This is a genomic window from Pseudomonas sp. SbOxS1 (assembly GCF_013416725.1).
In the GTDB taxonomy this organism is placed as follows: domain Bacteria; phylum Pseudomonadota; class Gammaproteobacteria; order Pseudomonadales; family Pseudomonadaceae; genus Aquipseudomonas.
Genome location: NZ_JAAVXC010000014.1, coordinates 57,672 through 115,342 on the forward strand (window position 1 = coordinate 57,672; position 57,671 = coordinate 115,342).

47 protein-coding genes and 3 tRNA genes (2 of these 50 cut by a window edge) are annotated in these 57,671 nt (G+C 60.0%); 40 read left to right on the top strand and 10 right to left on the bottom strand.

Annotated features, from left to right (window positions below):
* The 3 genes in view from HFK74_RS16120 to HFK74_RS16130 are tightly spaced (at most 7 nt apart) and all read left to right on the top strand, a layout consistent with a single transcriptional unit that may run on beyond the window.
* Nucleotides 1–1,144: the 3' portion of a sodium-dependent transporter gene (locus tag HFK74_RS16120; RefSeq protein WP_180204371.1), read on the top strand. 260 nt of this gene lie to the left of the window's left edge; the window shows 1,144 of its 1,404 coding nt (coding positions 261–1,404); its start codon lies off the left edge, out of view; its stop codon occupies nt 1,142–1,144.
* Nucleotides 1,145–1,151: 7 nt separating this feature from the next.
* Entirely contained in the window at nt 1,152–1,586 is a 435-nt protein-coding gene (locus HFK74_RS16125; protein ID WP_180204372.1) for a type II toxin-antitoxin system RatA family toxin, read from the top strand.
* Nucleotides 1,579–1,893 (top strand): RnfH family protein, encoded by a 315-nt coding sequence (locus HFK74_RS16130; protein WP_180204373.1) that lies wholly within the window; start codon nt 1,579–1,581, stop codon nt 1,891–1,893. Before HFK74_RS16125 ends, HFK74_RS16130 begins: the two co-directional genes overlap by 8 nt.
* Nucleotides 1,894–1,952: 59 nt before the next feature.
* Here the strand turns inward: HFK74_RS16130 and HFK74_RS16135 are convergent, their stop codons facing one another.
* Entirely contained in the window at nt 1,953–2,480 is a 528-nt protein-coding gene (locus tag HFK74_RS16135; protein WP_180204374.1) for an outer membrane protein assembly factor BamE, read from the bottom strand.
* 97 nt (nt 2,481–2,577) lie between these two features.
* Between HFK74_RS16135 and fur the strand changes: the two genes are divergently transcribed.
* Complete coding sequence (gene fur, locus HFK74_RS16140) at nt 2,578–2,982, top strand: ferric iron uptake transcriptional regulator (protein ID WP_003197684.1); 405 nt, start codon at nt 2,578–2,580, stop codon at nt 2,980–2,982.
* 75 nt (nt 2,983–3,057) lie between these two features.
* Here the strand turns inward: fur and recN are convergent, their stop codons facing one another.
* Nucleotides 3,058–4,731 (bottom strand): DNA repair protein RecN, encoded by a 1,674-nt coding sequence (recN, locus tag HFK74_RS16145; protein ID WP_180204375.1) that lies wholly within the window; start codon nt 4,729–4,731, stop codon nt 3,058–3,060.
* Between the two features lie 241 nt (nt 4,732–4,972).
* Here recN and grpE point away from each other — a divergent pair, with 241 nt between their 5' ends.
* From grpE to HFK74_RS16185, 8 genes are all read left to right on the top strand, one after another.
* The gene (gene grpE, locus HFK74_RS16150) at nt 4,973–5,539 is read left to right on the top strand and encodes a nucleotide exchange factor GrpE (protein WP_180204376.1); all 567 of its coding nucleotides are present in this window, start codon (nt 4,973–4,975) and stop codon (nt 5,537–5,539) included.
* 102 nt (nt 5,540–5,641) lie between these two features.
* Nucleotides 5,642–7,558, top strand: coding sequence for a molecular chaperone DnaK (dnaK, locus tag HFK74_RS16155; protein WP_180204377.1), 1,917 nt, complete (start codon nt 5,642–5,644; stop codon nt 7,556–7,558).
* Nucleotides 7,559–7,855: 297 nt separating this feature from the next.
* Nucleotides 7,856–8,980, top strand: coding sequence for a molecular chaperone DnaJ (gene dnaJ / locus HFK74_RS16160; protein ID WP_180204378.1), 1,125 nt, complete (start codon nt 7,856–7,858; stop codon nt 8,978–8,980).
* Nucleotides 8,981–8,990: 10 nt separating this feature from the next.
* A complete protein-coding gene (dapB, locus tag HFK74_RS16165; protein ID WP_008057399.1) occupies nt 8,991–9,794 on the top strand; it encodes a 4-hydroxy-tetrahydrodipicolinate reductase in 804 nt (267 codons plus the stop codon).
* A 259-nt stretch (nt 9,795–10,053) separates the two neighbouring features.
* Nucleotides 10,054–11,190, top strand: a complete 1,137-nt coding sequence (gene carA, locus HFK74_RS16170) for a glutamine-hydrolyzing carbamoyl-phosphate synthase small subunit (RefSeq protein WP_008057400.1) — start codon at nt 10,054–10,056, stop codon at nt 11,188–11,190.
* Between the two features lie 118 nt (nt 11,191–11,308).
* Nucleotides 11,309–14,530, top strand: a complete 3,222-nt coding sequence (gene carB, locus HFK74_RS16175) for a carbamoyl-phosphate synthase large subunit (RefSeq protein ID WP_008057401.1) — start codon at nt 11,309–11,311, stop codon at nt 14,528–14,530.
* Between the two features lie 2 nt (nt 14,531–14,532).
* Nucleotides 14,533–15,009 carry a transcription elongation factor GreA gene (gene greA / locus HFK74_RS16180; protein ID WP_032831479.1) on the top strand — a complete coding sequence of 159 codons (477 nt, stop codon included), beginning with the start codon at nt 14,533–14,535 and terminating at the stop codon, nt 15,007–15,009.
* 28 nt (nt 15,010–15,037) lie between these two features.
* Nucleotides 15,038–15,442, top strand: a complete 405-nt coding sequence (locus HFK74_RS16185; protein ID WP_180204379.1) for an MFS transporter — start codon at nt 15,038–15,040, stop codon at nt 15,440–15,442.
* Between the two features lie 9 nt (nt 15,443–15,451).
* Here the strand turns inward: HFK74_RS16185 and HFK74_RS16190 are convergent, their stop codons facing one another.
* Nucleotides 15,452–15,760, bottom strand: a complete 309-nt coding sequence (locus HFK74_RS16190; protein WP_008057408.1) for a YhbY family RNA-binding protein — start codon at nt 15,758–15,760, stop codon at nt 15,452–15,454.
* Between the two features lie 101 nt (nt 15,761–15,861).
* On the opposite strand from HFK74_RS16190, the gene rlmE reads away from it, so the two are divergent.
* The 17 genes from rlmE (at nt 15,862) to HFK74_RS16275 (ending at nt 31,847) form a co-directional block, all read left to right on the top strand.
* The gene (rlmE, locus tag HFK74_RS16195; RefSeq protein WP_008057410.1) at nt 15,862–16,491 is read left to right on the top strand and encodes a 23S rRNA (uridine(2552)-2'-O)-methyltransferase RlmE; all 630 of its coding nucleotides are present in this window, start codon (nt 15,862–15,864) and stop codon (nt 16,489–16,491) included.
* A gap of 200 nt (nt 16,492–16,691) precedes the next feature.
* Nucleotides 16,692–18,602 (top strand): ATP-dependent zinc metalloprotease FtsH, encoded by a 1,911-nt coding sequence (ftsH, locus tag HFK74_RS16200; RefSeq protein ID WP_046820620.1) that lies wholly within the window; start codon nt 16,692–16,694, stop codon nt 18,600–18,602.
* A gap of 8 nt (nt 18,603–18,610) precedes the next feature.
* Nucleotides 18,611–19,462: a dihydropteroate synthase gene (gene folP / locus HFK74_RS16205; RefSeq protein WP_180204380.1), complete on the top strand. Its 852-nt coding sequence runs from the start codon at nt 18,611–18,613 to the stop codon at nt 19,460–19,462.
* A gap of 15 nt (nt 19,463–19,477) precedes the next feature.
* On the top strand, nt 19,478–20,815 hold the full coding sequence (gene glmM / locus HFK74_RS16210) for a phosphoglucosamine mutase (protein WP_180204381.1): 1,338 nt from the start codon (nt 19,478–19,480) through the stop codon (nt 20,813–20,815).
* Nucleotides 20,816–20,881: 66 nt separating this feature from the next.
* On the top strand, nt 20,882–21,637 hold the full coding sequence (tpiA, locus tag HFK74_RS16215; RefSeq protein WP_180204382.1) for a triose-phosphate isomerase: 756 nt from the start codon (nt 20,882–20,884) through the stop codon (nt 21,635–21,637).
* A 4-nt stretch (nt 21,638–21,641) separates the two neighbouring features.
* Nucleotides 21,642–22,025 (top strand): preprotein translocase subunit SecG, encoded by a 384-nt coding sequence (gene secG / locus HFK74_RS16220; RefSeq protein ID WP_017336473.1) that lies wholly within the window; start codon nt 21,642–21,644, stop codon nt 22,023–22,025.
* Between the two features lie 22 nt (nt 22,026–22,047).
* Nucleotides 22,048–22,133 (top strand) — tRNA-Leu (locus HFK74_RS16225).
* Between the two features lie 97 nt (nt 22,134–22,230).
* A tRNA-Met gene (locus tag HFK74_RS16230) sits at nt 22,231–22,307 on the top strand.
* A 138-nt stretch (nt 22,308–22,445) separates the two neighbouring features.
* Nucleotides 22,446–22,904 carry a ribosome maturation factor RimP gene (gene rimP / locus HFK74_RS16235; RefSeq protein WP_007915250.1) on the top strand — a complete coding sequence of 153 codons (459 nt, stop codon included), beginning with the start codon at nt 22,446–22,448 and terminating at the stop codon, nt 22,902–22,904.
* Between the two features lie 59 nt (nt 22,905–22,963).
* Nucleotides 22,964–24,445 carry a transcription termination factor NusA gene (gene nusA, locus HFK74_RS16240; RefSeq protein ID WP_047537517.1) on the top strand — a complete coding sequence of 494 codons (1,482 nt, stop codon included), beginning with the start codon at nt 22,964–22,966 and terminating at the stop codon, nt 24,443–24,445.
* Between the two features lie 27 nt (nt 24,446–24,472).
* On the top strand, nt 24,473–26,998 hold the full coding sequence (gene infB / locus HFK74_RS16245) for a translation initiation factor IF-2 (protein WP_180204383.1): 2,526 nt from the start codon (nt 24,473–24,475) through the stop codon (nt 26,996–26,998).
* 159 nt (nt 26,999–27,157) lie between these two features.
* Nucleotides 27,158–27,559, top strand: a complete 402-nt coding sequence (gene rbfA / locus HFK74_RS16250) for a 30S ribosome-binding factor RbfA (protein ID WP_008057429.1) — start codon at nt 27,158–27,160, stop codon at nt 27,557–27,559.
* 3 nt (nt 27,560–27,562) lie between these two features.
* Nucleotides 27,563–28,480, top strand: a complete 918-nt coding sequence (truB, locus tag HFK74_RS16255; RefSeq protein WP_180204384.1) for a tRNA pseudouridine(55) synthase TruB — start codon at nt 27,563–27,565, stop codon at nt 28,478–28,480.
* A gap of 115 nt (nt 28,481–28,595) precedes the next feature.
* On the top strand, nt 28,596–28,865 hold the full coding sequence (rpsO, locus tag HFK74_RS16260) for a 30S ribosomal protein S15 (RefSeq protein ID WP_011332409.1): 270 nt from the start codon (nt 28,596–28,598) through the stop codon (nt 28,863–28,865).
* A 209-nt stretch (nt 28,866–29,074) separates the two neighbouring features.
* Nucleotides 29,075–31,180, top strand: coding sequence for a polyribonucleotide nucleotidyltransferase (gene pnp, locus HFK74_RS16265; protein WP_180204385.1), 2,106 nt, complete (start codon nt 29,075–29,077; stop codon nt 31,178–31,180).
* A gap of 151 nt (nt 31,181–31,331) precedes the next feature.
* Nucleotides 31,332–31,407: transfer RNA gene (locus HFK74_RS16270), tRNA-Thr, on the top strand.
* A 134-nt stretch (nt 31,408–31,541) separates the two neighbouring features.
* Nucleotides 31,542–31,847, top strand: a complete 306-nt coding sequence (locus HFK74_RS16275) for a DUF6388 family protein (RefSeq protein WP_180204386.1) — start codon at nt 31,542–31,544, stop codon at nt 31,845–31,847.
* 87 nt (nt 31,848–31,934) lie between these two features.
* On the opposite strand, the gene nadC is transcribed toward HFK74_RS16275, so the two are convergent.
* Nucleotides 31,935–32,783, bottom strand: coding sequence for a carboxylating nicotinate-nucleotide diphosphorylase (nadC, locus tag HFK74_RS16280; protein ID WP_180204387.1), 849 nt, complete (start codon nt 32,781–32,783; stop codon nt 31,935–31,937).
* A gap of 243 nt (nt 32,784–33,026) precedes the next feature.
* Between nadC and HFK74_RS16285 the strand changes: the two genes are divergently transcribed.
* The 5 genes from HFK74_RS16285 (at nt 33,027) to HFK74_RS16305 (ending at nt 38,850) form a co-directional block, all read left to right on the top strand.
* Nucleotides 33,027–34,376, top strand: a complete 1,350-nt coding sequence (locus tag HFK74_RS16285; protein WP_180204388.1) for a DUF1631 family protein — start codon at nt 33,027–33,029, stop codon at nt 34,374–34,376.
* 63 nt (nt 34,377–34,439) lie between these two features.
* Entirely contained in the window at nt 34,440–35,000 is a 561-nt protein-coding gene (gene ampD / locus HFK74_RS16290; protein ID WP_180204409.1) for a 1,6-anhydro-N-acetylmuramyl-L-alanine amidase AmpD, read from the top strand.
* Complete coding sequence (ampE, locus tag HFK74_RS16295; RefSeq protein WP_180204389.1) at nt 34,997–35,833, top strand: regulatory signaling modulator protein AmpE; 837 nt, start codon at nt 34,997–34,999, stop codon at nt 35,831–35,833. Before ampD ends, ampE begins: the two co-directional genes overlap by 4 nt.
* A gap of 419 nt (nt 35,834–36,252) precedes the next feature.
* Entirely contained in the window at nt 36,253–38,283 is a 2,031-nt protein-coding gene (locus HFK74_RS16300) for a methyl-accepting chemotaxis protein (protein ID WP_180204390.1), read from the top strand.
* A 177-nt stretch (nt 38,284–38,460) separates the two neighbouring features.
* Nucleotides 38,461–38,850, top strand: coding sequence for a hypothetical protein (locus HFK74_RS16305; RefSeq protein WP_180204391.1), 390 nt, complete (start codon nt 38,461–38,463; stop codon nt 38,848–38,850).
* Here HFK74_RS16305 and HFK74_RS16310 read toward each other — a convergent pair whose 3' ends face one another.
* Together HFK74_RS16310 and cra are read right to left on the bottom strand one after the other, a co-directional pair.
* Entirely contained in the window at nt 38,851–39,627 is a 777-nt protein-coding gene (locus HFK74_RS16310) for a TatD family hydrolase (RefSeq protein WP_180204392.1), read from the bottom strand.
* Between the two features lie 3 nt (nt 39,628–39,630).
* Entirely contained in the window at nt 39,631–40,626 is a 996-nt protein-coding gene (gene cra / locus HFK74_RS16315; RefSeq protein ID WP_008057443.1) for a catabolite repressor/activator, read from the bottom strand.
* A 294-nt stretch (nt 40,627–40,920) separates the two neighbouring features.
* Between cra and ptsP the strand changes: the two genes are divergently transcribed.
* The 4 genes from ptsP to HFK74_RS16335 all read left to right on the top strand — a co-directional run bounded on the left by ptsP (nt 40,921) and on the right by HFK74_RS16335 (nt 48,200).
* Complete coding sequence (gene ptsP, locus HFK74_RS16320; protein WP_180204393.1) at nt 40,921–43,782, top strand: phosphoenolpyruvate--protein phosphotransferase; 2,862 nt, start codon at nt 40,921–40,923, stop codon at nt 43,780–43,782.
* Entirely contained in the window at nt 43,782–44,723 is a 942-nt protein-coding gene (gene pfkB, locus HFK74_RS16325) for a 1-phosphofructokinase (RefSeq protein WP_180204394.1), read from the top strand. The genes ptsP and pfkB overlap by 1 nt, the downstream gene beginning before the upstream one ends.
* An 11-nt stretch (nt 44,724–44,734) precedes the next feature.
* Entirely contained in the window at nt 44,735–46,474 is a 1,740-nt protein-coding gene (locus tag HFK74_RS16330) for a PTS fructose-like transporter subunit IIB (protein WP_180204395.1), read from the top strand.
* Between the two features lie 184 nt (nt 46,475–46,658).
* Nucleotides 46,659–48,200: an alkaline phosphatase gene (locus tag HFK74_RS16335; RefSeq protein WP_180204396.1), complete on the top strand. Its 1,542-nt coding sequence runs from the start codon at nt 46,659–46,661 to the stop codon at nt 48,198–48,200.
* Between the two features lie 133 nt (nt 48,201–48,333).
* On the opposite strand, the gene HFK74_RS16340 is transcribed toward HFK74_RS16335, so the two are convergent.
* Together HFK74_RS16340 and HFK74_RS16345 are read right to left on the bottom strand one after the other, a co-directional pair.
* Nucleotides 48,334–50,862, bottom strand: a complete 2,529-nt coding sequence (locus tag HFK74_RS16340; RefSeq protein WP_180204397.1) for a sulfite reductase flavoprotein subunit alpha — start codon at nt 50,860–50,862, stop codon at nt 48,334–48,336.
* A 230-nt stretch (nt 50,863–51,092) separates the two neighbouring features.
* Entirely contained in the window at nt 51,093–53,438 is a 2,346-nt protein-coding gene (locus tag HFK74_RS16345; protein WP_180204398.1) for a TonB-dependent siderophore receptor, read from the bottom strand.
* Nucleotides 53,439–53,646: 208 nt separating this feature from the next.
* On the opposite strand from HFK74_RS16345, the gene HFK74_RS16350 reads away from it, so the two are divergent.
* Both HFK74_RS16350 and HFK74_RS16355 read left to right on the top strand, forming a co-directional pair.
* Nucleotides 53,647–54,327, top strand: a complete 681-nt coding sequence (locus HFK74_RS16350; RefSeq protein WP_180204399.1) for a Fe2+-dependent dioxygenase — start codon at nt 53,647–53,649, stop codon at nt 54,325–54,327.
* On the top strand, nt 54,324–55,070 hold the full coding sequence (locus tag HFK74_RS16355) for a tetratricopeptide repeat protein (RefSeq protein WP_180204400.1): 747 nt from the start codon (nt 54,324–54,326) through the stop codon (nt 55,068–55,070). Before HFK74_RS16350 ends, HFK74_RS16355 begins: the two co-directional genes overlap by 4 nt.
* A gap of 181 nt (nt 55,071–55,251) precedes the next feature.
* Here HFK74_RS16355 and HFK74_RS16360 read toward each other — a convergent pair whose 3' ends face one another.
* Both HFK74_RS16360 and HFK74_RS16365 read right to left on the bottom strand, forming a co-directional pair.
* Complete coding sequence (locus HFK74_RS16360; RefSeq protein WP_008057459.1) at nt 55,252–56,415, bottom strand: type III PLP-dependent enzyme; 1,164 nt, start codon at nt 56,413–56,415, stop codon at nt 55,252–55,254.
* Between the two features lie 463 nt (nt 56,416–56,878).
* A protein-coding gene (locus HFK74_RS16365; protein WP_180204401.1) for a betaine/proline/choline family ABC transporter ATP-binding protein crosses the window boundary here: on the bottom strand, nt 56,879–57,671 show its 3' portion. Its footprint extends 365 nt past the window's final position; the window shows 793 of its 1,158 coding nt (coding positions 366–1,158); its start codon lies beyond the right edge, outside the window — the gene reads right to left on this strand; its stop codon occupies nt 56,879–56,881.

A 57,671-nucleotide genomic window follows, 5' to 3' on the forward strand; every position in this document is an offset into this window, starting at 1 on the left:
AGCGGGGCATTCGGGGAAATGGTCCTGGGGGGCGTTTGCCGGGATGATCACGGCGCTGCTGATCCTGTCTTTCTACAGTGTGGTCGGCGGCTGGTCGCTGGACTACATCATCGACATGGGGCGTGGCGACTTCCAGGGAGCGACGCCCGATCAGGTGGGGGCGTACTTTGGCAATGTGATTGCCGATCCGTGGCGCCTGACACTTTGGCACACGATTTTCATGCTGCTGTCTGCCGTGGTGATCGCCAAAGGCGTGGTCGCGGGGCTTGAGCGCAGCCTGCGCATCATGATGCCGTTGCTGTTCGTGATGGTGCTTGTGCTGCTGGGCTACAGCATGACCACCGGGCATTTCATGGAAGGCGTACATTTCATGTTCGACTTCCATCCGGAAAAAGTCCTCGACGGCTTGCTGCCGGCCATGGGGCACGCTTTCTTTTCGTTGAGCGTCGGGGTCGGTTCGATCATGATCTACGGCGCCTACATGCCCAAGCATTCGTCGATTTCCGGGACCATCGTTGGCGTTGCGCTGCTGGATACCTTTGTGTCCCTGGTGGCGGGCCTGGCATTGTTTCCGATTGTGTTTGCCGGCGGTCTGAACCCGAGCGAAGGTCCTGGCCTGATGTTTGTCAGCCTGCCATTTGCCTTCGGTAACGTAGCGTTTGGCCAGTTGATGGGCGTAGTGTTCTTCGTGCTGGTCGCGATTGCAGCCTGGAGTTCGGCCATTTCCTTGCTCGAACCCATGGTGGCTTACCTGGTCGAGCGCTCGAAAATCAGCCGCGCCTGGGTCACCTTCTGGCTGGCTTTCAGCTGCTGGTTTGTCGGTCTGGGTACGGTGTTTTCCTTCAATATCTGGAAGCAGGCCAAGTTTTTCGTGAACGTAGACGGGCTGTTTCACCTCTATCAATGGGGTGCAGCGGGCGGTCTGGACTTCTTTGGTGTGATCGATTTCTTCACCTCGCGAATCATGTTGCCACTCGGTGGTTTGTGTTTCGTGGTGTTTGCAGGCTGGGTGATGGGCCGGGAGGCGGTGCGCGACGAATTGTCGATCCGCAACCCTGCGTTGTTCACCCTGTCCTTGTTCTTGATGCGCTATGTGGCGCCTATCGGCATTCTCATAGTGTTTGCTGCCCAGCTCTGGAAGTGATGCCGACATGACGACACACATTTCACGTTCGGCCCTGCTGCCGTACCCCGCTCAGGCGCTGTATGACCTGGTCAACGACGTGGCGCGTTATCCGGAGTTCCTGCCTTGGTGCTCATCGGCCGAAGTCCTGGAAAGCTCTGCCGATCATATGCGTGCGAGCGTTGGCGTGGCCAAGGGTGGGCTCAGCCAGCATTTCGTCACGCGCAACACCCTGGTGCCCGGCCAGTCGATCGAGATGAACCTCGAAGAGGGGCCGTTCACTCAGTTGCATGGCGTGTGGGTGTTCAAGCCGTTGGGTGAGAAGGCCTGCAAGATCAGCCTGGACCTGTCGTTCGATTACGCCGGACCGATCATCCGCGCGACCCTGGGGCCGTTGTTCAATCAGGCGGCCAATACGCTGGTGGACGCGTTCTGCCAGCGCGCCAAGCAAATGTATGGTTGAGGCGATGATAGAGATCGAGGTGGTCTATGCCGCCGTTGATCGTCAGGTGCTCCTGCCGGCGAGGGTGCCGGCAGGGACCACCGTTCGCGCCGCGTTACTGAACTCTGGGGTGGGCCAGGCATTTCCGGAGCTGGACCTGCAGCAGTGTCCGGTGGGGATCTTTGGCAAGGTGGTCGTCGATCCTGAAAATCGTCCGGTTCAACCAGGCGATCGCATCGAGATTTACCGGCCATTGCTGGCGGATCCAAAAGAGGTGCGTCGATTGCGTGCGGCAAAGGCTGCCGAGGCCAAAGCGCGAAATCAGTGAGGCCGGCAAATTCCAGGCATTAAAAAACCCGGATATGCCGGGTTTTTTTACGTCGCAAATTATTGCGGCGAGGTTTCCAGAGGTTCTGGCGTCGGGACTGGTACGGTTTCGACACCGTCCACTTCCTTCTGGATCTGATCGAGCAACGAGCCAGGCTTGACCGGTTTTTCCGGTTTCGGCTGCTCGACCTGCTCTGCCGGCGCGGTGACGGTAGTGCCGGTGTCCTTGCCCAGAATGGCTTCGTCGCGGCTCACGCCGGGCATGAAGTCGCCAGAGAGGCTGACAAGCTGGTCATTTGGGTTGAAGATAACGCTAATGCGTTCCTGTTGGCGTTCGCCGCCACCCGGTTGCAGGCTATACAGATAATCCCAGCGATCGGCATGGAACGTATCAGTCAGCAGGGGGTTGCCCATGATAAACCTTACTTGCTTACGGGTCATTCCCGGGCGTAACTGGTCTATCATGTCCTGCGTGACGACATTGCCCTGCTGGATGTCGATTTTGTAAACCCCGGGGAATGAACAACCGGCGAGTGCGAGCAGTCCCACAAAGGTGAAACTGGTTAGCAAGAGCTTGGTGTTTTGCATCGGTGGGCGACTTCCACTATCTTGGCTGGGACAACGTAAACGCCGATCATACCCGCATTAAGAGAAGCTGCGAAGCAGCATCGCGAGAAAGCTGACCATGGTTGAAAATAGCGAACTACGCAAAGCCGGCCTCAAAGTGACCCTGCCACGGGTCAAGATTCTGCAAATGCTCGACTCTGCCGAGCAGCGCCACATGAGTGCCGAGGATGTCTATAAGGCATTGATGGAGGCTGGCGAGGACGTCGGTCTGGCCACGGTTTACCGTGTACTGACCCAGTTCGAGGCAGCTGGACTTGTGGTGCGGCACAACTTCGACGGAGGCCATGCGGTCTTCGAGCTGGACGACGGCAAGCATCACGACCATATGGTCAACGTCGAAACCAGCGAAGTGATCGAATTCTTCGACGAAGAAATCGAACGCCTGCAGAAAGCCATCGTCGACAAGTACGGCTTCGAGATGGTTGATCACAATCTTGTGTTGTACGTGCGCAAGAAAAAGTAAGCATGTCGCGCGAACCCAGGGTTCGCGAAACGAACGAAGGCGACCCCAGGGTCGCCTTCGTGCTTTCTGTCGTGGCTAGATTTTTGCGGTAACGACCATTTTTTTCGCGTGGGCCAGGGATTCCTTGGTGAGATCGATCCCGCCCAGCATCCGCGCCACTTCTTCTACACGATCGTTCTTGCTCAATTTGGAGACGGCCGTGCGAGTGGCGTCTTCGCCGCGTACCTTGTGCACGAACAGGTGCTGATGCCCTTGTGCGGCCACTTGGGGCAGGTGCGTTACCGTCAGGACCTGTCCGCGTTCGCCGAGCCTGCGCAGCAATTGGCCGACGATTTCTGCGGTCGGCCCGCCGATGCCTACGTCCACTTCGTCGAACACCAGGGTCGGGACGCGGGATGTTTGCGCGGTGATCACCTGGATCGCCAGGCTGATACGCGACAGTTCGCCGCCCGATGCCACTTTCGCCAGCGCCTTTAATGGTTGCCCCGGGTTGGCGCTGACCAGCAGTTCTACCTGTTCGAGTCCGTTCGGAAGCAATTCATTGCTGCTATTCGGTCGCAATTCGATGGCAAAGCGCCCGCCGGGCATGCCCAGGCGCTGGATCTCCTGTTCCACCGCACTGGCCAGGCTGCTGGAGGCTTGGTGGCGCAGGTCGCTCAACTCTCGAGCCTTCTCCTGATAATGACGGGCATAAGACGCCAGCTCATCACTCAGTCGCTCGATGGATTCATCGTTGGCGTTCAGGGTTTCGATTTCATCCAGTAACCGCTGCTGCATCTCTGCGACCTCGGTCGGTTGGATGCGGTGCTTGCGCGCCATGGTGTAGATCGCGTCGAGGCGTTCTTCCAGGTATTGAAGGCGCGCCGGGTCTGCGTCGAAGTTATCCAGGAAGCGGTTCAGCTCACCCACGGCTTCTTCAACCTGGATCTGCGCACTGGTCAGCAAGCTGCTGGCTTCACCCAGCGCGCCAATCGAGTTGTTAACGCTCGACAGGCGATTAAGGCTTGCAGTCAGGGCGTTCAGGACATTGCCGGAATCACTCTCGCTGCATTGTTCGACCACTTGGCGACAGATACCCAGCAAGGTTTCCGCGTTTGTCAGGTTCTTGTGTTCCTGTTCCAGTTGTTCCAGCTCGTTGTCACCGAGGCCAAGGTTTTCCAGCTCTTCAAGCTGATAGCTGAGCAACTGATGGCGAGCGCGCTGCTCATCGCCGGAGTTGGACAGTCGCTCAAGCTCCTGGTGAGTCTGGCGCCAGCGCTGGGCGGCAAGCTGTACCTGGCGGGCAAGGTCCGTGGCGCCGGCGTATTCGTCGAGCAGGCGGCGATGGGTATCGGTCTTGAGCAGGGACTGGTGTTCGTGCTGGCTGTGGATGTCGATCAACAGTTCGCCCAGCGCCTTGAGGTCGCCCAGCGGGCAGGGCGTGCCGTTGATGTAGCCGCGCGAGCGCCCTTCGGCGGTGATGACCCGGCGCAGGATGCACGGGCCGTCGTTCTCGAGGTCGCGTTCGGCCAGCCAGGCACCGGCTTCCGGAATGTCGGCCAGGTCGAAGGTTGCCAGGATGTCAGCCTTGTCTGCGCCGGGGCGGACCACGCCGCTGTCGGCTCGGTCACCGAGGGTCAGGCCCAGGGCGTCGAGCATGATCGACTTGCCGGCGCCGGTTTCCCCTGTGATCACGCTCATTCCTCGATCGAGTTCAAGATCGAGATGTTCAACGATGGCGTAGTTATGTACGGACAGGTGCACCAGCATAAAGGCCGCTCCCAGGCTTTAGGTCTGGTTATTTATACAGTGTTTTATTTGCGGCTGACAATGCCCCCCGTTAGCTCGATTTGCTTGATCCGACGAAATCCTTAGTACGGAGGGGCATGACAAAGCAGCTGTTTTTTGTAGGGTTAATGTTTGGTTGCCCCTTGAAGCCGGATTTTGCGGCCCCATATAGCTGGGCAGAAGCGCGAGTCAGGCTCGCGGACGATATTGAAAGGAGAATTCTATGGCTGACGAACAGACAGTGGATACGCAAAATCTAGACGCCGATCAGGCTCCCCAGGCTTCGGGTGATGACCTGGCGGCTCGTGTACAAGTGCTCGAAGAGCAACTGGCAGGTGCGCAGGATCAGGCTTTGCGTGTAGCCGCCGATCTGCAGAACGTCCGCCGTCGCGCCGAGCAGGATGTTGAAAAGGCTCATAAATTCGCCCTGGAAAAATTCGCCAGCGACCTTCTGCCGATCATCGACAGCCTGGAGCGCGGTCTGGAGTTGTCCAGCGCGGATGACGAAAGCATCCGTCCAATGCGCGAAGGCATCGAGCTGACCCTGAAAATGTTCCAGGACACCCTGAAGCGTTATCAGCTGGAAACGATCGATCCGCACGGCGAACCGTTCAATGCGGTCAAGCATCAGGCGATGGCCATGCAGGAAAGCGCTGACGTCGAGCCAAACAGCGTGCTCAAGGTGTTCCAGAAGGGCTATGAGCTCAATGGTCGCCTGCTGCGCCCGGCAATGGTCGTGGTCAGCAAGGCGCCGGCAGCTGTTTCGCCTTCGATTGACGAGCAGGCTTGAAATTAGCCGCAAGGCCCCCATTTAGAAGTCAAGCGTTTAAGTGCTACCGCAGTTAGCCACCACTGCTGCGGCAACCAAATCCAAAGTTTCGGGAGAGTGAACATGGGCAAAATTATCGGTATCGACCTGGGGACTACCAACTCCTGCGTCTCCGTGCTGGAAAACGGCACAGCCAAAGTTATTGAAAACGCCGAAGGCGCGCGCACCACGCCGTCGATCATCGCTTACGCCAACGATGGCGAAATCCTGGTTGGCCAGTCGGCCAAGCGTCAGGCGGTGACCAACCCGCACAACACCCTGTACGCGGTAAAGCGTCTGATCGGTCGTCGCTTCGATGAAGAAGTGGTTCAGAAAGACATCCAGATGGTCCCTTACAAGATCGTCAAGGCTGACAACAGCGACGCCTGGGTTGAAGTGAACGGCCAGAAAATGGCGCCGCCACAAATCTCGGCTGAAATCCTGAAGAAAATGAAGAAGACCGCCGAAGACTACCTCGGCGAGCCTGTGACTGAGGCGGTGATCACCGTTCCGGCCTACTTCAACGACAGCCAGCGTCAAGCCACCAAAGACGCCGGCCGCATCGCGGGCCTGGACGTAAAACGTATCATCAACGAACCAACCGCGGCCGCTCTGGCATACGGCATGGACAAGGCCAAGGGCGACCACACCGTGATCGTTTATGACCTGGGTGGTGGTACTTTCGACGTTTCCGTGATCGAAATCGCCGAAGTCGATGGCGAGCACCAGTTCGAAGTGTTGGCCACCAACGGCGACACCTTCCTGGGTGGTGAGGACTTCGACATTCGTCTGATCGACTACCTCGTCGACGAATTCAAGAAAGAAAGCGGCATGAACCTCAAGGGTGATCCGCTGGCGATGCAGCGCCTGAAAGAAGCCGCTGAAAAAGCCAAGATCGAGCTGTCGTCCGCTCAGTCGACCGACGTGAACCTGCCGTACATCACTGCAGACGCCACCGGTCCTAAGCACCTGAACGTGAAAATCTCCCGCGCCAAGCTGGAAGCGCTGGTTGAAGACCTGGTTCAACGCACCATCGAGCCTTGCCGCATCGCCATGAAAGATGCCGGTATCGATGTCGCCAAGATCAACGACGTGATCCTGGTCGGCGGTCAGACCCGTATGCCGCTGGTTCAGAAGCTGGTGACCGAGTTCTTCGGTAAAGAGCCTCGCAAGGATGTGAACCCGGACGAAGCTGTTGCCGTTGGTGCTGCGATTCAGGGTGCCGTTCTGGCCGGTGACGTGAAAGACGTTCTGCTGCTGGACGTCAGCCCGCTGACCCTGGGTATCGAAACCATGGGTGGCGTGATGACTGCGCTGATCGAGAAAAACACCACGATTCCTACCAAGAAATCGCAAGTTTTCTCGACTGCCGACGACAACCAGGGCGCCGTGACCATTCACGTGCTGCAAGGTGAGCGTAAGCAGGCTGCACAGAACAAGTCCCTGGGCAAGTTCGACCTGGCCGAGATTCCACCAGCACCACGTGGCGTGCCACAAATCGAAGTGACCTTCGACATCGACGCCAACGGCATCCTGCACGTAGGCGCCAAGGACAAGGCCACCGGCAAGACTCAGTCGATCGTGATCAAGGCCAACTCCGGTCTGTCCGACGAAGAGATCGAGCGCATGGTGCGTGATGCCGAGGCCAACGCCGAGGAAGACCGCAAGTTCGAAGAGCTGGCCGCTGCCCGTAACCAGGGCGACGCACTGGTTCACTCGACGCGCAAAATGGTCGCTGACGCTGGCGACAAGGTAAGCGCTGAAGAGAAGACTGCGATCGAAGCTGCCGTGGTTGCCCTTGAAGCCGCTGTAAAAGGCGACGACAAGGCTGCTATCGAAGCCAAGGTTGAAGAGCTGTCGAAAGTCTCCGCTCCAGTGGCGCAGAAGATGTACGCCGAACAGGCCCAGCCTGCTGAAGGCGCGGCACCGCACGACGACAAGGCGGAAAAGGCTGACGACGTTGTCGACGCTGAGTTCGAAGAAGTAAAAGACCACAAGTAAGTTGTTGGTCGGCCGGTTGACTGCCTTGCGGCGGTGACTGGTAGGATGTCGCCGCGCGGGAGCTTGCTCCCGCGTTGGCGTGTCTGGAATACGCGAATTTTTACAGCATGCGACAACGTTCGTTTGCTGGCGGCATGGTCGGGAATGCTCCTGCTTTCCGAGCCGAAAGTGCCACATCGAAACAAAGACCAGGATCGTTGAATTGACGTGAGTTGGGTCCGGGCCTGTATTGGGGCTCAACGAGTTTGACGAGGCTCAGGAGAGGTTTGTCGAACGTCCTCAAGAGTGCAGAGACTTATGGCAAAGCGTGACTATTACGAAGTATTGGGTGTTGAACGAGGCTCAAGCGAGGCGGACCTGAAAAAGGCCTACCGTCGCCTGGCGATGAAGCACCACCCGGACCGTAATCCTGATGACAAGGCATCGGAAGAGATGTTCAAGGAGGCCAACGAGGCCTACGAAGTGCTCTCCGATTCCAGCAAACGTGCAGCATACGACCAGTACGGCCATGCCGGTGTCGACCCGAGCATGGGTGGCGGCGGTGCCGGTTTCGGCGGCCAGAACTTCTCCGACATCTTTGGTGATGTCTTCAGCGACTTCTTCGGTGGCGGTCGCGGTGGTTCCCGTGGCGGCGCCCAGCGTGGCAGCGACTTGCGCTACACCCTGGAACTGAACCTGGAAGAAGCGGTGCGTGGCACCAGCGTGAATATCCGCGTTCCGACATTGGTCAACTGCAAGCCGTGCGACGGCTCGGGTGCCAAGAAAGGCTCTTCGCCGGTGACCTGCCCGACCTGTGGCGGTATCGGCCAGGTACGCATGCAGCAAGGCTTCTTCTCGGTGCAGCAAACATGCCCGCGTTGCCATGGCCAGGGCAAGATCATTTCCGACCCTTGCGACTCCTGCCATGGCGAAGGCCGTGTCGAAGAGTACAAGACGCTGTCGGTCAAAGTGCCGGCCGGTGTCGATACCGGTGACCGCATTCGCCTGTCGGGCGAGGGCGAGGCGGGTGCCCAGGGCGGGCCGACCGGCGATCTGTACGTGGTGATCAACGTGCGCGAGCACGCGATCTTCCAGCGTGACGGCAAGCATCTGTTCTGCGAAGTGCCAATCAGTTTTGTTGATGCGGCGCTGGGTGGCGAGCTGGAGATTCCGACCCTCGATGGTCGGGTCAAGCTGAAGATCCCCGAGGGGACTCAGACCGGCAAGCAGTTCCGCGTGCGTGGCAAGGGCGTTGCGCCTGTGCGTGGCGGCGGTGCGGGTGACTTGATGTGCCGTGTGGCAGTCGAGACGCCGGTCAACCTGAGCCGTCGCCAGCGTGAAATGCTCGAAGAGTTCCGCAACTCCCTGGCGGACGACAACAGTCATTCCCCGAAAACCACGGGCTGGTTCGAAGGCGTGAAGCGCTTCTTCGGCGATTTGTAAGGAGACAGGCATGCGACGTATAGCTGTAATGGGCGCCGCCGGGCGCATGGGCAAGACCCTGATCGAAGCCGTGCAGCAAGCACCGGGTGCCGGCCTGACGGCGGCAGTGGATCGTCCTGACAGTACCCTGGTCGGCGCGGACGCCGGTGAGCTGGCGGCTATCGGTCGCATCGGCGTGCCGCTGTCGGGTGATCTGGATCGCGTGGTCGATGAGTTCGACGTGCTGATCGACTTCACCCATCCGACGGTGACCCTGAAAAACCTCGCCTTCTGCCGCAAGCACAACAAGGCGATGATCATCGGCACTACCGGCTTCAGCGTTGAAGAGAAGCAGTTGCTGGCAGAGGCGGGCAAGGATATCCCGATCGTCTTCGCGGCTAACTTCAGCGTCGGTGTAAACCTGTGCCTGAAGTTGCTCGACACCGCCGCTCGCGTGCTGGGTGACGATGTCGATATCGAGATCACCGAAGCTCACCATCGGCATAAAGTCGATGCGCCGTCCGGTACGGCCGTGCGCATGGGTGAGGTGATTGCCGATGCCCTGGGTCGCGACCTGAAGAAAGTCGCGGTTTACGGTCGTGAGGGCCAGACCGGTGCTCGCGAGCGCGAGACCATCGGTTTTGCCACGGTACGTGCTGGCGACATCGTGGGTGATCACACCGTGCTGTTCGCCGCTGATGGTGAGCGTGTCGAGATCACTCACAAGGCCTCCAGCCGCATGACCTTCGCCAAGGGGGCGGTACGTGCTGCCTTGTGGCTCGATGGGCGTGAAGCGGGTCTTTACGACATGCAAGACGTGCTCGACCTGCGGTAAGATGCACCCGAAATCGGGCTCGCGCACAGCGTTTGAGCCCGGTTTTACCCCGCCAAGCGACGTCCTGTCGCATTCTCCAGCCTTTAAGGCTCATTGGCGGTAGACCAAAAATGCCTTTTTCTGTAAGCTACAGCTTTAGTGTGTCCACTAAAAGCGCGCAGAATAATTCAGTGAAGAAGCGGGGTGACGTGTCCATACGTCACTCCGCTTTTTTACAACCTGCGATCGCCCTTTCAGGCTTTATTTACGGGAGGTCTTCTTGACTAAGCCAGCCATACTCGCCCTTGCTGATGGCAGCATTTTTCGCGGCGAAGCCATTGGAGCCGACGGTCAAACCGTTGGTGAGGTGGTGTTCAACACCGCAATGACCGGCTATCAGGAAATCCTTACCGATCCTTCCTACGCCCAACAAATCGTTACCCTGACTTACCCGCACATTGGCAACACTGGCACCACGCCGGAAGACGCCGAATCCAACCGCGTCTGGTCTGCTGGCCTGGTCATCCGTGACCTGCCACTGGTGGCGAGCAACTGGCGTAACACGATGTCCCTGTCCGACTACCTGAAGGCCAACAACGTTGTGGCCATCGCCGGTATCGACACCCGCCGCCTGACGCGCATCCTGCGTGAAAAAGGCGCGCAGAACGGCTGCATCATGGCCGGTGACAACATTTCCGAAGAAGCCGCCATCGCTGCTGCCCAGGGGTTCCCTGGCCTGAAAGGCATGGACCTGGCAAAAGTCGTCAGCACCACGGAGAAGTACGAGTGGCGCTCGACTGTCTGGGATCTGAAAACCGACAGCCACGCGACCATCGAAGCCTCCGAGCTGCCGTACCACGTGGTCGCCTACGACTACGGCGTCAAGGTGAACATCCTGCGCATGCTGGTCGAGCGCGGTTGCCGCGTAACCGTGGTGCCTGCACAGACACCTGCCGCCGAAGCGCTGGCCCTGAAGCCGGACGGCGTGTTCCTGTCCAACGGCCCTGGCGATCCTGAGCCTTGCGACTACGCGATCCAGGCGATCAAGGACGTGCTGGAAACCGAAATTCCGGTGTTCGGTATTTGCCTCGGTCACCAACTGCTGGCCCTGGCCTCCGGCGCCAAGACCCTGAAAATGGGTCACGGTCACCACGGTGCCAACCACCCGGTCCAGGACCTGGACAGCGGCGTGGTGATGATCACCAGCCAGAACCACGGTTTCGCGGTAGACGAAGCGACCCTGCCGGCCAACGTTCGCGCGATTCACAAATCGCTGTTCGACGGCACCCTGCAAGGTATCGAGCGTACCGACAAGAGCGCCTTCAGCTTCCAGGGTCACCCTGAAGCCAGCCCTGGCCCGAACGACGTAGCACCTCTGTTCGATCGCTTCATCAACGAGATGGCCAAGCGACGCTGATCGCTCGCCCTGATGTTGCAAAGCTTGAGGGCGGTCCCGTGATCGGCGACCCCCTCAAGTCTTCACAGATTGAACAAGACGGCTTGCCGACTGACCTGCGGATTTGAGTGACAAACCCATGCCAAAACGTACAGACATTAAAAGCATCCTGATTCTCGGCGCTGGCCCGATCGTGATCGGCCAGGCCTGCGAATTCGACTACTCCGGCGCCCAGGCCTGCAAAGCCCTGCGCGAAGAGGGCTATCGCGTCATCCTGGTGAACTCCAACCCGGCCACCATCATGACCGACCCGGCCATGGCCGACGCCACCTACATCGAGCCGATCAAGTGGCAGACCGTTGCCAAGATCATCGAGAAAGAGCGTCCGGACGCGCTGCTGCCGACCATGGGTGGCCAGACCGCTCTGAACTGCGCCCTGGACCTGGAACGCGAAGGCGTCCTGGAGAAGTTCGGCGTAGAAATGATCGGTGCCAACGCCGACACCATCGACAAGGCTGAAGACCGTTCGCGTTTCGACAAGGCGATGAAATCCATCGGCCTGGCGTGCCCGCGTTCCGGCATCGCCCACAGCATGGAGGAGGCCAATGCGGTCCTCGAGAAGCTGGGCTTCCCGTGCATCATCCGTCCGTCCTTCACCATGGGCGGCACCGGTGGCGGTATCGCGTACAACCGTGAAGAGTTCGAAGAAATCTGCGCCCGTGGCCTGGACCTGTCGCCGACCAAAGAGCTGCTGATCGACGAATCGCTGATCGGCTGGAAAGAATATGAGATGGAAGTTGTCCGTGACAAAAAGGACAACTGCATCATCGTCTGCTCCATCGAAAACTTTGATCCGATGGGCGTGCACACTGGTGACTCGATCACCGTGGCGCCGGCACAGACCCTGACCGACAAGGAATACCAGATCCTGCGTAACGCCTCCCTGGCGGTACTGCGTGAGATCGGTGTGGAAACCGGCGGTTCCAACGTTCAGTTCGGCATCTGCCCGAACACCGGTCGCATGGTCGTGATCGAGATGAACCCGCGTGTATCCCGTTCCTCGGCACTGGCTTCGAAAGCCACCGGCTTCCCGATCGCCAAGGTCGCGGCCAAACTGGCTGTGGGCTACACCCTGGACGAACTGTCGAACGACATCACCGGCGGCAAGACCCCGGCGTCCTTTGAGCCGTCCATCGACTACGTCGTCACCAAGCTGCCACGTTTCGCCTTCGAGAAATTCGCCAAGGCCGATGCGCGCCTGACCACTCAGATGAAGTCGGTCGGTGAAGTCATGGCCATCGGTCGTACCTTCCAGGAATCCCTGCAGAAAGCCCTGCGCGGCCTGGAAGTGGGCGTTTGCGGTCTGGACGAGAAGGTTGACCTGAGCAATCCGGAAAGCATGAGCGTCCTCAAGCGCGAGCTGACCGTGCCGGGCGCCGAGCGTATCTGGTACGTGGCGGACGCGATGCGCGCCGGCATGAGCGTTGAAGACATCTTCGGCATGACCATGATCGACCCTTGGTTCCTGGTGCAGATGGAAGACCTGATCAAGGACGAAGAGAAGGTCAAGACCCTGGGTCTGACCAGCATCGACCGCGACCTGATGTTCCGCCTCAAGCGCAAGGGCTTCTCCGACATGCGCCTGGCCAAGCTGCTGGGTGTGACCGAGAAGAGCCTGCGCGCTCACCGTCACAAACTGGACATTTTCCCGGTCTACAAGCGCGTCGACACCTGCGCCGCCGAGTTCGCTACCGATACTGCTTACCTGTACTCGACGTACGAGGAAGAGTGCGAAGCCGCACCGTCGGGCCGCGACAAGATCATGATCCTGGGTGGCGGTCCTAACCGTATCGGCCAAGGCATCGAGTTCGACTACTGCTGCGTACACGCGGCACTGGCCCTGCGCGATGACGGTTACGAGACCATCATGGTCAACTGCAACCCGGAAACCGTTTCCACCGACTACGACACCTCCGATCGCCTGTACTTCGAGCCAGTGACGCTGGAAGACGTGCTGGAAATCGTCCGCGTCGAGAAGCCAAAAGGCGTGATCGTGCAGTACGGCGGCCAGACCCCGCTGAAACTGGCTCGCGCCCTGGAAGCTGCTGGCGTGCCGATCATCGGTACCAGCCCTGACGCCATCGACCGTGCCGAAGACCGTGAGCGCTTCCAGCAAATGGTCCAGCGCCTGAACCTGCGTCAGCCGCCAAACGCCACCGTGCGCAGCGAAGACGAAGCGATTCGTGCCGCCGCGAAGATCGGTTACCCGCTGGTGGTGCGTCCGTCCTATGTACTGGGCGGTCGTGCGATGGAAATCGTCTACGAAGAAGAAGAACTCAAGCGCTACCTGCGTGAAGCGGTTCAAGTGTCCAACGACAGCCCGGTGCTGCTGGACCACTTCCTCAACTGCGCCATCGAAATGGATGTGGATGCGGTCTGCGACGGCAAGGACGTGGTGATCGGCGCGATCATGCAGCACATCGAGCAGGCCGGCGTTCACTCCGGTGACTCCGCGTGCTCGCTGCCGCCGTACTCGCTGCCAGCGCACATCCAGGACGAGATGCGCGAACAGGTCAAGAAAATGGCCCTGGAGCTGGGCGTGGTCGGCCTGATGAACGTACAGTTGGCGCTGCAAGGCGAAGACATCTACGTCATCGAAGTCAACCCGCGCGCTTCGCGTACCGTACCGTTCGTGTCCAAGTGCATCGGTGTTTCCCTGGCGATGATCGCAGCGCGCGTGATGGCCGGTAAAACCCTGAAGGAACTGGGTTTCACCAAGGAAATCATCCCGAACTTCTACAGTGTGAAAGAGGCGGTGTTCCCGTTCGCCAAATTCCCTGGCGTTGACCCGATCCTCGGCCCAGAGATGAAGTCCACTGGTGAAGTGATGGGCGTGGGCGACACCTTCGGTGAAGCATTCGCCAAGGCCCAGATGGGCGCCAGTGAAGTGCTGCCGACCGGCGGTACTGCGTTCATCAGCGTGCGTGATGACGACAAGCCATTGGTTGCAGGCGTGGCCCGTGATCTGATCAACTTGGGCTTTGAAGTGGTTGCCACTGCCGGTACTGCCAAGCTGATCGAAGCCGCAGGCCTGAAAGTGCGCCGCGTGAACAAGGTGACCGAAGGGCGTCCGCACGTAGTCGACATGATCAAGAATGACGAAGTCACCCTGATCATCAACACTACCGAAGGCCGTCAGTCGATCGCTGACTCCTATTCCATTCGTCGCAACGCCCTGCAGCACAAGATTTACTGCACCACCACCATTGCTGCTGGCGAAGCGATCTGCGAAGCGTTGAAGTTCGGTCCCGAGAAGACCGTACGCCGCTTGCAGGATCTACACGCAGGATTGAAGGCATGAGCATAACGAAGTACCCGATGACCGTTCAGGGCGCTCGCGCCCTGGAAGAAGAACATGCTCACCTGACCAAGGTCGTTCGTCCGAAGCTCAGCCAGGACATCGGTACGGCCCGCGAGTTGGGTGACTTGAAGGAAAACGCCGAATACCACGCTGCCCGCGAGCAGCAGGGTATGGTCGAGGCGCGGATTCGTGACATCGAAGGCCGGATTCAGAATCAGGTCATCATCGACGTCACGACCATTCCTCACACTGGCAAGGTTATCTTCGGCACCACCGTCGAAATCGCCAACGTCGAGACGGATGAAAGCGTCACTTACCACATCGTGGGTGAGGATGAGGCTGACTTCAAACTCGGCAAGATTTCGGTCGGTTCACCCTTGGCTCGAGCCTTGATCGGCAAGGAAGAGGGTGATGTGGTCGTCGTCAAAACGCCTGGTGGCGTTATCGAGTACGAGATTGTCGAAGTCCGTCACATCTGAAGTAAGGCGCCCGCTGAATGCGGGCGCCATGCTCTGGCAGCTGGCCCAGATGTTGTGGGTCGGCGGTCTGTGGCTGGTGCATCTCGGTTTGCAGCCGGTGTTGGGCCGAATTGGCCTGGCACCGTTGCTGATCGATGAGATCGCCGGCATGTTCGAGACTGTGGTGGTGGGATTTGCCGCCGTGTGCGTGATCTTTCAGGCTTTGGTGCTGGTACAGGCCAATGGCCTTGCCAGTCTATGGCGGGATTTTCGTGGGCAGGTGCTGCTGATTGCGTTGTGCGCCTGTGCGATGTTTGTCGCCGTGGGTATCGGCTGGCCGAATGCGCAGCGCTGGCAGGTGTTCAGCTATCTGGTCCTGGGGTTCTCGGGGCTGGTCCTGGTCATGCAGCCGGTGCCAGGATGGAGTGGCAGGGTGCGCGAAGCACACCCTTGACCCTTGTCATCACTTGAAGCGATGGACGTTCGACAGCTGCTTGTTGACGCTGAAGTTCTTGCGGTAAATCAGTGCCATCTTGCCGATGACCTGAACCAGATCCGCTTTGCCAACCTTGCATAGCTCGGCAATGTTTGCCAGGCGCGATTCGCGATCGAGGATGTTGAGCTTGATCTTGATCAGCTCGTGATCCGCCAAAGCGCGTTCAAGTTCGGCTAACACACCTTCAGTCAAACCGTTGTCAGCCACAATCAATACTGGTTTCAGATGGTGGCCAATGGATTTGTACTGTTTCTTCTGCTCTTGAGTGAGCGGCATAATCTGACCCTTTCGTCTGGATTCTGTAAAATGGCGGCCATTTTACCCGAGGGTTCGTGGATCCGCCCAACTAATCACGACCCTTATCATCGAGGTGCCCAATGGCGCGTTCCAAGACAAGCCTTGGTTGGCTGAAAAGACATGTCAATGATCCCTATGTGAAGCAGGCGCAGAAGGATGGCTACCGCTCGCGTGCGAGTTACAAGCTTCTGGAGGTCCAGGAGAAATACAAGCTGATCCGTCCGGGTATGACGGTTGTCGACCTGGGGGCGGCGCCTGGTGGCTGGTCGCAGGTCACTAGCCGGCTGATCGGTGGGCAGGGGCGCCTGATCGCCTCCGACATCCTGGAAATGGACAGCATTCCGGACGTGACTTTCATCCAGGGAGACTTCACCCAGGACGAAGTGCTCGCTCAGATCCTGGACGCCGTGGGTAATTCGCCGGTGGACCTTGTGATTTCCGATATGGCCCCCAATATGAGTGGTACGCCTGCCGTAGATATGCCCAAAGCCATGTTTCTTTGCGAGCTGGCGCTTGATCTGGCGGCCCGGATACTCAAGCCGGGTGGTAATTTCGTGATCAAGGTTTTTCAGGGTGAAGGGTTTGATGCTTACGTGAAGGACGCTCGTCAGAAATTCGACAAGGTCCAGATGATCAAGCCGGACTCTTCCCGTGGCAGTTCCCGCGAGCAGTACATGCTGGCTTGGGGCTACCGCGGCCGGAGTGAATAAGACGGTTTTTTTGCGGGGCGATAGGAATTTCGTATTTCGCCCTGTGGGAAATTGCGAATATTGTGTAGGAAGTGTTTCACAAAGGGTTACAGACGGCGCCTGCCAGAGTTGTAGGTAATGTAGTAAGTTAGGCCGGTGAATATCATGCGAAGCGCGCGCCAACAGCGGCGCTTGCTTCAGAGGGTAGTTAATTGAACGATATGGCAAAGAATCTGATCCTGTGGTTGATCATCGCGGCTGTCCTGGTGACAGTGATGAACAACTTCTCCAGCCCTAACGAGCCGCAGACCCTCAACTATTCCGACTTCATCCAGCAGGTCAAGGATGGCAAGGTCGAGCGCGTGGCGGTTGATGGCTACGTGATTACCGGCAAGCGCAACGATGGCGACAGCTTCAAGACCATTCGTCCGGCGATCCAGGACAATGGCCTGATCGGTGACCTGGTGGACAACCACGTCGTGGTCGAAGGCAAGCAGCCTGAACAGCAAAGTATCTGGACCCAGCTCCTGGTCGCGAGCTTCCCGATCCTGGTGATCATCGCCGTGTTCATGTTCTTCATGAGGCAGATGCAGGGTGGTGCCGGTGGTAAGGGCGGGCCGATGAGCTTTGGCAAGAGCAAGGCGCGCCTGCTCTCCGAAGATCAGGTGAAAACCACCCTGGCAGACGTTGCCGGTTGCGACGAAGCCAAGGAAGAAGTCGGTGAGCTGGTCGAGTTCCTGCGTGATCCGGGCAAGTTCCAGCGCCTGGGCGGCCGCATTCCTCGCGGCGTGCTGATGGTCGGTCCTCCGGGTACCGGTAAAACCCTGTTGGCCAAGGCGATTGCCGGCGAAGCCAAGGTGCCTTTCTTCACCATTTCCGGTTCCGATTTCGTCGAGATGTTCGTCGGTGTCGGTGCTAGCCGTGTTCGCGATATGTTCGAACAGGCCAAGAAACACGCGCCATGCATCATCTTCATCGATGAAATCGACGCCGTCGGTCGCCACCGTGGTGCCGGCATGGGCGGTGGTCACGACGAGCGCGAGCAGACTCTCAACCAGTTGCTGGTGGAGATGGACGGTTTCGAAATGAACGACGGCATCATCGTGATTGCCGCGACCAACCGTCCTGACGTGCTGGACCCTGCGCTGCTGCGTCCAGGCCGTTTCGACCGTCAGGTCGTGGTCGGTCTGCCGGACATCCGTGGCCGCGAACAGATTCTCAAGGTCCACATGCGCAAAGTGCCAATGGGTGACGACGTCGCTCCGGCGGTGATCGCTCGTGGTACACCTGGTTTCTCCGGTGCCGACCTGGCCAACCTGGTCAACGAGGCGTCGTTGTTCGCTGCCCGTGCCGGCAAGCGCATTGTCGAAATGAAAGAGTTCGAACTGGCCAAGGACAAGATCATGATGGGCGCCGAGCGCAAATCCATGGTCATGTCCGAGAAAGAAAAGCAGAACACCGCTTATCACGAAGCTGGACACGCCATTGTCGGCCGCGTCGTACCTGAGCATGATCCGGTGTACAAGGTCTCGATCATCCCGCGCGGTCGTGCGCTGGGCGTGACCATGTTCCTGCCGGAAGAAGATCGCTACAGCCTGTCCAAGCGCGCGCTGATCAGCCAGATCTGCTCGCTCTATGGTGGCCGTATCGCTGAGGAAATGACCCTGGGCTTCGATGGCGTCACCACCGGTGCGTCCAACGACATCATGCGTGCCAGCCAGATTGCACGGAACATGGTGACCAAGTGGGGCCTTTCCGAAAAACTCGGTCCGCTGATGTACGCCGAAGAGGAAGGTGAAGTGTTCCTTGGTCGCGGCGGCGGTGGCCAGAATGCAAGTTTCTCCGGTGAGACAGCCAAGCTGATCGACTCCGAAGTGCGCAGCATCATCGACCAGTGCTACGGCACCGCCAAGCAGATCCTCACGGACAACCGTGACAAGCTCGACGCCATGGCCGATGCCCTGATGAAGTATGAAACCATCGATGCCGAGCAGATCGACGACATCATGGCTGGACGCACACCTCGGGAGCCTCGCGACTGGTCGGGTGGCACGGGTACGTCCGGTACGCCTCCAGCGGTGCAGGGTGAGCGTCCAGAAACACCTATCGGCGGTCCCGCTGCTGACGTTTAAGGTTTGAAATGACTTTTGTTCAGTCCTCGACCCGGTTGCCTTGCGGCAACCGGGTTCTTGATTTGGCCCAGACGCATGTCATGGGCATTCTCAATGTCACTCCCGACTCTTTCTCTGATGGTGGCAAATTCAGCCAGCTGGATGCGGCGTTGCGCCATGCGCAAGCCATGGTCGAGGCTGGCGCCACATTGATCGATGTTGGCGGCGAGTCCACTCGCCCGGGTGCCAGGGCGGTTTCACCGCTCGAAGAGCTTGAGCGCGTGGCGCCGATCGTCGAGCGGATTCACCGTGAGCTGGATGTGATCATCTCGGTTGATACCTCCACGCCCGCAGTCATGCGCGAAACCGCGCGGCTGGGTGCGGGGTTGATCAACGACGTGCGCTCGTTGCGCCGCGAGGGTGCACTGGATGCGGCGGCGGCTACTGGCTTGCCCGTTTGCCTGATGCATATGCTCGGTGAGCCGGGTGACATGCAGGACAACCCGCACTATCAGGACATCACCCAAGAGGTGGGCGAGTTTCTTGCCGAGCGCATGGCTCAGTGTGCAACGGTGGGGATTACGGCTGACCGGATCATTCTTGATCCGGGTTTTGGCTTCGCAAAAAACCTGCAGCACAATCTAAGCTTGTTCAAGCATATGGAGGCCTTGCATGCCTTGGGGCGCCCGTTGCTGGTTGGGGTGTCGCGAAAGAGCATGATCGGCCAGGCGTTGAGTCGCCCCGTAGGGGAGCGCCTGTATGGCGGCCTTGCCCTCGCGGCGCTGGCATCGCACAAGGGCGCGCGTATATTGCGTGTCCATGACGTAGCTGAGACAGTTGATGTGGTGAAAATGATCGCCGCAGTGGAATCAGCCGAATAAGAATATGGAGTACTTATGACGAAAAAATATTTTGGCACCGACGGCATTCGCGGTCGGGTCGGCGTGTATCCGATCACTCCTGACTTCATGCTCAAGCTGGGCTGGGCCGCCGGCATGGCGTTCCGCAAGATGGGCGCATGCAAGGTGCTGGTCGGCAAGGACACGCGGATTTCCGGCTACATGTTCGAATCGGCACTCGAGGCCGGGCTGACGTCGGCGGGCGCCGATGTGATGCTCTTGGGCCCGATGCCGACGCCGGCCATCGCCTACCTGACGCGTACCTTTCATGCTGAAGCCGGCATCGTGATCAGTGCTTCGCACAATCCCCATGACGACAATGGCATCAAGTTTTTCTCCGGGAAGGGTACCAAGCTTCCCGATGAAATCGAGCACATGATCGAAGAGCTGCTCGACACCCCGATGACTGTGGTTGAGTCGAGCAAGATCGGCAAGGTCTCGCGAATCAACGATGCCTCTGGTCGCTATATCGAATTCTGCAAGAGCAGCGTGCCGACCGGCACCAGCTTTAACGGTCTGAAAATCGTCATCGATTGTGCCCACGGTGCCACGTACAAGGTAGCGCCAAGCGTATTCCGCGAGTTGGGTGCCGAGGTCGTGGTCCTGTCCGCGCATCCCAATGGCCTGAACATCAACGACAACTGCGGTTCGACCCACATGGGCCAGTTGCAGGCTGCCGTGTTGGCCGAGCAGGCGGACTTGGGTATCGCGTTCGACGGTGACGGCGATCGGGTACTGATGGTTGATCACACCGGTGCCATCGTCGATGGCGACGAGCTGCTGTTCATCATCGCTCGCGATCTGCATGAGCAAGGCAAGCTGCAAGGCGGAGTGGTCGGTACATTGATGAGTAACCTGGGGCTGGAGCTCGCCCTGGCGGACCTGGCGATCCCCTTTGTGCGCGCCAACGTCGGTGACCGTTATGTGATCGCTGATCTGCTGGAGCGCAACTGGCTGGTGGGCGGCGAGAACTCGGGGCACATCGTGTGCTTCAATCACACCACCACCGGCGACGCGATCATCGCCGCGCTGCAGGTGCTGATGGCGCTGCAGACTCGCTCGCAGGGCCTGGCAGAGGCGCGTCAGGCGTTGCGCAAGTGTCCTCAGGTATTGATCAATGTGCGTTTCGGTGGCGGTGCAAACCCGCTCGAGCATGCATCAGTCAAGGAGGCCAGCGAGCGTGTCACCCAGGCCATGGCGGGTCGCGGGCGCGTGCTGTTGCGCAAGTCCGGGACGGAGCCGCTGGTGCGTGTAATGGTCGAAGGCGAAGACGAAAAGCAGGTTCGCGCCTACGCCGAAGAGCTGGCAAAACTGGTTACTGAAGTTTCTGCCTGAATTCGGCTTGCCAGCCTCGATTGTGTTGGGTAACATCTGCGCCCACTTTGACCGACGAGGTACAGCATGCGTCGCCCTATGGTAGCTGGTAACTGGAAGATGCACGGTACCCGCGCCAGCGTCGCTGAGCTGATCAACGGCCTACGTGACTTGGCCTTGCCGAGCGGTGTTGAAGTAGCGGTATTCCCGCCTTTGTTGCATATCAGCCAGGTGGTTGATGGCTTGAAAGGAAAGCCGGTTTCGATCGGCGCGCAGAATTCTGCGGTGGAAGCCGGACAAGGCGCACTGACCGGTGAGGTCTCGCCAAGTCAGTTGGTGGATGCAGGTTGTTCCCTGGTGCTTGTCGGGCACTCCGAGCGCCGCCAGTTAATGGGCGAGCAGGACGAAGTGCTGGTTCGCAAGTTTGCAGCGGCTCAGGCAAGTGGCCTGGTTCCGGTGTTGTGCATAGGGGAAACCCTGGAGCAGCGTGAAGCCGGGAAGACCCTTGAGGTCGTTTCGCAGCAGCTGGGTAGCATCATCGAAGAGCTGGGCGTCGATGTGTTTGCAAAGGCAGTAATCGCTTACGAGCCGGTCTGGGCCATTGGCACCGGGCTGACTGCTTCACCGCAACAGGCGCAGGATGTGCACGCAGCCATTCGCGCACAGTTGGCGGCAGAGAATTCTGAAGTCGCACAAGGTGTGCGGCTTCTATACGGCGGCAGCGTGAAGGCGGCCAATGCGGTCGAACTGTTCGGCATGCCGGATATCGATGGGGGCCTCATTGGTGGGGCTTCCCTGAATGCAGATGAGTTCGGTGCGATTTGTCGCGCCGCGGGAAACTGAAAAAATGCTGGAAACAGTCGTAGTCGTTTTTCATCTGCTGGGTGCATTGGGCGTAGTAGCTCTGGTTTTGCTGCAGCAGGGTAAAGGTGCGGACGCTGGCGCGTCTTTCGGAGCAGGTGCTTCAAATACTGTGTTCGGAAGCCAAGGTTCCTCTACCTTTCTTAGTAAGTTTACTGCTATACTTGCCGCAGGTTTCTTCATAACCAGCTTAGGGTTAGGTTACTTTGCTAAAGAGAAAGCTCACCAGCTGACTCAAGTAGGTTTGCCAAACCCGGCAGTGTTGGAAGTTCCAAAGCAACAACCGGCTTCTGATGATGTCCCGGTGCTTCAAGAGCAAAAGTCGGCTACTCCAGCGACTGACGTACCTCCAGCTCAAGAGCAGAAGTAAGAAGGGTTTCAAACGTAGTATTGCCGAGGTGGTGGAATTGGTAGACACGCAACCTTGAGGTGGTTGTGCCCATAGGGTGTAGGGGTTCGAGTCCCCTTCTCGGTACCAATTAGTCAGGAGAGCCCGCTGTTGCGGGCTTTCTTGCAGGTGGAAGGTTACATTGACCCTGTAGGGGATCGGTCGTATACTTCCGCCCCAGCTTTGTCGCGGGGTGGAGCAGTCTGGTAGCTCGTCGGGCTCATAACCCGAAGGTCGTCGGTTCAAATCCGGCCCCCGCAACCAGTTTAAGGAGCCCCTTTTCAGGGGCTTTTTGTTAGCTGGACACTTCCAACGCCGCTGTTCGACGGCGTTTCAAGGATGGGCGCTTCGCCCATTTTTTTATTTTGCACAGCATGCACATACATGCACGAGGGGGTTCAGGTGTCGAGCAAGCTAGAAGAGTTGCAGGCCTTGCTGGCCCCGGTGGTCGTGGCCCTAGGCTATGAATGCTGGGGTATTGAGTTTTCGGCTCAGGGTCGTCACTCGATGTTGCGCGTTTATATTGATAAAGAGGGCGGTGTGCTGGTGGACGATTGTGCCATCGTCAGCCGTCAGATCAGCGGTGTGCTGGATGTTGAAGATCCAATCTCCGTTGAATACACCCTCGAAGTTTCCTCGCCAGGCATGGAACGCCCGCTGTTCACTCTTGAGCAGTTTGCAAAATTTGCCGGTGAACAAGTGAAGATCAAGCTGCGCTCGCCTTTTGAAGGACGACGCAACTTTCAGGGCCTTCTGCGCGGTGTAGAAGAGCAGGACGTCGTGGTGCAGGTAGATGACCATGAGTTCCTGTTGCCGATCGATATGATCGACAAGGCCAACATTATTCCCAGTTTTGACTGAGGCGTGCCAGATACTGCGGATCCCGCGGATCCAATGGCTTGCGAAAGGCGAGGCGTACGATGAGCAAAGAAGTACTGCTGGTTGTTGAGTCGGTATCCAATGAAAAGGGCGTACCGGCTAACGTAATTTTTGAAGCGCTGGAGCTCGCTCTGGCCACGGCTACCAAAAAGCGTTTCGAGGACGAAGTCGATCTGCGTGTGGAAATCAACCGCCACACCGGTGCCTACGAGACTTTCCGTCGCTGGACGGTCGTCGAAGAAGCCGACCTGGACGATCCGGCCATCGAAACCTGGCCGAGCAAGGTTGCTGAAACGCATCCTGGTGCCAAAGTTGGCGATGTCGTCGAAGAGAAGATCGAATCCATCGAATTCGGCCGTATCGCTGCACAGACTGCCAAGCAAGTCATCGTGCAGAAGGTGCGCGAAGCCGAGCGTGCCCAGGTTGTCGACGCATACCGCGAGCGCCTGGGTGAAATCATCTCCGGCACCGTGAAAAAAGTCACCCGCGACAACGTGATCGTTGATCTGGGCAACAACGCCGAGGCGTTGCTGGCCCGTGAAGACATCATTTCTCGCGAAACTTTCCGGGTTGGCGTGCGCTTGCGTGCGCTACTCAAGGAAATCCGCACCGAGAACCGCGGCCCGCAGTTGATCCTGTCGCGTACCGCGCCGGAAATGCTGATCGAGTTGTTCCGCATCGAAGTGCCGGAAATTGCCGAAGGCCTGATCGAAGTGATGGCTGCGTCCCGTGATCCGGGTTCGCGCGCCAAGATCGCCGTACGCTCCAAGGACAAACGCATCGACCCGCAGGGCGCTTGCATCGGTATGCGCGGTTCGCGCGTCCAGGCAGTGTCGGGCGAGTTGGGCGGTGAGCGTGTGGACATCGTCCTGTGGGACGACAACCCGGCTCAGTTCGTGATCAACGCCATGTCCCCGGCCGAGGTTGCGGCAATTATCGTTGACGAAGATGCCCATGCAATGGACATCGCCGTCGGCGCAGACAATCTGGCTCAGGCCATCGGTCGTGGTGGTCAGAACGTGCGTCTGGCCAGCCAGTTGACTGGCTGGACCCTGAACGTGATGACCGAATCGGACATCCAGGCTAAACAGCAAGCAGAAACCGGCGACATCCTGCGCAACTTCATCGACGAGCTGGAAGTCGACGAAGAGCTGGCACAGGTGCTGGTCGATGAAGGCTTCACCAGCCTGGAAGAGATTGCCTACGTACCGTTGGAAGAAATGCTCAACATCGACGGCTTTGACGAAGATATCGTCAACGAGCTTCGCGCTCGTGCCAAGGATCGTTTGTTGACCAAAGCCATCGCTACTGAGGAAAAGCTGGCAGACGCCCATCCGGCCGAAGACCTGCTCTCGCTTGAGGGTATGGACAAGGATTTGGCGATGGAACTGGCGGTGCGCGGCGTAATTACCCGCGAAGACCTGGCCGAGCAGTCTATTGACGACCTGCTCGACATCGACGGCATTGACGATGATCGTGCCGGCAAGTTGATCATGGCCGCCCGAGCCCACTGGTTCGAGTAATTAGGCGCGGCCTGAGGAGAGAAGTGCATGACGCAAGTCACGGTGAAACAACTGGCCGATGAGGTCAAAACACCGGTAGAGCGCCTGTTGCAGCAGATGCGTGAGGCAGGTCTGCCGCACACCGCCGCCGAAGAAAGTGTGACTGACAGTGAGAAGCAATCGTTGCTGACTCACTTGAAAAGCAGCCACAAGGCGAAAGTGGAAGAACCACGCAAGATTACGCTGCAGCGTAAAACCACCAGCACCCTGCGTGTTGCTGGCAGTAAAAGCATCAGCGTTGAAGTACGCAAGAAGAAAGTCTTCGTACAGCGCAGCCCGGAAGAAATCGAAGCCGAGCGCAAGCGTGAACTGGATGAACGTCGCGCAGTAGAAAATGCTGCACGTCAGAAGGCTGAAGAAGAAGCCAAGCGTCGCGCCGAAGAAGAAGCGCGTCGCCAGCCAGCTGCTGCGCCGACCGCCCCAGCCCAACCTGTTGCAGCGCCAGCTGCGGTGGCCGAGCCTGTGCGCGAAAGCGCGCCGGTCGCGGCAGCCGCTCCGGCACCTGCAGCCGATACCCGCAAGCGCGACGAGCAGCGTCGTCCGGACAAGCCACGTGCCGACGACAACAATCGTCGCGGTGGCGGCGATGGCGAGCGCAAAAACGCTCCACATCGCGCTTCGGTCAAGGAAAAGGCGCCAGCGCCACGCGTTGCCCCACGTACTACCGATGAAGAAAGCGATGGCTTCCGTCGTGGTGGTCGCGGCAAGGCCAAGCTGAAGAAGCGCAACGCCCACGGTTTCCAGAGCCCAACCGGCCCTGTCGTGCGCGAAGTGAAGATCGGCGAGACCATCACTGTGGGCGATCTGGCCCAGCAGATGTCGGTCAAGGCTGCTGAAATCATCAAGTTCATGTTCAAACTGGGTACTCCAGCGACCATCAACCAGGTACTGGACCAGGAAACTGCCCAGTTGGTTGCCGAAGAGCTGGGCCACAAAGTGACCCTGGTCAGCGACACCGCCCTGGAAGATTCCCTGGCCGAGTCCCTGAAGTTTGAAGGCGAGGCTGTTTCCCGTGCGCCAGTCGTGACCGTAATGGGCCACGTTGACCACGGTAAGACTTCCCTGCTCGACTACATCCGTCGTGCCAAGGTTGCTGCTGGCGAAGCCGGTGGTATCACCCAGCACATCGGTGCCTACCACGTTGAAACCGACCGTGGCATGGTGACGTTCCTCGACACCCCTGGTCACGCCGCGTTTACCGCAATGCGTGCCCGTGGTGCCAAGGCAACCGACATCGTGATCCTGGTGGTTGCAGCGGACGACGGCGTGATGCCGCAAACCATCGAAGCTGTTCAGCACGCCCAGGCTGCTGGCGTTCCGCTGGTTGTCGCTGTGAACAAGATCGACAAGCCAGGTGCTGACCTCGATCGCATCCGTAGCGAACTGTCGGTACACGGCGTGACGTCGGAAGAGTGGGGTGGTGACACTCCGTTCGTACCGGTTTCGGCGAAGATGGGTACTGGCGTCGACGAATTGCTCGAAGCGGTACTGCTGCAAGCCGAGGTCCTGGAACTGACTGCAACGCCATCGGCTCCTGGCCGTGGTGTGGTGGTTGAATCCCGTCTCGACAAGGGCCGCGGTCCGGTGGCTACCGTTCTGGTTCAAGACGGTACCCTGCGCCAGGGCGACATGGTCCTGGTCGGTTCGAACTATGGCCGCGTTCGTGCCATGCTCGACGAGAACGGCAAGCCAATCAAGGAAGCCGGTCCGGCCATCCCTGTCGAGATCCTCGGCCTGGACGGTACCCCGGACGCTGGCGACGAGATGAGCGTGGTTGCCGACGAGAAGAAAGCCCGTGAAGTGGCTCTGTTCCGTCAAGGCAAGTTCCGCGAAGTCAAACTGGCTCGCGCTCACGCTGGCAAGCTGGAAAACATCTTCGAAAACATGGGTCAGGAAGAGAAGAAGACGCTCAACATCGTCCTCAAATCCGACGTCCGTGGTTCGCTGGAAGCGTTGAACGGTGCCTTGAACGGCCTGGGCAACGACGAAGTGCAAGTGCGCGTGGTCGGTGGCGGTGTCGGTGGTATCACCGAGTCCGACGCCAACCTGGCACTGGCTTCCAACGCTGTACTGTTCGGCTTCAACGTGCGTGCCGATGCCGGCGCTCGCAAGATCGTCGAGCAGGAAGGTCTGGATATGCGTTACTACAACGTGATCTACGACATCATCGAAGACGTCAAGAAAGCCCTGACCGGTATGCTCGGCAGCGATGTTCGCGAGAACATCCTGGGCATCGCCGAAGTGCGTGACGTGTTCCGTTCGCCGAAGTTTGGCGCGATCGCCGGTTGCATGGTGATCGAAGGTGTTGTTCACCGTAACCGTCCAATCCGTGTACTGCGTGAAGACATCGTTATCTTCGAAGGCGAGCTGGAATCCCTGCGCCGCTTCAAGGATGACGCTTCCGAAGTACGTGCCGGCATGGAATGCGGTATCGGCGTGAAGAGCTACAACGACGTCAAGGTCGGTGACAAGATCGAAGTCTTCGAGAAGGTCCAGGTTGCTCGCAGCCTCTAACTCGCGCACTTCAAGAGCCGTGATGGCCAGCCGCATGCAATTGCGCGGCGCATCGCCCGGACTCTAAACGCAACGCCCGGTCTGGCTTTTGTCAGGCCGGGCGTTTGCCGCTTTCAGACCTCACGGGTTTCACCGTGGGGCAGTAACAGGTAACAAGACATGGCAAAAGAATACAGCCGTACCCAACGTATCGGCGATCAGATGCAGCGCGAGCTGGCACAACTGATCCGTCGTGAAGTCAAAGACCCGCGCGTCGGCCTGGTCACCATTACCGCTGTGGAAGTCAGCCGTGACGTCGGTCACGCCAAGATTTTCATCACCGTGATGGGCCAGGACAGCCACGAAGACATCGCGCAAAGCATCAAGGTGCTCAACTCCGCCGCCGGTTTCCTGCGCATGCAGCTGGCTCGCGAGATGAAGCTGCGCAGCGTTCCGCAGTTGCACTTCCACTACGATGAAAGCGTCGTGCGCGGTGCGCATCTGTCGGCCTTGATCGAGCGCGCAGTGGCTGAAGACAACCAGCACTCGGTTGCGGCACAAGCCGAAGACACCAAGGAGTAATCGGTGGCTCAGGTCAAACGTATCCGTCGTAACGTCAGCGGCATCATCCTGCTCGACAAGCCGCTGGGGTTCACCTCCAACGCCGCCTTGCAGAAGGTCCGCTGGTTGCTCAACGCCGAGAAGGCCGGACACACCGGCAGCCTGGATCCGCTGGCCACCGGCGTGTTGCCGCTGTGCTTCGGTGAGGCCACCAAGTTCTCGCAGTACCTGCTCGATTCCGACAAGGGTTACGAAACCCTGGCGCAACTGGGCAAGACCACCACCACGGCGGATGCCGAGGGAGAGGTTTTGCAGGAGCGCCCGGTGACCGTTGGTCGCACCGATATCGAAGCTGTATTGCCGCAATTTCGTGGGCAAATCAGTCAGATACCGCCGATGTACTCGGCTCTCAAGCGTGATGGGCAACCCCTGTACAAGCTGGCCCGTGCAGGTGAAGTAGTGGAGCGCGAACCGCGTTCTGTTACTATTACGCGCTTGGAATTGCTGGCCTTCGAAGGGGATACTGCGCGGCTTGCGGTGGATTGCACCAAAGGCACCTATATTCGCACCCTGGTGGAGGATATCGGTGAGCAACTCGGTTGTGGCGCTTACGTTGCAGAACTGCGACGTACCCAGGCCGGGCCTTTCACCCTGGCGCAGACCGTAACCCTCGAAGAGCTGGAAGCGGTACATGCCGAAGGCGGCAACGAAGCGGTCGACCGCTTCCTGATGCCATCGGACAGCGGCCTGCTGGATTGGCCACTGTTGCAGTTCTCGGAAGCGAGCGCGTTCTACTGGCTCAACGGCCAGCCGGTACGTGCCCCGGATGCCCCGAAGTTCGGCATGGTACGGGTACAGGATCACAATGGTCGCTTCATCGGTATCGGTGAAGTGAGCGAAGACGGGCGCATCGCGCCGCGTCGACTGATTCGGTCAGAATGACCGAACGAGTGTGGCTGTCAGCAGGCACGGTCACTACTCATTTTTAGATACAGGGATTTGTCCCTGGCCTGTTGAAACTGTTTTTGAAACAGTTTCCTGATAAAAGGATTGCCACATGGCTCTCGACGTTCAAGAAAAAGCTCAAATCGTAGCTGACTACCAGCAAGCTGTTGGTGACACTGGTTCGCCAGAAGTGCAAGTTGCACTGCTGACCGCCAACATCAACAAACTGCAAGGTCACTTCAAGGCCAACGGTAAAGACCACCACTCCCGTCGTGGTCTGATCCGCATGGTTAACCAGCGTCGTAAGCTGCTGGACTACCTGAAAGGCAAGGACGTGAGCCGTTACAGCGCTCTGATCGCTCGCCTGGGTCTGCGTCGCTAATAAGCGATTGCGCTAGAGGTTGGTTGTCTGTCGTGCGTCAGCGGGTTTCCGCCGGCGCATGGCAGGCTCCCAGCCTCAAGTTTTATCTGGATACTCGTTTTGCCTGTGTAAGAGCACCCAGGACAACCCGTCGGGCCGATTCCCGGCGTTGCCCAAGAATTTCGCAAGAACCCAGTTTCCCCAAGAGCCACAAAAGAAGGTAGGACACCGTGAACCCGGTAATCAAAAAATTCCAGTTCGGTCAGTCGACCGTTACCCTCGAGACTGGCCGTATCGCCCGTCAGGCCTCCGGCGCAGTATTGGTCACCGTTGACGACGACGTCAGCGTATTGGTGACCGTCGTTGGTGCCAAGCAAGCCGATCCAGGCAAGGGTTTCTTCCCTCTGTCCGTTCACTACCAGGAAAAAACTTACGCTGCCGGTAAGATCCCTGGCGGTTTCTTCAAGCGCGAAGGCCGTCCTTCCGAGAAAGAAACCCTGACTTCCCGACTGATCGACCGTCCGATCCGTCCGCTGTTCCCTGAAGGCTTCATGAACGAAGTGCAGGTTGTCTGCACCGTCGTCTCCACCAGCAAGAAGACCGATCCGGACATCGCTGCGATGATCGGTACCTCGGCTGCCCTGGCCATCTCCGGCATTCCTTTCGATGGCCCGATCGGCGCTGCCCGCGTTGCCTTCCACGAAAGCACCGGCTACCTGCTGAACCCGACTTACGAACAACTGAAAGCTTCGAGCCTGGACATGGTCGTTGCCGGTACTTCGGAAGCCGTTCTGATGGTTGAATCGGAAGCTAAAGAGCTGACCGAAGACCAGATGCTGGGCGCCGTACTGTTCGCCCACGACGAATTCCAGGCTGTTATCAAGGCTGTCACCGAACTGGCTGCCGAAGCTGCCAAGCCGACCTGGACCTGGGCTGCTGCCCCGGAAGCCACCGAACTGCTGGGCGCTATCCGCTCCGAGTTCGGCGCTGCGATCTCCGACGCCTACACCATCACTGTCAAGGCCGACCGTTACGCTCGCCTGGGTGAGCTGAAGGACCAGGTTGTTGCCAAGCTGTCCGGCGAAGAAGGCCAGCCTTCCGCTGCAGAAGTCAAAGCGGCTTTCGGCGAAATCGAATACCGCACCGTTCGCGAAAACATCGTAAACGGCAAGCCACGTATCGACGGTCGCGACACCCGTACCGTACGTCCGCTGAACATCGAAGTCGGCGTTCTGCCGAAGACCCACGGTTCGGCACTGTTCACCCGTGGTGAAACCCAGGCTCTGGTAGTCGCGACTCTGGGTACCGCCCGTGACGCACAGCTGCTGGACACCCTGGAAGGCGAGAAAAAAGACCCGTTCATGCTGCACTACAACTTCCCTCCGTTCTCGGTAGGCGAGTGTGGTCGCATGGGTGGCGCTGGTCGTCGCGAAATCGGTCACGGCCGTCTGGCCCGTCGTTCGGTTCAGGCCATGCTGCCAGCCGCTGACGTGTTCCCGTACACCATCCGTGTTGTATCGGAAATCACCGAATCCAACGGTTCGAGCTCCATGGCTTCCGTTTGCGGTGCTTCCCTGGCCCTGATGGACGCTGGCGTCCCAATGAAGGCTCCGGTTGCCGGTATCGCCATGGGTCTGGTTAAAGAAGGCGAGAAGTTCGCCGTCCTGACCGACATCCTGGGCGACGAAGACCACCTGGGCGACATGGACTTCAAGGTAGCCGGTACCGCCAAGGGTGTGACCGCGCTGCAGATGGACATCAAGATCAAGGGCATCACCGAAGAGATCATGGAAATCGCCCTGGGCCAAGCCCTGGAAGCGCGCCTGAACATCCTCGGCCAGATGAACCAGATCATTGGCCAGTCGCGTACCGAACTGTCGGAAAACGCTCCGACCATGATCGCGATGAAAATCGACACCGACAAAATCCGTGATGTCATCGGTAAAGGCGGCGCGACCATTCGTGCGATCTGTGAAGAGACCAAGGCTTCGATCGACATCGAAGACGACGGCTCGATCAAGATCTTCGGCGAAACCAAGGAAGCTGCAGAAGCTGCGCGTCAGCGCGTTCTGGGCATCACCGCTGAAGCCGAAATCGGCAAGATCTACGTGGGTAAAGTTGAGCGCATCGTCGACTTCGGCGCATTCGTCAACATCCTGCCTGGCAAGGACGGCCTGGTTCACATCTCCATGCTGAGCGATGCTCGCGTCGAGAAAGTGACCGACATCCTGAAAGAAGGTCAGGAAGTGGAAGTGCTGGTACTGGACGTGGACAACCGCGGCCGTATCAAGCTGTCCATCAAGGACGTAGCAGCAGCCAAGACCTCGGGCGTTTAATCACCCCCGCGCCTGATCGATGCCCCGCCGTGAAAACGGCGGGGCATTTTTTTGTGTGCGCAAACGTCAAACGATCGCAGGCCGTAATCTTTTGATTTTAACGGTGTTCGAAGTTGCCTGACCCCATGGTCAGTGCTAGGTTTAGCCCACTGCCCGTGTAGCTCAGTCGGTAGAGCAGCGCACTCGTAACGCGAAGGTCGCAGGTTCGATTCCTGTCTCGGGCACCAGCGACACGTTGTTTTCAGATGATCCCGAATGGTTCTGAAGGCCAGAAAAGCCGGGCTTCACGCGGTTTTTTTGCGTCAGAGAGATCCTTGATGATCCAGATCCATCTTCCATTCCCCAGATCAACGAGAACGCCATGACCGTTAAAGAACTGTCTCAAGAAGCCAGACACGAAGAAGCCCTCAGGAAGTACGTGCTGGACGTGCCCCATTTGCTGGAAGAGATCAAGGACTTGCCACCCGAAGATCAGAAGGACCAGATCCAGTGGGCGTTCGAGGATGAAGCCGAAGCCCAGGGCCTGCAGCCGTGGGAACTGACGCTCAAGTACACCTCGACCCCGGAAGAATACGAGGCCAAGCGCCTGGAGCTGCACAGGGAAGCAGCCGAGGTGCTGGGTGTCGAGTGGGAAGAGTACTGCGAGATGAACAATCTGGTGGTCTGATAAAAACGCTCCTGTAGGAGCCCGGCTTGCCGGCGATTGCGTCCTTCAGATCGCCATCGCCGGCAAGCCGGGCTCCTACAGGCGTGATCAGAGACTCAAACGCATCGACAGATCGACAGCCTTCACATCCTTGGTCATCGCACCAATCGAAATGTAATCCACCCCGGTTTCTGCGATCGGCAGCAACGTGCTTTCGTTGATCCCGCCGCTGGCCTCCAGCTTTGCCTTGCCGTTGTTCAAGCGAACGGCTTCGCGCATGTCATCCAGGCTCAGTTCGTCCAGCATGATGATGTCGGCGCCTGCCTCCAGGGCTTCCTTGAGCTCATCCAGGCTTTCCACTTCGATCTCCACCGGCTTGCCAGGCGCAATCTTGTGTGCGGCGGCGATGGCCTGCGGAATGCCTCCGCTGGCGGCGATATGGTTTTCCTTGATCAGGAAGGCGTCATACAGGCCGATGCGGTGGTTGTGGCAACCGCCGCAGGTTACGGCGTACTTCTGCGCCAGGCGCAGCCCCGGCAGGGTCTTGCGGGTGTCGAGCAGTTTCACCTGGGTTTGTGCAACGAAGTCTGCCAGTTGCTGCGCGCGAGTGGCGACACCGGAGAGCATTTGCAGGAAGTTCAGCGCGCTACGTTCGCCCGTCAGCAGCGAGCGGGCCGGCCCTTCGAGGTGGAACAACACCTGGTTGGGCTTGACCCGTTCGCCATCGGCGACCTGCCAATGCACCGCAACCCGTGGGTCCAGCTGGCGAAACACGTTATCCACCCATGCTGTGCCACAGATGATGGCAGCGTCGCGGGTGATGATGGTGGCTTTGGCCAGGCGTTCGGCCGGGATCAGCTGTGCGGTGATGTCGCCGCTGCCGATGTCTTCGCGCAACGCGCGGCGCACGTTGGCTTCGATTTCGGCGTTCAAGTCGGCGAGACGTAGATTCGGCATAAGGCACTCCACAAACAAAGTGCCCCGATTATAGGGCCATGCTACTGGGCAACCCAAGGCGTCAGCACAGATCCCGCTGTTCTGAAGACTGCATTTGGTCGATTGCGTGTGTGATCGACATCTCGCCGGCGCCTCCTTTTCCTGCGCAGAGCGTGCCGGGGTGGCGCAAGGGGTCTCTTTACCCGATAATCCGCCTTGGATTTGACGTCATGGCTTTGACGGCAGCTAATTTCAGGAGGCTGGATGCACAACGACGGGAATGCAGTGCCTTTGCGCAGGGTCGCCAGCGACCAGGCGACGCAACCGCCACTCGCCCGCTTGCCTGTCATTGTGCTGCAGGTTCGCGACAAGGCTGTTCAACAGCTCAGGCAGGGCTTGCAGGCGCTGTTCGATAATGCCGACGATACCCTCTTCGAAATGGCCGACCGGGCACTCGATGATGCCGAGCAGAACCTTTTCTTTGAAGCGATGCGCGACTTGCGCTTGAAGCGCAAAAGTATCGAGCGGTTGTTTTTCGAGCAGTTGTTCAAGGCGTTCATCAACCTTGGCCAATGCGACCTCGCTTACCGTGTCCTGCCTCGCTCATTGTCGGCCGATGCCAGCGCGGCGCCGCTGGATGACGAGCCTGAACGCAACCTGGCCGTTCAAGCGATGGTCAACAAGGCGCTCTACCGCGACGGCTTCGCCCTCGACCAACTCACCGCCCGCCTCAGTACGTTGTTGGGCAGGACGCTGATCGAGCAGCACAATCCCCTGGGGCCAACGGTGCTTTGCAAGTGCTTCCTGGCGGCCGCGCGCCACCTGGGCGTGGACATCAAGGTCAAGCTGATTATCCTCAAGCTGTTTGATCGCTATGTGCTCAGTGACGCTGGCCAGCTTTACGCCCAGGCCAACCAACTGCTGATTGCCACTGGCGTGCTGCCCGGCCTCGCGCCTGCCCCGACAAGCGGCACGATGGATAACAAGACAGGTGCTGCGCTTGCCATGCCAGAAGGTGCGCAAGCTGATGCGCTCCCCTCTGACGAACGCCGTTGCAGCGAACTGCTGGAGCAGCGGATTCGTGATGCCGAAGAAGGTCGCGCCCAGACTGCTTTGGCCTGCCAGCGAGTCGAGCAGGCGTTGAATCAGGCGCTGCTGGGCAAGACATTGCCGCAAAGTGTACTGGCGTTCGTGCACGATGCCTGGAGCAAGGTGTTGCTACTGACCTGCCTCAAGCACGGCCATCTGTCACTGCAGTGGCAGGCTGAAGTGCGAACCATGGAGCAATTGATCTGGAGCGTACGGCGTCATGACCAGCCCGATGCTCGTGAGCATCTGTTGACGCTGGTTCCGGGGTTGCTCAAGTCATTGCGCGAGGGTCTGGGCAGTTCAGCGTTCGATCCGTTTGCCGCCAGCGCGTTTTTCAGCGAGCTGGAGCGCTTGCATGTTCAATCGTTCGAGCATCCGGGGCATTCGCGAGCCGATGCGACGGTGCTGGTCAAGGTGCTGGAGCCATTCATTCTGCCTGTGGCTGAGGAAGGTCCGGCCGATACTGCCCGCGTCCCCCTGGCGTCTGTGATGGGCAAACTGCAGTACATCAATCGCGTCAAGTGATCGCTCCCGGTGGGCTATCGCGGCATACTGGGCGCTAACACAGTCGTCGTTGAAGGAACCTGTATGCAGCTGGACCCCGCGAGCGGTTGGTGCAATGGCGTGCATTTATGCCCCTCGCCCAACTTCAATGCGCGCCCCGAGGGCGAAATTTCCCTGTTGGTTATCCACAACATCAGCTTGCCGCCAGCGCAGTTCAAGACTGGCAAGGTGCAGGAGTTTTTCCAGAACCGCCTGGATGTCACCGAGCATCCCTACTTTGAAGGGATCGCCGACCTGCGGGTGTCTGCGCATTTTCTGATCGAGCGCGATGGCACCGTGACTCAGTTTGTCTCTTGCCTTGAGCGCGCCTGGCATGCGGGCGTTTCGAGTTTTGAAGGGCGGGAAACCTGTAACGATTTTTCCGTAGGCATCGAACTCGAAGGCACGGATGATCTGCCATTCGACGATGCGCAATATCGAGCGTTGACGACCCTGACCCGGCAGTTGCAATCGGCGTTTCCAGCCATCACTACGCAACGCATCTGCGGGCACAGCGATATCGCCCCTGGGCGCAAGACCGATCCGGGACCCGCGTTCGACTGGGCACGCTATCGCGCAGCCTTGGCACAAGAGGAAGGAAAATGAGTTTTCTGGTGTTGCTGTTGGCGGTGTGGATCGAGAAATTTTCGGCCCTGCGCCACCGGGTTCAACACGATGCTGGCTGGGTTCGGGAGCTGAACAAGCTTGAACTCAGCCCGCGTCTGGTGAAGCGTCCATGGCTGGTCCTGGCTGTGCTGGTGTTGTTTCCGGTGGCAGTGCTGGGCTTGCTGCTGGTGGTGCTCGACCCGGTAGCCTACGGTCTATTGGCGCTGCCGGTGCATTTGCTGGTGGTGATCTACAGCCTGGGGCGCGGTGATCTGCTGGGTGGTCTCGGGCCCTTTCGCGATGCCTGGCGCCGCGAAGATTTGCAAGCGGCGGCTCATGTGGCCAAGCGTGATCTGGACATCTGCGCCGACAATGCCGAGCAACTGCTCGAGCGGGTCGAAGGGCACTTGCTGTGGGAGGCCTACCAGAGCTTTTTCGCGATCATTTTCTGGTACTTCCTGCTGGGACCGGTCGCCGCGCTGAGTTATCGATTGCTGGCCCTGGCCGAAGAACACGGGCAAAACCCGGCCGTGGTCGAGCGCGCCGCGCAACTGCGTCATGCATTCGACTGGGTCCCGGTGCGTTTGTTGGCAGCGAGCTTCGCTCTGGTCGGCAACTTTGTCGCGGTCAGCCGGGTGATGTTGCACGAGCTGTTGAACTGGAACATCAGCGCCGCCCAATTGATCGAAAAGGTCGGGCTGGTGGCCGGTGAAATCCCAGCCCCGGTGGTCGGTCCCGAAGGCATCCATAATCTCGACCGTATATGGGAGTTGCTGCTGCGGGCGGCAGTGCTCTGGTATGCGGGTTTTGCGTTGTGGACGGTTTTGCCGTAGGCGCCAGCTTGCCGCCGAATCGGGTTCTGCGGTGTACCTGTCGCACCGCGTCATCGTTCTTCGCCTGTAGGAGCCAGGCTTGCCGGCGAACCAGACGCTGCGGTGTGTCTGCTGCACCGCGTCATCGTTCTTCGCCTGTAGGAGCCAGGCTTGCCGGCGAACCAGGCGCCGCGGTGTATCTGTCGTACCGCGTAATCGTTCTTCGCGGTCAAGTCGGATCGCCGCCCGCTCGCTCCTACAGACGAACCAGACGCTGCGGTGTGCCAGTCATACCGCCCCCCACAGATTGTGCATTCCGTTAACCTTAAGTTACAAAACCCTCCCCTGATTTACGCTATACAGAGCTAGCGCCGAATACTGGCTATCTGGTGTCTCGCTGCGCTCGCCAATAAAAATAAGAAATCCAAGGGAGACTTCCAGTGAAGAGCTTGCTCTATCCCGCCGTCGCGCTGATGAACCGCCTGAGCTTCGGCATGAAGTTCAGCCTGATCAGCGTACTGTTCCTGGTGCCGATGCTGGTAACCAACTTCTACCTGGTGCGTGATTCCTATCGCGAGTTCCAGGGCACCCGGGTCGAACTGCAGAGCCTGGACCTGTTGGGCAGCAGCCTCGCGTTACGGCGTGATCTGGAAACCCTGAACAATCTTGTGCAGATCAACGTCGCCCTGGGCCAGTCGGGCAAGGCGGGGAATGTCGAGACGCAGATTAGCACCCTTGAGCAAGGTGTCCTGGCACGCTTGCAGGGATTGACGGCGATGACCACCGATCCGGAGCAGATCGTGCTGTTCGATGCCAAGCGCGATGAAATGATCAACGCGTTCAAAGCTCAGCAAACGGAAAAGTCCCTGCAAAGCAAAAGTGCGCTGATCGGCAAACTGCTCGGTCATGCGCAGGTATTCGGCCAGATCATCGCCAGCCAGGCTGGGCTGAGCCACGATAGCCAGAGTGACATGCGCCAGCTGAGCGAACTCGTCACCAACGTCACTGCGCGCGTCACCCAGATGCTCGGCGAAGGCCGCGCATTGGGCGCCTCTTCCCTGGGCCAGGGTTTTCTCAATTCGTCATCGAGCACGCGTTTCGATGAGTTGCTGGCACAGCTCGACAAGCTCCATGCCGAGTACGGCCTGAAGCTGCAAGACGCAACGGGCTCTAGCAACGCCGCGCGCGAAACCCTGGCTGCCCAGGCTGACAGCAGCAAGGCCTCGTTGAAAAAGGCCAGCGAGCTGTTCGAAGAGCAGGTGGTGATGGCCGACACGCTCGATGCACCGTGGCAGGCCTTTTACGATCAGGTCTCGGCGCTGATGGGCCAGACCTACCAACTTAATGAAGCCACCTTGAAATTTCTCGGCACCCAGCTGCAACAGCGCCTGGAACAGAACCGCACGCACATGATTCTGCAGGCCGTGGCGCTGTCGGTGGTGTTTGTGCTGATCTTTTATCTGTACGGCGGCTTCTACGCTTCGACCCGCACCACCCTCAAGCGCCTCGGGGTGGTCATGGATAAAGTGGCGGCCGGCGATATGACCGTCACCTTCAACGCCCACAGTCGTGATGAGCTGGGCGAGTTGGGCGAGGTGTTCAACGGCACCGTGAAAAAGATCCATGACTTGATCGAGCGAGTTGGCCAGACGGTCGGCGAGGTCGAGCGCCAGGCCGGGCAAGTCGAGCGTGTCTCGGCGCAAAGCAACCAGGCCGTGGCCGGGCAGCGCTCGCAGATCGAGCAGGTCGCCACCGCGATGAACCAGATGTCCGCCACCTCCCTTGAGGTGGCGCGCAGCGCTGCCGCCGCTGTCAGCAGCGCCCACAGTGTCAACGACGAAACGGCGAGCGGTCGTGGGCTGGTGGAGTCGCAGCAAGGCAGCATCGCCGCCCTGGCCAGCGAAATCGATCAATCGGTGCAGGTGATCAATCAACTGGCCAGCGACAGCCAGTCCATCAGCCGTGTACTGGAAGTGATCAAGAGCATCGCCGAACAGACCAACTTGCTGGCACTCAATGCCGCCATTGAGGCCGCCAGGGCGGGTGAGCAGGGGCGCGGGTTTGCGGTGGTGGCGGATGAAGTCCGCACCCTGGCCAAGCGCACCCAGCAATCGACCGAAGAGATCGAACAGATGATCGCCAAGCTGCACGGCGGTGTCGGGGCTGCGGTCAAGGCGATGGGCGTCAGCCATGAGATGGCCAGCGGTACGGTGGGGCAATCGGAAAAGGTCCAGCAGGCCCTGGATAATATCCTGGGGGCTGTCGGTATGATCGTCGACCAGAACCAGCAGATTGCCGCGGCTGTGGAACAGCAGACCGCCGTGGCCCACGACATTGACCAGAACATTGTCGAGATCAATCGTGCCGGAGAGCGCACGGCCGAAGGTGCGCACCAGACGGAGGATGCCAGCCGCGCGCTGTCGGCGCAGGTGGTGGAACTCAAGCAGCTGATCAGCGCGTTCCGGGTCTGAAAAGCACCTCGGTCACCTGTGGGAGCAAGCTCGCTCCTACAGGTGGTGAATGTCTGAAGTTTTTGTAATACCTTTCCCTATTGCCTGTAGGAAAACTCCTGTTTTCTTCCGTGCTCTGTTTTTTCGTCTTCAATGAAGGATTATCCACGTCACTGACCGCATGGAGGAGGCACGGTTATGGCTGTCGCAACACTTGGTATCCAGGGGCGCTGTGCGCATTGCCAGCGCACGCTATTGCTCAAACCCTGGCAACTCAATGCCATTGCAATCAACGAAACATTCACCTGTACCCACTGCCAGAAAGCCCTGCAACTGTGCGACCCGAAACAGATCAGGCGCTTCAAGTCCCTGGACTCGCTGGCCATGTTGAAGGCCAGCCTGCTGATCATGATTTGCAGCACATTGCTGGTGGCGTTGGTATTGGAATGGATCGGAATGCTCAGCGTCGTGGAGCAACTGAATGTTTCGCTGGTGGCGATTTTCGTCTACTTCGTTGCCCTTCGATTCGCTCGCCAGCGTCAGCACATGACGCTGATTCTCGAGGCCGCCAAGGCCCATGTCGACTGATTACCAGTCGAACAATTCACGGGCATTGGCGCTGCTGGCGGTGGCCAGTTGTTCGGGGGCAAGCGACATGATTTTCGCCAGTGCCGTGCAGATCGCCGGCAGGTGCGCCGGGCTGTTGCGCTGACCGGGGAACATCGCCGGCGCCATGTCCGGCGAGTCGGTTTCCAGCACTACCGACTCCAGCGGCAAGCCGGCGAGCACGCGGTGCATGCGCAGTGCCTGGGGCCAGGTCGCAGCGCCACCGAGGCCGAGCTTGAAACCGAGTTTGATGTATTCGCGCGCTTCTTCCTGGCTGCCCGCGAAGGCATGGATGATCCCGGCGCGTTTCAGTTTGAAACGCTTGAGCGTGGCAATCACGGCCGCATGACTGCGGCGCACATGGATCAGGGTGGGCAGGTTGAAATCCACAGCCAGTTGCAGCTGCGCGTCGAACAACGCTTGCTGGCGTTCACGGTCCAGGGTTTCGATGAAGTAGTCCAGGCCGATCTCGCCTACCGCACACAGCTGGCGATGGCCGGCCAATCGCGTCAGCCAGTCGCCCAGTTCGGTGAGATGTTCGGGGCGATGATCTTCCAGGTACACCGGGTGCAAACCGAACGCCGCATGCAGGTCGGGATCGCTTTGCACCAGTTCCCAGACACGCTGCCAGTTGCCCTGGTAAACCCCCAGCACCACCATCTGACGCACCCCGAGAGCCCGGCTTTGGGCCATCAGCGCCTGGCGATCCGCGTCGAAGTCGGGGAAGTCCAGGTGGGTGTGGGTGTCGATCAGGTCCATGGCTCAGTCCTGGCGAATACGTTGTTTGAACGTCCGCGCAATGGCCAGCACACCGGGTTGGTAATCGGATTGTTCGATGGCCGCCAGGGCGAGTGCCAGTGCCTTGTCGGCAATCAATTGGTGCTGCTGTGCCATGGCGTTCACCGGCAGTGGCAGGAAATCCAGCAACTGGGTGTCACCAAATGTGCCGAGGCGCAGCGGGCGGGTTTTCAGGGGGAAATCGTGCAACGCATCGAACACACCCTGCAGCAGTACATAGGACGTGGTCACCAGTGCCTCGGGCAAATGTCCTACGCGCTGGATCAGTTCTTCCATCAACTGCTTGCCACACTCACGGCTGAACGAATCAGCGTGTTCGATGAGGACCTCGCCGTCGTAGCCGACCAGGGCTTCCTTGAAGCCGGCGGCCCGTTCCTGGCTGATGCTCAATTCGGGACGGGCGCCGATCAAGGCGATCTGTTTGGGCAACGGATCAAGCAGGCTTTGGGTCAGGTGCAGGCTGGCCTCGCGGTCGTCGCTGATCACCGAGCAGAAATACTCAGGCTCCATGACCCGGTCGATGGCGATGATCGGAATGCCCTTGGCTTGCAGCTGGCGGTAGCTGTCGTCACCGGGCGGCAGGCAACTGGCGACGATCAGGGCGTCACAGCGCCGGGCGCGGAACAGTTGCAGCAGTTGCCGTTCACTGTCCGGTGCATCGTCGGAGCTGGCAATCAACAGCTGGTAGCCCCGCGCCCGGGCGCCTTGTTCCAGGAGCTTGGCGATCCGCGCGTAACTGGGGTTTTCCAGGTCCGGCAGAATGAAGCCCAGGGTCCGGGTGTGGCGACTGCGCAAGCCGGCCGCCTGGGGATTAGGTGTGAAACCATGTTCTTCGACGACCGCGCGCACGCGCTCAACGGTGGCGCTGCTGATGCGTTGCTGTTCGGCCTTGCCATTGATGACGTAACTGGCGGTGGTGACGGACACACCGGCCAGCTGGGCTATATCACTGAGTTTCAACCCGCTATTCCTTGTTTTTTCGAGCTTGCCTCGACATTTTCACCAATCCTACCCGATTCAGGCAGGCGACCTGGGTCACAACGCATCCGACAAGTTGGGCTTCAACGATGCACCATTATCGAGTAACGTGCCAATCACTCTAGATTAAACGATTCAGCAAGCGTATTTTCTACGTTAAAGGCTGCTTTGGCCGGTTCTGCCGAGAAACCGCCGAAGATTGTTTTAAGACAAAGGCCTAAGCTGAATCATTCAAAAACAATACCTGGCGCCCCAAGGGTGCCAACAGGAGACAGCATGCTCGAGCTCACCATAGAGCAGATATCCATGGGCCAGTCGGCTGTGGATAAATCCGCCGCGCTGCAACTGCTGGCCAGACACCTGGTTGCCGATGGCCTGGTTGACGAGGGCTACCTCGCCGGCTTGCAGGCACGCGAGGCCCAGGGCTCGACTTTTCTTGGTCAAGGTATTGCCATCCCCCACGGTACGCCTGAAACCCGTGACCAGGTGTTTTCCACGGGGGTGCGCCTGATGCAATTCCCCGACGGCGTGGATTGGGGCGACGGACAGATCGTTTATCTGGCGATCGGCATTGCCGCCAAATCCGACGAACACCTGCGCCTGCTGCAACTGCTGACCCGCGCCCTCGGCGAGACCGACCTGGGCCAGGCCTTGCGTCGCGCCAGCAGCGCCGAGGCCTTGCTGAAACTGCTGCAAGGCGCGCCACAAGAGCTGGCGCTGGATGCGCAGATGATCGGCCTGGGCGTTGCCGCCGAAGATTTCGAAGAACTGGTCTGGCGCGGCGCGCGTTTGCTGCGTCAGGCCGACTGTGTCAGTAACGGTTTTTCCGCCGTGTTGCAGCAAGTCGAAGCGCTGCCGCTGGGCGATGGCCTGTGGTGGCTGCACAGTGAACAGACGGTTAAGCGTCCGGGGCTGGCGTTCGTCACGCCGGACAAGCCGCTGCGCTACCTCGGTCAACCCCTGAGTGGCCTGTTTTGCCTGGCCAGTCTTGGCGAGGCCCATCAAGCGTTGCTCGAACGCCTGTGTGCTCTGCTGATCGAAGGTCGCGGCCATGAATTGGGCCGTGCCACCAGTTGCCGTGCGGTGCTTGAAGTGCTCGGCGGTGAGCTGCCGGCGGACTGGCCGAGCGCCCGCATTGCGCTGGCCAATGCCCACGGTCTGCACGCCCGCCCGGCGAAGATCCTCGCGCAACTGGCGAAAAGTTTTGAAGGTGAGATCCGCATCCGCATCGTCGATGGGCAGGACAGCGCGGTGTCGGTGAAAAGCTTGAGCAAGCTGCTCAGCCTCGGCGCCCGTCGCGGTCAGGTACTGGAGATCATCGCCGAGCCAAGCATCGCTGCCGACGCGTTGCCCGCCCTGTTGGCCGCCATCGAAGAAGGCCTCGGTGAAGAGGTCGAGCCGTTGCCAGCGGTGAGCCAGCCGCGTGAAGAAGTGATCGAAGAGGCCCAGGTGCTGCTCGCCCCAGCGTCCGGCAGTCTGGTGCAGGCCATCGCCGCCGCCCCGGGAATCGCCATTGGCCCGGCGCACATCCAGGTGCTGCAAACCATCGATTACCCGCTGCGCGGAGAGTCCGCCGCCATTGAACGGGAGCGTCTCAAGCAAGCATTGGCACACGTGCGCCAGGACATCGGCGGCTTGATCGAGCGCAGCAAGGCCAAGGCTATCCGCGAGATTTTCATCACCCATCAGGAAATGCTCGACGACCCGGAATTGACCGATGAGGTCGATACCCGTCTCAAGCAGGGCGAAAGCGCGGAAGCGGCGTGGATGTCCGTGATCGAAGCCGCCGCCAGGCAACAGGAGTCCCTGCAGGACGCCTTGCTTGCCGAGCGCGCCGCCGATTTGCGCGACATCGGCCGTCGAGTGCTGGCGCAACTCAGCGGTGTCGAAACCCCGAATGAACCTGAGCAGCCGTACATTCTGGTGATGGACGAAGTCGGTCCGTCCGATGTCGCGCGTCTTGATCCGACCCGTGTCGCCGGCATTCTCACCGCCCGCGGTGGCGCCACCGCCCACAGTGCGATTGTCGCGCGGGCCTTGGGGATTCCAGCGCTGGTGGGTGCCGGGGCCGCGGTGTTGCTGCTGGCACCGGGTACGCCGCTGTTGATCGATGGCCAACGCGGTCGTTTGCATGTGGACGCCGACGCGGCGACCTTGCAGCGTGCCACCCAGGAGCGCGACACCCGCGAGCAACGCCTGAAGGCCGCCGCCGAACAACGTCATCAACCGGCGTTGACCACTGACGGTCATGCCGTCGAAGTGTTCGCCAACATCGGTGAAAGCGCCGGCGTCAGCAGCGCGGTGGAGCAGGGCGCCGAAGGCATCGGCCTGCTGCGCACCGAGCTGATTTTCATGGCCCACCCGCAAGCGCCGGACGAGGCGACCCAGGAAGCCGAATATCGCCGCGTACTCGATGGGCTGGCCGGTCGACCGCTGGTGGTGCGCACCCTCGATGTCGGTGGCGACAAACCGCTGCCGTATTGGCCGATCGCCAAGGAAGAAAACCCGTTCCTCGGCGTGCGCGGTATTCGCTTGACCCTGCAACGGCCGCAGATCATGGAAGCCCAGTTGCGCGCCTTGCTGCGTGCCGCCGACAGCCGTCCGCTGCGGATCATGTTCCCGATGGTCGGCAGCGTCGACGAGTGGCGCCAGGCACGGGACATGACCGAGCGCCTGCGCCTGGAAATTCCGGTGGCGGACCTGCAATTGGGGATCATGATCGAAGTGCCCTCGGCGGCCCTGCTGGCGCCGGTGCTGGCCAAAGAAGTCGACTTTTTCAGCGTCGGCACCAATGATCTGACGCAATACACCCTGGCCATCGACCGTGGGCATCCAACCTTGTCGGCCCAGGCCGATGGCTTGCATCCGGCGGTGCTGCAACTGATCGACATCACCGTGCGCGCGGCCCATGCCCATGGCAAGTGGGTCGGCGTGTGCGGCGAGCTGGCGGCTGATCCGCTGGCGGTGCCAGTGCTGGTCGGCCTGGGTGTGGATGAACTCAGTGTCGGCGGGCGCAGTATTGCCGAGGTCAAGGCGCGGGTTCGCGAACTCAGCCTGGCCCGGGCTCAAACCCTTGCCCAGCAGGCACTTGCCGTGGGCAGCGCGAATGAAGTGCGCGCACTAGTGGAGGCTTTGTAATGGCCAGGATTTTAACCCTGACCCTCAACCCGGCGCTGGACCTTACCGTCCAGCTTGCGCGCCTGGAACCCGGTCAGGTCAACCGCAGCGACACCATGCACACCCACGCCGCCGGCAAAGGGGTGAACGTGGCGCAAGTGTTGGCGGACCTCGGGCATCAATTGACCGTCAGCGGTTTTCTCGGTGAAGACAATCTGCAGGCATTCGAAACCCTGTTTGCCAAACGCGGTTTTGTCGATGCGTTTATTCGAGTGCCCGGCGAGACGCGCAGCAACATCAAGTTGGCGGAAAGCGACGGGCGCATCACCGACCTCAATGGCCCGGGACCGCTGGTCAGCGCGGCGGCGCAGCAGGCATTGCTCGAGCGTCTCGATCGGATTGCGCCGGGGCATGACGCGGTCGTGGTTGCCGGCAGCCTGCCGCAAGGCATCAGTGCACATTGGTTGCAGGCATTGATCCTGCGCTTGAAAAGCCTCGGCCTCAGGGTCGCTCTCGATACCAGTGGCGAGGCATTGGCGGCGGCGCTCAAGGCCGGTCCGTGGCTGATCAAGCCCAACACCGAAGAGCTGGCCGATGTGCTCGATAGCGAGGTGATTTCCATCACGGCCCAGGCCGAAGCGGCGCGCCGCCTGCACGCGCAAGGCATCGAGCATGTGGTGATTTCCCACGGTGCCGAGGGTGTGAATTGGTTCAGCGTCGGCTCGGCGTTGCATGCCACGCCGCCGAAGGTCAGCGTCGCCAGTACGGTAGGCGCGGGCGACTCATTGTTGGCCGGCATGCTCCACGGGTTGCTCAGCGCCGATACGCCTGAACAAACCTTGCGCACCGCCACGGCGATTGCCGCGATGGCGGTCACCCAGATCGGTTTCGGTATCAGCGATGCGGCGCAACTGGCGCAGCTCGAACAGGGTGTGCGCGTGCGCCCCCTGACAGAACAATAAGAGGGTTGGTCATGAAGTTAGCCATTGTTACTGCCTGCCCCAACGGCATGGTCACCAGTGTGCTGTGTGCCCGGTTGCTCGATGCAGCGGCCCAGCGTCAGGGCTGGAGCACCAGCGTCGAGATCAGCGATGCGGCGCATCCCGAACGGCAATTGTCGACGGCCACGATCGAGGCCGCCGAGTGGGTGTTGCTGGTGACCAGCGCGCCTGTGGATATGTCGCGTTTCGTTGGCAAGCGCTTGTTCCAGAGCACCCCGGCCCAGGCGCTGCAGGATGTGGAAGCGGTATTGCGCCGTGGTGCTGAAGAGGCCCGGGTGTATGTCGCACCTGAAGCTGTGGTCGAGCCGGTTGCCGTCGTAAAAAACGCGCCACGACTGGTTGCCGTGACGGCCTGTCCGACCGGTGTCGCCCACACCTTCATGGCCGCCGAAGCGTTGCAGCAGGCGGCCAAGCGCCTGGGCTATGACTTGCAGGTGGAAACCCAGGGTTCGGTCGGCGCACGTAATCCGCTGAGCAGCGATGCGATTGCCAATGCCGATGTGGTGCTGCTGGCGGCGGACATCGAAGTCGCCACCGAGCGTTTTGCCGGCAAGAAAATCTACCGTTGCGGCACCGGTATTGCTCTCAAGCAGGCGGAAGCGACGCTGAACAAAGCGCTGGCGGAGGGCAAGCAGGAAAGCGCCTCGACCGGTGCCAAGGGGCCGGCCAAACAAGAGAAGACCGGGGTCTATAAACACCTGTTGACCGGCGTGTCGTTCATGTTGCCGATGGTGGTGGCCGGCGGCCTGATGATCGCCTTGTCGTTCGTGTTCGGCATCACCGCTTTCAAGGAAGAGGGAACGCTGGCGGCGGCACTGATGCAGATCGGCGGCGACACCGCGTTCAAACTCATGGTGCCGCTGCTGGCAGGCTACATCGCCTATTCGATTGCCGACCGTCCGGGCCTGGCGCCGGGGATGATCGGCGGCCTGCTGGCCAGCACCCTGGGCGCCGGTTTTATCGGCGGGATCATTGCCGGTTTCCTCGCCGGTTATGCGGCGCAGGCGATCAATCGTTACGCGCGGTTGCCGCAGAGTCTTGAGGCGCTGAAACCGATCCTGATCATCCCGTTGCTGGCGAGCCTGTTCACCGGCCTGGTGATGATCTACGTGGTCGGCAAGCCGGTGGCGGGCATGCTCTCCGGACTCACGCATTTCCTCGACAGCATGGGCACCACCAACGCGATTCTGCTCGGCGTGCTGCTGGGCGGCATGATGTGCGTCGACCTTGGCGGGCCGATCAACAAGGCCGCGTATGCGTTTTCGGTCGGGTTGCTGGCGTCCCAGAGTTATGCACCGATGGCGGCGACCATGGCCGCGGGCATGGTGCCGCCGATCGGCCTGGGCATCGCCACGTTCATCGCCCGGCGCAAGTTCGCCCAGACCGAACGCGAGGCGGGTAAAGCGGCCTTGGTGCTGGGGCTGTGCTTCATCTCCGAAGGTGCGATTCCGTTTGCTGCGAAAGACCCGCTGCGGGTGATCCCGGCGAGCATTGCCGGCGGTGCGCTGACCGGTGCGTTGTCGATGTACTTCGGCTGCAAGTTGATGGCACCCCATGGTGGGTTGTTCGTGTTGGCGATTCCGAATGCGATCAACCATGCGCTGCTGTATTTGCTGGCGATCGTTGCGGGGAGCGTGTTGACGGCGGTGGTGTATGCGCTGGTCAAGCGGCCGGAGGTGGTGGAGCTGGCGGTGGAGCCCGTCAACGCCTGACACCCCCACATCCTGTAGGAGCGGGCTTGCCCGCGAAGGCGGCGCATCAGCCAACATTGATGTGGCTGAAACTCCGCCTTCGCGGGCAAGTTCGCTCCCACAGGAATCTGCGGTGTTGGCAGATTTGTGTCATGCCATGAATCATGAAGCCATGATTTAGTTTTCCGGTTTCAAGGAGAACACCATGAGCGAATTCGACCTCGGTCGTCGTCGGATCATGCAAGCCGTAGGTGCCGGTTTGTTACTGCCAGGCCTGGCACCAGCGGTGATCGCATCGGTCAAGGATCGACCGCAACTCACCGATGGCGTGCAGTCCGGCGACCTGCTGGGCGATACAGCGATCATCTGGAGCCGCTGCGACCGCCCCGCAATCATGGTGGTGGAATGGGACACCCGCAGCCTCTTTTCCAATCCCCGGCGATTCGTCTCGGCCCTGGCCGACGCCCGCACCGACTTTACGGCGCGGGTCGAGCTCACCGGGCTGCCCGCCGACCAGGCGATTTTCTACCGTGTGCACTTTGAAGACGCCCAGAGCGGCGTTGCCAGCGAACCGTGGTTCGGTCACTTGCGCAGCGTACCCCAGACCCGGCGCGATATTCGTTTCGTCTGGAGCGGCGACACGGCCGGTCAAGGCTTCGGGATCAACCCGGACATCGGTGGCATGCGCATTTACGAAGCCATGCGCCTGCGCCTGCCGGACTTTTTTATCCACAGCGGCGACACCATCTACGCCGACGGCCCGATACCTGCGCAACTCGCCACCGAGAGCGGCCGGGTGTGGCGCAACATCACCAGCGAGGCGAAGAGCAAGGTCGCCGAAACCCTCGACGATTACCGTGGCAATTACCGCTACAACCTGATGGACGAAAACGTGCGCCGCTTCAACGCCGAGGTCCCGCAGATCTGGCAATGGGATGACCACGAAGTCGTCAACAACTGGTCGCCGGGCACAGTGCTGGATAAGCGCTACAGCCACGAAGATATCCACAGCCTGGTGAGTCGCGGGCGCCAGGCATGGCTTGAATATGCGCCGATGCGCTGGCAGGCCGACGGGGGGGGAAAACGGATTTATCGTCAACTCGATTACGGGCCGTTGCTCACGGTGTTCGTGCTCGACATGCGCAGTTATCGCGGGGCCAACGACGCCAATCTGGGTGACGCCAAGGCGTTTCTCGGACGTGAACAACTGGACTGGCTGAAGGCTGCGTTGAAAGCGTCCAAAGCCCAATGGAAAGTCATCGCCGCCGACATGTCGATTGGCCTTGGCGCACCGGATGGCGAGGTCAGCCCTGGCGTGACGCGCTGGGAAGCGGTGGCCAACGGTGACCCCGGGCCGGCCCAGGGGCGGGAGCTGGAGATTGCCGAGCTACTGGGTTTTCTGCGGGTGCAGCAGGTGCGCAATTTTGTCTGGCTGACGGCGGATGTGCACTATTGCGCGGCACATCACTATCACCCGGACCGAGCGGCGTTCCAGGACTTTGAGCCGTTCTGGGAGTTTGTCGCCGGGCCGCTGAATGCGGGGAGCTTCGGCCCGGACACGCTGGACAAGACCTTTGGCCCTGAAGTGGTGTTCGAGAAAGCGCCACCTGCGCAAAACCTCTCGCCGTTTGCCGGGTTTCAGTTTTTTGGCGAGGTGAATATCGATGGGCAGAGCGGGGCGTTGAGTGTGGTGTTGCGGGATCTGGATGGGGTGGCGGTGTTTGAGCAGACGTTGCAACCGGTCTAGTTGCGCACGTTGATCGTTCCCACGCTCTGCGTGGGAATGCAGCCCGGGACGCTCCGCGTCCCTTCCGGAGCCGAACGCGGAGCGTCCGTTGAGGCATTCCCACGCAGAGCGTGGGAACGATCAGGCCGTAGTGTCAGTAGACGTCGCGGCGGTAGCGGCCTTGTTCGATCAGGCGCTCGACTTCAGCGGCGCCCAATACATCGTTCAGCACTTGATCAACGCCCGCGGCCATCCCCTGAAGGCTGCCACAGATGTAGATCACCGCACCGTCCGCCAGCCATTTCTTCAGCTCTCCGGCCGATTCGCGCAAGCGATCCTGCACGTAGATCTTCTCGGCTTGATCGCGCGAGAATGCCAGGTCCAGGCGCTCCAGATCGCCAGCAATCAACCACTCTTGCAGCTCATCGCGGCACAGGAAGTCGTGTTCGCGATTACGCTCGCCGAACAATAACCACTGACGTTGCTGACCATCCGCGATCCGCGCCTTGAGCAGGCTACGCAAGCCGGCGAGTCCCGTGCCGTTGCCCAGCAGGATCATCGGCACCGGTTCATTGGGCAGATGGAAACCGCTGTTGCGCCGCACGCGCAGGCTGATGCTGCCGCCCACGGGGGCGTGTTCGGTCAGCCAGCCGGAACCGACGCCAAGGGTGCCATCGGGATGCAGTTCCTGGCGCACGATCAGTTCGAGGATGCCGTCGGCAGCAATCGAGGCGATGGAATATTCGCGCATCGCCAGAGGCACCAGCGCCGCCACCAGCGCCTGGGCATGCAAGCCGACCAGGTGCGTACGGTTCTCAGGCAACTGGCGACCGGCCAGGGCCTGCTCCAGCGTTTGCGACAAGCCGTCGAGTTCGATCGTGGCCCGGCCATCGATCCCCAGGCCGTCGAGGAAGTGCTCGATGGCCCAAGGGCAATTGCGCGGCAGCACCTCCACCAGGTCACCGGCCAGCCAGCTACTGGTGGTGGGGGCAGCGAGGCCAAGCAGGTAGACCGGGGAACCGCTGCTGTCCGGGTTGAGCAGCTCCCGGCGCGTCAGGGTCCAGTTGTCGTAACGCGGCGCCTGCCAGGTGTCGATCGGCGCCTGGCCGGTCAACAGGCCCAGTTGCTGCTGCCAGTGACGCAAGGCATAGGGGTCGCCGCTGTCGACTTCCACCGGCGCGAACAGGGTCTTGCCACCATGCTCGCCGAGCCACTTGTGCAGGCGCTGGGCGAATCCGCAGAAGTGTTGATACTGCCGGTCGCCGAGTCCCAGCACGGCGTAGTTCAGGCTATCGAGGCTCAACGCCCGGCCCAGCACCTTGCGCTCGAAACCCCGGGCGCTGTCCGGCGCTTCGCCGTCACCGAAGGTGCTGACCACAAACAGCGCGTTGTTCGACGCATGCAGGTCCTGCTCGCTCACATTTGCCAGCGGCTGCACCTTCACCGGCAGGCCCGCCGCCTGCAACTGGCCGGCGGTCTGCCAGGCCAGTTGCTCGGCAAAGCCACTCTGGCTGGCGAAACCGATGAGCCAGGCCGGGATGTCGCTGCCGGGTTGCGCCAGGCCTTTGCGGGCGTCCTTGATCTGGCGTTTCTTGCGCCGACGATCAAGGTACAGCAGCCAGCCGGTGACGAAGAACAGCGGCATGCTCAGGGCCGTGAGCGTCAGGATGATGCGCCCGACGATGCCGAAGTAGCTGCCTACGTGCAGCGCATAGATGCTGGTCAACAGCTGCGCCTTGAGGCTCTTGTCGCTGTAGCGGTCATGTCGTTTGATCGCGCCGGTCACCGGGTCGAGGGTGATCTGGTTCAGCGCACGGTCATGGGGCGAGTTTTTCAACAGGTAGAAAACGGTTGCCGGTTGCCCGGCCACGGGCGGCATGCGGGTGTTGTAGAAGCTCAGGTCGGGGCCGGCAGCGCTGTAGATGCTGCTCCACATCGCCGAGTAATCGGCCACCGGAGCTGGGCCACTTGGCGCAGGGCCGCGCCCGCCGCGTACACGTTCATTCTGTGGCGAATCGGAGAGCAGGCGAGTCAGGCCCTTGTTGTACCACTCGTAGGACCAGGACAAGCCGGTCAGCGCGGCCAGGAGGTAAAACACCAGGCACCAGGTGCCGGCAATCGAGTGCAGGTCCCAATTGAAGCTGCGACCTTTTTTCTTCCAGTCGAGGGTCAGCCAGGCGCGCCAGCTTTTCCACTGGCGAGGCCAGCGCAGGTATAGGCCGGAGAGACAGAAGAACACCAGGATCAGGGTGCAGGCGCCCGTGATCTGCCGGCCGGTATCGCCCATGGCGAGGAAGCGGTGCAGTTGCAGCATCAGGCCGAAGAAGCCTTGGCCGCTGGCGTCGCCCAGGAGTTCACCGGTGTACGGGTCGACGTAACGCATGGGGCCGCGACGCTCGCCCGCTGGCGGGGTGAAGAAGACTTTGGCGGCAACGTCGCTGTCGATGCCGACCGAGAGCATCGCGACTTTCATCTGCGTCGCCGTTTCGATCTTCTCCACCAGATCGGCGGGTGGCAGCACGCCGGCGACCTGTTTCTGGACCTGCAGCACGGAAGGATTCAGCGCGTACAGGATTTCATCCTGAAACGAGACCGCCGCACCGGTGATGCCCATCAGGGCCAGGACCAGTCCGGCGCTGATGCCAAAAAACCAGTGCAACTGGAACAGGGTTTTCTTCAACACGTCGCTCGCCTTGTTCGTTCAAAAGTAATCATCACGGCGCGCATTATGCCGTGGGTTGTCGAGAAACATTCCCTTTACACACAAAAGCCCCGTTCACCTGGATGAACGGGGCTTGGCCTGACTGCCGGCTACTCCCTGTAGGAGCGAGCCTGCTCGCGAAGGCAATATCAGCCGCGACAAATGCGTTGCGACGGATGCCGTATTCGCGAGCAGGCTCGCTCCCACATTGGTCAGAAGTGGAAGTTGGTGCTCAGCAAGGCAGTCCGACCCGCCGCCTGGTTGGCGAAGTGGGTGGAGAACGCCTTGTCGTAGTAGGTGACGTCGGTCAGGTTCTGCACGTTCAGCTGCAAGTCGATGTTCTTGGTCAGCTTGTAGGCGGCCATGGCGTCGTAGCGCACATAGTCATTGACCATGGTGGTGTTGGCCACGCTGCCGAACACGTCATCGACATAGAACGCACCGCCACCGATGGTCAGCTTCGGCGTGACCTGGTAGGTCGTCCACAGGCTGGCGCTGTTTTTCGGCGTGTTAGGCAGTTCGTTGCCGTCGTTGGCCTTGTTGGCTGGCAGCGGACCACCGTCGACCTGCTCGCTGTCCATGTAGGCGTAGCCGGCGAAGACTTGCCATTTGTCGGTGATCTTGCCAGTGGCCGACAGCTCGATGCCTTGAACACGGGTCTTGCCGGCGTTTTCGTACGAGGTGGTATCGACCTGGACGCGGGCGTTTTCCTTCTCGGTGCGGAAGATATCGGCAGTCAGCGACAGGCGATCGTTGAGCAGGTCCCACTTGGTACCGATTTCGTAGTTCTTGGTGGTTTCCGGCTCCATGTCGCTGTTTATCTGGTTGCCGTTGCGATCCGGGGTATTACCCAGCGCGTTGCCTTCCATGCCTTCACCCAGCGTGTTGCCTGGAGGGGTGGCAGAGGTGGCGTACGAAGCATAAATGCTGCCGTTATCAGCAGGTTTGTAAACGACGCCGAACTGACCGGTGACGAACTCACTGGTGTCCTTGGCCTTGGCCGGCACGCCTTTGTTCACGACCGTTGCCCCGGAGGCATCATAGGTGCGGTACTGGGTGTCGAAATGGTCGTAGCGCAGGCCCATGTTCACCAGCCACTGCTCGGACAACTCCAGGGTGTCGAACACGTACATTGCGTAGGTGTTGGCCTTGGTGTCGGTGCCGGCGTAGTTGCGGCTGATCGAACCGTTCCATGGATCGTTCGGGTTCGGGTTCGACAGCGAGGTGCAGTTGTAGCCACTTGGTGCGCCGACCAAAGCTGGCGAGCAAACGGTGGGCCCCAGAAGCGGATTCGTTGGCGTGGTGTCGGTGTTGACGGTGTACGAGGACTTCTTGCTTTCCTCGCGGCTCAACTCGATACCGGTCGAGAAGCTGTTCTTGAAGCCGGCGATGTAGACATCACCAAACAGGTCGGTCTGGTTGGTCGTCGTATCGGTGTTGCTGACACGGGTGTTGGCGCGACGCCACACGGTACCGTTGTTGACGTTGCCCTTGCTGTCGTCCGGCTGGGTCAGGATGTAGTCCTGCATGCTGCTGCCGTGGCGCAGGGTGTTCTTGACGGTCAGCGCGTCGTTCAGGTCGTGCTCGATGGCGATGGTCGCGGTGTCGGTACGGCCCTTGCGGAAGTCACGATCGGTCAGGCCATAGAAGTTGCTGCTGTCGCCGCCAGCGTAAGGCTTGTCCGGGTTGGACTTGGTGCGGGCAGCCGAGCCACCGGCCGGGATGGTGTAGGGAATACCCGAATCCGGCGTGTCGTTGCTTTCCAGATGGTAGTAATCAAGGTTGACGCGGGTATCGGTGCCCAAGCCGAAGGCCAGCGATGGCGCGACGCCCCAGCGATCGTAATCGACGCTTTCGCGGCCGGCGACATTGCTTTCGTGGCTCATCAGGTTCAGACGACCGGCAACGGTGTCGGAGAACTGGTAGTTGCCGTCCATGGTGTAGCGCTGGGTCTGGTCCGAACCCCAGGTAAAACCACCGTCGAACGAGTCGCCCAGGTGGGCTTTCTTGCTCACCAGGTTGATGCTGCCGCCGGCAGCGCCGCGACCGCCAATGGCCGAGTTGGGGCCCTTGCTGACTTCGATCGATTCAACGGCGAAGATTTCGCGGCTCTGCGAACCGGTATCGCGCACGCCGTCCAGGTAGGTATCGCCCTGGGCATCGAAACCGCGGATGAACGGACGGTCGCCCTGGGGGTTGCCGCCTTCACCGGCACCGAAGGTGATGCCCGGGACGGTACGCAGTGCGTCCTGCATGTTCAGGGCGCCGGTGTCCTTGAGGACTTGTTGCGGGATGACGGTGATCGAGCGCGGCGTATCTACCAGCGGCGCGGTGTACTTGGGCGAGGAGGCTTTTTCGACGTTGTAGGAGGTCGCGTCCTGGGCTTCGCCGGTAATCGCCGTAGCGCCCAGGGAAATCGTGTTGCTCGGCGCTTTCTCGTCGGCTTTTTCAGCGGCGAAGACCATGTGGCCCGCAGAGCCGGCAGTGATTGCCACGCCAATTGCGGAAGCGAGCAGGCGCGGTGAACTGACCGGTAGTTGTGGGTGTTGACGTGACATTTTTTATTCCCCTCCCCAAGGATTTGAGGCGGCGGAATATAGGGTAAACACGTATTTGTATCAATTGCGAAAAATTACTATTCGCACTGAATTTACAATCTTTACAATTTAACCTTACGGTTTTTACTGTTTCGTTCGTCTAGCGGGTTTTACACGGGCAATAAGAATCAATACCATTGGCACCCCTTTGCTTTCTGGTGCTTGCCCCATGCTGCTGCACATTCCCGGCTTGTTCGAAAAAGAAGAAGTGCAGCGCATTCGCGAGGCTCTGCAACAGGCCGATTGGACCGATGGCAAGATCACGGCCGGTTACCAGTCGGCCAAGGCCAAGCACAATCTGCAGTTGCCTGAAGGTCACCCGCTGGCCAAGGAGATCGGTGCGGCCATGCTGGAGCGGCTGTGGAAAAATCCGCAGTTCATGTCGGCGGCGTTACCGCACAAGGTGTTTCCTCCGTTGCTGAACTGTTACACGGCCGGCGGCAGTTTTGACTTCCACATCGACAACGCCGTGCGTCAGCCCAAGGGCAGTATCGAACGGGTGCGCACCGACCTCTCGGCCACGCTGTTCTTCAGCGAACCGGAGGATTACGACGGCGGCGAACTGGAAATCCAGGACACCTACGGCACCCAACGCGTGAAGCTGCCGGCTGGCGATATGGTGCTGTACCCCGGCACCAGCCTGCACAAGGTCAACGCCGTCACCCGTGGTACGCGCTACGCCTCGTTTTTCTGGACCCAGAGCCTGGTGCGCGAAGACAGCCAGCGTGCGCTGTTGTTCGAGATGGACGGGGCGATCCGGCAGTTGACCCAGGATGTGCCCGATCACCCTTCGCTGATTCGACTGACCGGTACCTATCACAACCTGTTGCGTCGCTGGGTCGAAGTATGAGTTTTCAATTGCGCCGCGAGGAAGTGCTCGACGGTGAACGCCTCAAGGCCATGCTCGATGAAAGCCCGGCGCGTGCTGCCCAGGCGATTCTGATGGCGGCCCGCGAAGGGGTTGTCGATGCCCAGGCGTTGCTCGGGCAGATCCTGCTGGACGGGCGCGGGATCGCCCAGGATCAGCCGCTGGCGGTGCGCTGGTTCGGGATTGCCGCCCAAAGTGGACATCTGATGGCGCGTAACATGCTCGGCCGTTGTCATGAGCATGGTTGGGGCTGTGCTGCGGATGCTTCAGTCGCCGCCAGGCATTACAAAGTTGCAGCTGATGCTGGATTGGATTGGGCGATGTACAACTACGCCAATCTGTTGGCGACCGGGCGCGGAGTGGCCGAGGATCAGGTCCAGGCACTGAATCTATATCAGCGTGCTGCCGAGCTTGGCCATGCGAAATCGATGAACCTGCTGGGGCGCTATCTGGAAGAGGGGCGCGCTTGCCCGGCAGATCCCCAAGCGGCTCGGGACTGGTATCGGCGCTCGGCAGAGGGAGGGGATTTTCGTGGGCAGTTCAGTTTTGCGGCGGTGTTGGCCGCAGAGGGGAGTATCGACACGGCATTGGGCTGGCTACGCAAGGCATTGGCCAATGGCAATCTGAACTTTCTTCGGGTGGCGAGCCAGGCGCTCATGGGCGCAACCGAGCCCCGGATTCGCGCAATGGCCGACGACTACGCCAAACGTTGCGCCGAATTGTAGGCACACCTGAAGACAGATCGTTCCCACGCTCTGCGTGGGAATGCCTCTTCGGACGCTCCGCGTTCGGCTTCTGATGGGACGCGGAGCGTCCCGGGCTGCATTCCCACGCAGAGCGTGGGAACGATCAGGCACAAAAAAGCCCATGACATGTCATGGGCTTTTTGATTTCTGCGTACAGCTTTTACACGTAGAAAGATTTCAACGGCGGGAAGCCATTGAACTCAACCGCGCTGTAGCTGGTGGTGTACGCGCCGGTCGACAGCCAGTACAGGCGATCACCGATGGCCAGGTTCAGTGGCAGGCCGTACTTGTAGTTTTCGTACATGATGTCGGCGCTGTCGCAGGTTGGGCCGGCGATGACGACTTCTTCCATCTCGCCTTTCTTTTCGGTCCAGATCGGGAACTTGATGGCTTCGTCCATGGTTTCGATCAGGCCGGAGAACTTGCCCACGTCCGTGTACACCCAACGCTCGACGGCGGTACGGGATTTACGGGCGACCAGTACGACTTCACTGACCAGGATGCCGGCGTTGGCGATCAGCGAACGGCCCGGCTCCAGGATGATTTCCGGCAGGTCGTCACCGAAGTCTTCCTTGAGGAAGCGGATGATTTCCTCGGCGTAGGTTTCCAGGCTGTTGGTGCGGGTGATGTAGTTGGCCGGGAAGCCACCGCCCATGTTGATCAGCTTCAACACGATGCCGTCTTCTTCCTTCAGGCGTTCGAAGATCACCTTGACCTTGGCGATCGCGGCGTCCCAGACGCTGATGTCGCGCTGCTGCGAACCTACGTGGAAGGAGATGCCGTACGGCACCAGGCCCAGGTCACGGGCAAGGATCAGCAAGTCCATGGCCATGTCGGTCTGGCAGCCGAATTTGCGCGACAGCGGCCAGTCGGCGGTGGTCGAGCCTTCGGTCAGGATACGTACGTAGACTTTCGCGCCCGGTGCGGCCTTGGCGATGTTGCGCAGGTCGGCTTCGGAGTCGGTGGCATACAGGCGCACGCCCTTCTCGTAGAAGTAGCGGATGTCCTTGGATTTCTTGATGGTGTTGCCGTAGCTGATCCGGTCGGCGCTGACGCCGCGGCTCAGTACTTTGTCCAGCTCGTAGATCGAGGCGATGTCGAAGCTCGAGCCTTTCTCCTTGAGCAGGTCGATGATTTCCACGGCCGGGTTGGCCTTGACCGCGTAGTAGACCTTGGCGAATTCGAAACCGGCGCGCAGGTCGTCGTAGGCCTGGCTGATCATCGCGGTGTCGATCACCACGAACGGGGTTTCTTGCTTGTCGGCGAACGCCTTCATTTTCTGAAAGGTATCGCGCGCGAAATAGTCTTCGACCTGGATCGACATGCTGGGAACTCCTACTGGCAAACTGAAATTATCAATGGGTGCAAATGAACGTCCTCCGTATCCCCACTTTGGTTCGCCTACTTCCCAAGGCATGTCGCCGAAAGCAAAAAGGCCATGGGAAGCGCTGCTTTCCCTTGGCCTTGCTGTCTCGTCGTCAGTACTTGAGCCGGATGGATCGTTTCCAGCATGGACGTTCGGCGCGAACTTTAGGGCGTGAGGGGCTTGAGATCAACAAAAAATGTCGCGTTTTTGCACGCATCCGTCGTGCGGTCCCTTACAACTACTGATGTAACGGACCTGTGTGACGGTGTGATGTTCCCCTTGGAGGGATATTTGAGGTGCGTCAGCGGGAATTGAGGTGCCCCATTCGCGGGCAAGCCTCGCTCCTACAGATTGGGGGTGTGCGTTATTGTTTGCACGACACCGAATCCGTAGGAGCGAGGCTTGCCCGCGAAGGCGTCAGTCAGGCCAACGCAACCTCTGCAGGCGAAACGATGCTGGTCTTGCCCCCACGCGACTTGCCGGAACTCAGATACTCGGCAATCGATTCCTGCGTCACTTCCCCAAGGAACACCCGCTCGGCATCCATCACCGGCAGCCACGAGCGGTTGAACTCGTACATCCGCGACAACAGGATGCGCAAATGCTCGTCATACGCTGCCGTGGCGTTGAACTCGTGCAGGTACTGTCCGCAAGTGCCGGCCTGACGGTGCAGGTCTCGACGGCGTACATAACCCAGGGCCTTGTTCTCGGCGCAGGTGACCACCACGTATCGCCGGTCATGCTCATCCATCAACTCCAGCGCATCGGCCACCGGCGTTTGCGGGCTGACCGATGGCGCGTTGTCCGCCGCGTCTTCGGCCTTGACCAGCAGCAGGCGCTTGAGGGTGCTGTCCTGGCCGACGAAGTTGCTGACGAAGTCGTCCGCCGGGTGCGCCAGCAGGGTATCCGGGTGGTCGATCTGCAGTAGTTTACCGGCGCGGAAAATCGCGATCTTGTCGCCGAGCTTGATGGCTTCGTCGATGTCATGGCTGACCATGATCACGGTCTTGTTCAGCGCCCGCTGCATCTCGAAGAACTCGTTCTGGATCATCTCGCGGTTGATCGGGTCGACCGCGCCGAACGGTTCGTCCATCAACAGCAGCGGTGCATCGGCGGCCAGCGCGCGAATCACGCCGATCCGCTGTTGCTGGCCACCGGACAATTCCCGAGGGTAGCGATGCAGGTATTGCTTGGGTTCGAGCTTGATCATACTC

What these genes read in the sequence shown, in the direction of transcription:
- HFK74_RS16125 (WP_180204372.1), top strand. Translation starts at nt 1,152, where the DNA reads ATGACGACACACATTTCACGTTCGGCCCTGCTGCCGTACCCCGCTCAG.
- HFK74_RS16130 (WP_180204373.1), top strand. Translation starts at nt 1,579, where the DNA reads ATGGTTGAGGCGATGATAGAGATCGAGGTGGTCTATGCCGCCGTTGAT.
- HFK74_RS16135 (WP_180204374.1), bottom strand. Translation starts at nt 2,480, where the DNA reads ATGCAAAACACCAAGCTCTTGCTAACCAGTTTCACCTTTGTGGGACTG.
- fur (WP_003197684.1), top strand. Translation starts at nt 2,578, where the DNA reads ATGGTTGAAAATAGCGAACTACGCAAAGCCGGCCTCAAAGTGACCCTG.
- recN (WP_180204375.1), bottom strand. Translation starts at nt 4,731, where the DNA reads ATGCTGGTGCACCTGTCCGTACATAACTACGCCATCGTTGAACATCTC.
- grpE (WP_180204376.1), top strand. Translation starts at nt 4,973, where the DNA reads ATGGCTGACGAACAGACAGTGGATACGCAAAATCTAGACGCCGATCAG.
- dnaK (WP_180204377.1), top strand. Translation starts at nt 5,642, where the DNA reads ATGGGCAAAATTATCGGTATCGACCTGGGGACTACCAACTCCTGCGTC.
- dnaJ (WP_180204378.1), top strand. Translation starts at nt 7,856, where the DNA reads ATGGCAAAGCGTGACTATTACGAAGTATTGGGTGTTGAACGAGGCTCA.
- dapB (WP_008057399.1), top strand. Translation starts at nt 8,991, where the DNA reads ATGCGACGTATAGCTGTAATGGGCGCCGCCGGGCGCATGGGCAAGACC.
- carB (WP_008057401.1), top strand. Translation starts at nt 11,309, where the DNA reads ATGCCAAAACGTACAGACATTAAAAGCATCCTGATTCTCGGCGCTGGC.
- HFK74_RS16185 (WP_180204379.1), top strand. Translation starts at nt 15,038, where the DNA reads ATGCTCTGGCAGCTGGCCCAGATGTTGTGGGTCGGCGGTCTGTGGCTG.
- HFK74_RS16190 (WP_008057408.1), bottom strand. Translation starts at nt 15,760, where the DNA reads ATGCCGCTCACTCAAGAGCAGAAGAAACAGTACAAATCCATTGGCCAC.
- rlmE (WP_008057410.1), top strand. Translation starts at nt 15,862, where the DNA reads ATGGCGCGTTCCAAGACAAGCCTTGGTTGGCTGAAAAGACATGTCAAT.
- ftsH (WP_046820620.1), top strand. Translation starts at nt 16,692, where the DNA reads ATGGCAAAGAATCTGATCCTGTGGTTGATCATCGCGGCTGTCCTGGTG.
- folP (WP_180204380.1), top strand. Translation starts at nt 18,611, where the DNA reads ATGACTTTTGTTCAGTCCTCGACCCGGTTGCCTTGCGGCAACCGGGTT.
- glmM (WP_180204381.1), top strand. Translation starts at nt 19,478, where the DNA reads ATGACGAAAAAATATTTTGGCACCGACGGCATTCGCGGTCGGGTCGGC.
- tpiA (WP_180204382.1), top strand. Translation starts at nt 20,882, where the DNA reads ATGCGTCGCCCTATGGTAGCTGGTAACTGGAAGATGCACGGTACCCGC.
- secG (WP_017336473.1), top strand. Translation starts at nt 21,642, where the DNA reads ATGCTGGAAACAGTCGTAGTCGTTTTTCATCTGCTGGGTGCATTGGGC.
- nusA (WP_047537517.1), top strand. Translation starts at nt 22,964, where the DNA reads ATGAGCAAAGAAGTACTGCTGGTTGTTGAGTCGGTATCCAATGAAAAG.
- infB (WP_180204383.1), top strand. Translation starts at nt 24,473, where the DNA reads ATGACGCAAGTCACGGTGAAACAACTGGCCGATGAGGTCAAAACACCG.
- rbfA (WP_008057429.1), top strand. Translation starts at nt 27,158, where the DNA reads ATGGCAAAAGAATACAGCCGTACCCAACGTATCGGCGATCAGATGCAG.
- rpsO (WP_011332409.1), top strand. Translation starts at nt 28,596, where the DNA reads ATGGCTCTCGACGTTCAAGAAAAAGCTCAAATCGTAGCTGACTACCAG.
- HFK74_RS16275 (WP_180204386.1), top strand. Translation starts at nt 31,542, where the DNA reads ATGACCGTTAAAGAACTGTCTCAAGAAGCCAGACACGAAGAAGCCCTC.
- nadC (WP_180204387.1), bottom strand. Translation starts at nt 32,783, where the DNA reads ATGCCGAATCTACGTCTCGCCGACTTGAACGCCGAAATCGAAGCCAAC.
- HFK74_RS16285 (WP_180204388.1), top strand. Translation starts at nt 33,027, where the DNA reads ATGCACAACGACGGGAATGCAGTGCCTTTGCGCAGGGTCGCCAGCGAC.
- ampD (WP_180204409.1), top strand. Translation starts at nt 34,440, where the DNA reads ATGCAGCTGGACCCCGCGAGCGGTTGGTGCAATGGCGTGCATTTATGC.
- ampE (WP_180204389.1), top strand. Translation starts at nt 34,997, where the DNA reads ATGAGTTTTCTGGTGTTGCTGTTGGCGGTGTGGATCGAGAAATTTTCG.
- HFK74_RS16305 (WP_180204391.1), top strand. Translation starts at nt 38,461, where the DNA reads ATGGCTGTCGCAACACTTGGTATCCAGGGGCGCTGTGCGCATTGCCAG.
- HFK74_RS16310 (WP_180204392.1), bottom strand. Translation starts at nt 39,627, where the DNA reads ATGGACCTGATCGACACCCACACCCACCTGGACTTCCCCGACTTCGAC.
- ptsP (WP_180204393.1), top strand. Translation starts at nt 40,921, where the DNA reads ATGCTCGAGCTCACCATAGAGCAGATATCCATGGGCCAGTCGGCTGTG.
- pfkB (WP_180204394.1), top strand. Translation starts at nt 43,782, where the DNA reads ATGGCCAGGATTTTAACCCTGACCCTCAACCCGGCGCTGGACCTTACC.
- HFK74_RS16330 (WP_180204395.1), top strand. Translation starts at nt 44,735, where the DNA reads ATGAAGTTAGCCATTGTTACTGCCTGCCCCAACGGCATGGTCACCAGT.
- HFK74_RS16335 (WP_180204396.1), top strand. Translation starts at nt 46,659, where the DNA reads ATGAGCGAATTCGACCTCGGTCGTCGTCGGATCATGCAAGCCGTAGGT.
- HFK74_RS16345 (WP_180204398.1), bottom strand. Translation starts at nt 53,438, where the DNA reads ATGTCACGTCAACACCCACAACTACCGGTCAGTTCACCGCGCCTGCTC.
- HFK74_RS16350 (WP_180204399.1), top strand. Translation starts at nt 53,647, where the DNA reads ATGCTGCTGCACATTCCCGGCTTGTTCGAAAAAGAAGAAGTGCAGCGC.
- HFK74_RS16355 (WP_180204400.1), top strand. Translation starts at nt 54,324, where the DNA reads ATGAGTTTTCAATTGCGCCGCGAGGAAGTGCTCGACGGTGAACGCCTC.
- HFK74_RS16360 (WP_008057459.1), bottom strand. Translation starts at nt 56,415, where the DNA reads ATGTCGATCCAGGTCGAAGACTATTTCGCGCGCGATACCTTTCAGAAA.